The following is a 52,509-nucleotide window of genomic DNA, read 5'->3' as shown; positions in this document are numbered from 1 at the left end:
GTGCGCCGGACGCACGGCCGGCCCGGGGGCGCGTCGCGCCTGAGGTGAGGGGTTGGACCGCGGGCCGCGTATGTAGGCGTGCAGAGTCAGGGGATCGACGATGAGCGACCAGCTCGACGAACTTTTCGAGGCGTTGCGGGGCCAGCCGCACGCCCAGCTGCCCGGCCTGGAAGGCCAGGTGTGGGCCAGGATCGACAGCTGGCGCGACGGCCGGCGCGCGGCGAACGCGCTCGTGCCGCTGCGCGCGGCCTCGGTGGTGGCGGCCCTGGGCCTGGGCATGGTCGGCGGCAGTCTCGCGGCCAACGCCGCCGCGCGCGCCCCCTCCGAGATCTCGGCGTTTTCGGTCGACGCGCACCTGGCGCCGTCGACCCTGCTCGGCGGGCGCTGACATGCGCCGGATCTCGCGCGGGGCGGCCCTGACCGTCGTCCTGGCGCTGCTGGCCGGGATCGCCGGCGGCTGGCTCGGCTCGGGCCGGTTCTTGCCGATGCATCACGCCCAGTCGCTGCACGAGATGGTTCACCACGAGCTGAAGCTCAGCCCGGATCAGGATCGCCGGCTCGAGGCGCTCGAACAGGATTTCGCCGTGCGTCGCCGCGCCCGGGAGGCCGAGCTGCGCGCGGCCAACGCCCAACTGGCCGCCGCCATCCAGGCGCGCCACGAATACGGGCCCGAGGTCGAGGCCGCGGTCGAGCGTTTCCATGTCGCCATGGGGGCGCTGCAGCTGGAGACGGTCCAGCACGTCCTGGCGATGCGTAAGGTGCTGACCCCCGAGCAGGCGGCCAAATTCGACCGCCGCGTCAGCGAGGCGCTCACGAACGAGACGCCGTGACCGCCGGCCTTGGCGAGGACGAGGACGGCGCGCTGGCCAGGCGCGCGGCGCGCGGCGACGAGCGCGCCTTCAGCACGCTGATGCGGCGTCACAAGGGCGCCTTGCACGCCTTCGCCCGGCGCCATGTCGGCGACTCCGAAGCCGCCCACGAGGTGGTGCAGGAAAGCTTCGTGGCCGCCTGGAAGGCGCTGGATCGCTATGATCCGACCCGGCCGTTCGGCGCCTGGATGCGGGCCATCGTCCTGAACAAGTGCCGCGACCGGGGGCGTCGCCTGCTGGTTCGGCGGCTGATCCTGGGCGAGCGGTCGATCGACGCGCCAGGCGCGCCCGATCCCGCCGACCCCGCGCCGGGCCCCGAGGCGGCGAGTCTGCGCGCCGAACAACTGTCGCGCCTGGAGGCGGCGATCGCGCGCCTGCCCGACCAGCTCAAGGAGCCGCTGATCCTCACCTATCTGGAAGGCTATTCACAACAGGACGCCGCGGCGGTCCTGGGCGTCAGCGTCAAGACCATCGAGATGCGCGCCTATCGCGCCCGCAAGCGGCTGGCCGACTGGCTGGTCGATCCCTGACTTTTTTCGCCCGCCGGCGAGGGGGGCGACGGTTTGGCGCGTAGCCACCTATAGATCGCGTCGCGGCCGTCCCTCACGGCCTGCCGCCGGCGCGTCATCGTCAAAGGGCTGTCATGCTTCGATCCAGCGCGGCTTTCGATCGCCGTCGTTTTCTCCAATCGCTCGCCGTCCTCGGCGGCGGCGCCACCCTGGCGAGCCTGCTGCCGTCCTGGGCGCGCGCGGCGGGCGATCCCGGCCGCGCGCCGGCCGCCCTTTCGGGCGAGGACATCAAGCTGACCATCGGCCACACGCCGATCACGGTCGACGGCAAGGCCGGCCACGCCGTGACGATCAACGGCACGGTTCCTGGCCCGCTGATCCGGCTGAAGGAAGGCCAGCATGTCCGCCTGTCGGTGACCAACACGCTCGACGAGGACACCTCGATCCACTGGCACGGCCTGCTCGTGCCCTTCCAGATGGACGGCGTGCCCGGCGTCAGCTTCCCGGGCGTCAAGCCCGGCGAGACCTTCACCTACGAATTCCAGGTCCGCCAGGCGGGCACCTATTGGTACCACAGCCATTCGGGCCTGCAGGAGCAGATGGGCCACTATGGGCCCATTATCATCGATCCGGTCGGTCCTGATCCGGTGGCCTTCGACCGCGAGCACGTCGTGGTGCTGTCGGACTTCAGCCGCCTGCACCCGCACCAGATCTTCAAGAAGCTCAAGCAGCAGAGCGGCGCATTCAACTACCAGCGCCAGACCCTCGCTGGGCTTCTGGCCGGCAAGGACCAGACCCTGGCCGAGCGCCTGGACTGGGCCAAGATGCTGATGGACCCGACCGACATCTCCGACGTCACCGGCGCGGCCTACACCTTCCTGGTCAATGGCCATGGCCCCGCGGACAACTGGACGGCGCTGTTCGCGCCCGGCGAGCGCGTGCGCCTGCGGTTCATCAACGCCGCGGCCCAGTCGGTCTTCAACGTCCGCATCCCGGGGCTGCGCATGACCGTGGTCGCCGCCGACGGCCAGCACGTGCGGCCCGTCGAGGTCGACGAGTTCCAGATCGGCAACGCCGAGACCTATGACGTGATCGTCCAGCCCGCCGAAGACAAGGCCTTCACGATCGTGTCGGAGTCGGTCGACCGCTCTGGGTTGGGCCGCGCCACCCTGGCGCCGCGGCTGGGCATGAGCGCCGAGGTCCCGCCGCCGCGCGAGCGGCCGCTGACCACCATGCGCGACATGGGCATGGATATGGAGGGAATGGACATGGGGGGCATGGACCATGGCTCCACGGACATGTCCGGCATGGATCACGCGGCCATGGGCGCCAAGGCCGCGACCCCCGCGCCCGGCATGGCGCCGCCGCGCCAGCGCGGAAGCGACGTTATGGGCAAGATGGACAAGGGCGGCATGGACATGTCCATGCGCAATCCGGACAACGCGCCTCAGGTCAGGCTCGGTCCGGGCGTGCAGTCGATCGCGCCGATGCCGATGGATCGCACCGGCGAGCCTGGCCAGGGCCTCGAAAGCGTCGGCCACCGGGTCTTGGTCTATCGCGACCTGGTGGCCCTCGAGCCGAATCCCGACCCGCGCGCCCCGGAGCGATCCCTCGAGATTCACCTGACCGGCAACATGGAGCGGTTCATGTGGGGGTTTGACGGGCGCAAGTTCAGCGATAGGCCGCCGCCCTACGCCTTCCGCCACGGCGAGCGGGTCCGGGTCACCCTGGTCAACGACACCATGATGGCCCACCCCATCCACCTGCACGGCCACTTCTTCGAACTGGCCTTCGGACCGGCGGGCCACATGCCGCGCAAGCACACCGTCATCGTCCTGCCCGGCGGCCGCGTCAGCTTCGACTTCACCGCCGAGACCGGCGACTGGGCCTTCCACTGCCACATGCTCTATCACATGCACGCGGGGATGTTTCAGGTCTTCAGCGTGCGCGACACCCCCGCGGAGGGCGCGCGATGAAGGCCTCGCTGATCGCCCTCTTGCCGGTCCTGTGGGCCGCGCCGGCCCTGGCCCAGCACGCCGGCCACGCCGGCGCGCCAGCCGCGCCCAGTTCCAAGCCTGCGCCGGCGGCCCCGCCTCCAGCCGCCGACCCCCATGCCGGACACGACATGGGCGCCATGCCGGCCATGGCCATGCCTCAGACGCAGGTCGCGCCGGCGACCGACCCCCACGCCGGCCACGACATGGGCGCCATGCCCGGCCTGGCTGTCTCCGGTCAATCGGAACGCCCGGCCGAAGCGATGGGACCGCCGCCCTTGCCCGATCACGAAACAGCTCCGCCGGCGCCGCCCACCGACCATCTGGCCGACAGGGTCTTCGATCCGGCCGCCATGGACCGGGCTCGCGCCGTGCTCCGGCAGGAGCATGGCGGCGCCCAGGTCTCGCAGGTGATGGCCAACCTCCTGGAATACCGCGCCCAGGCCGGGGGCAACGGCTATCACTGGGACGGCGAGGCTTGGTTCGGCGGCGACCTCAATCGCCTGGTGATCAAATCCGAGGGCGAGGGCGGCCGTCACGGCGTTCAGGCCAGCGAGGTGCAGGCGCTCTATTCCAGGCCCGTGGCGCTCTATACCGACTTGCAGGTGGGCTTGCGCCAGGATGTCGAGCCCAAGTCGCGCACCTATGCCGCCGTCGGGTTCGAAACCCTGTTGCCCTACTGGATCGAGGCGGGCGGAGCGGTGTTCGTTTCCAGCAAGGGCGATGTCCTCGCGCGCGCCGAAGGGGCGATCGACTGGCGCCTCACCCAGCGCCTGATCCTGCAGCCGCGCACCGAACTCAACTTCGCCGCCCAAGACATCCCCGAAGCGGCGATCGGTTCGGGGCTCTCGAGCGGCGAGCTCGGATTGCGCCTTCGCTATGAGGTTCGGCGCCAATTCGCGCCATATGTCGGCGTCGCCCTATCCAAGCGGTTCGGGCGCGCCGCGGACTTCGCCCGGCTGCGCGGCGACGAGGTCACCGAGACCAGTTTCGTGCTCGGCCTGAGGGCCTGGTTTTGACCATCGATCCTAGCGAGGCTTCCATGAAGATGCTGTCCATCGCTCTTGCGAACGCCCTGACCCTGCTGGCCCAGCCGGCGGCCGCCCAGATGAGCGCTATGGACCCTGCGGCGCATGCGGTTGAGGCGAGCGCGCCGGTCGAGGCGGTCGGCGTCGTGCGCGCCATCGACGCCAAGGCCGCCAAGATCACTCTGGCCCATGAAGCGATCCCGGCGCTGAAGTGGCCGCCGATGACCATGGCCTTCAAGGTCGCTGATCCGACCCTCCTGAAGGGCCTGAGCGTCGGGACCAAGGTGCGCTTCAAGCTGCGGGGCCAGACCATCGTCGGCCTGACCGCGCTCTAGCGCCCATCGGGCCGGCGCTCGCCGGCTCCAACCATTGCCTCGGGGGAGGGGCCATGTATCCGTCGGACATCCGTCCGCTCACGTCGTTGCGCATCTGCGCGGCGCTGTGGGTGCTCGTCTATCATTTCCGCAACCACCTGGACCTTGGTCTCGAGCGCTTTGGCCTGGCCGCCAAGGGCTACCTCGGCGTCGACCTCTTCTTCATCCTGTCGGGTTTCATCCTCAGCCACGTCTATACGCGGGCCTGGGCCGAGCGACGGTTCAACTACGGCTCCTTCCTTTGGGCGCGCCTGGCGCGTCTATCCCGTCCATCTGGTCACCCTGGCCGCGACGATCGCCATCTGGCTCGCGGCCTTGAAGCTGGGCGTCCGCTTCGATCCCCAGGCGTTCGACCCGCGCATGCTCCCCCAGCACCTGTTGCTAGTGCATGCCTGGGGCACGACGCCCACCGTGCAATGGAACTTCCCCTCCTGGTCGATCTCGGCTGAGTGGTTCGCCTACCTCGGCTTTCCGGTCGCGGCCATCGCCTCGGTGTCGCTGAGGCGTTGGCCACGCCTCTTCGTCCTCGCCGTGCTCGCCCTGTTCGTCGCCATGTTCCTGACGGCCCAGGGGCGCGGGGTGCTGTTCACCGACATGAGCGCCCAGATCGGCGCCTTGCGGATCATCCCGGCCTTCCTGATGGGCGCGGCCCTGCATCGCTTGGGATCGAGCCTGAGCCTGCCGGCCGGCATGGCCGGATTCGGCGCGCTCGCCGCGACGGTCTGGGTGGCGATCGCCGCCAACCTGCGACTGAGCGATCTCTATATCTGGCCGGGTCTGGCTATGCTGATCTTCTGCCTGGCCGAGACGTCCAAGGCCGCGAAGCCAGGCGCGATGTCGGCGCCGGCGCTCGTCTATCTCGGCGAGGTCTCCTACAGCCTCTACATGGTCCACCTTCCGGCCGACATCGTCTATTTCCACGCTCTGGAAAGGCTGGCGCCAGACCTGTCCGGCGCCGGGATCGCCTTGGCCTGGGCAGGAGCGTTCGTGGCCTGTCAGCTGGCCGCGATGGTCGCCTACCATCTTGTCGAACGGCCTGCGCGTAACTGGTTGCGGGCGCGCGATCCCTTCGCGCGGCGCCCCACGCCCGAGCCGGCGCACGAACCGGTGCTCTGAACGTTGCGGCTATTGCGCGCTGATCGGCGCGAGACGCCCTAGCCAGGCGACCACGGCGACGAGCGCCATCGCCGCGCTCAGTTCCAGCACGAGACTGCGGCGCAGCGCCTTGACCGCCGTGCTGGGCGGCGCCGGCTCGACCAGGGCTTCGCGCAGGGCCGGGGTCAGGCGAAACCGGTTGGCGGCGGCCAGCACGACCATGGCGCCGAAGAGAACGAGCTTGAGAAGCAGAAGAAGCCCGTAGGGCGTGCGGACCAGGGCCGCAACGCCCATGGGCCCGACGAGGAACCAGCTGTTGATCAGGCCGCTGGCGACCAGCACGGCGACGACGCCCGAGCCGATGCCCGAGAAACCCGCCAGGGCGGCATGGAAGGTCGGCGCCTGTCGCGCGTCACGCCGACTGACCCCGGCCAGCCCCAGAAAGAACACCAGGGCGCCGACCCACACGGCGGCCGCCGCCAGGTGGGCGATGTCGGCCGCCAGGTGCAGGCCCCCGCCCGGACCCTCGGTGGCCGCGCCATGGCCCATCCAGGCCATGCTCGCCGCTGCGACGGCGCCGAGCGCTGACGCGGCGATCCAGGCGGCCCGGCCGGGCCGCGCGAGCATAAGCACAGCCAGCGCCACGACCGCGGCCATGGCCCGCGCGAGCGAGGCCGCGCCCATCGCCATCTCGCTGACCACCGAGGCCAAGGTCGAGGGATCCAGCGCCGCGGTAAGCGACCCGGCGACCACGGCGGTTTGCAGCACGAGACCCAGAAGGCTGGCCAGGACCAGCAGGGCGGCGCAGCCCGCCAGGAGCCGGCGCGGCCAACCTAGCGCCGCGGCGCTGGACGGGCCGGCGGCCGGCAGAGCGTAGAGCGCGAAGAGCGCGCCGCCCGCCAGGACGAAGCACGTCACATATTGCGCCCAGCGAACGAGGACTACCGCGGTCTCCATCGGCTACTTCACCGTGAAGGCCAGGGTCCCATCCATGCGGTGACCGTCATCGGCGGCGGCCGCGTGCCAGGTGAGCTTGTAGGCGCCCGCCATCAGCCGGCCCTTGGGCGCGCCGGTGATGGTCTTGCGATCGGCCGAGACGCTGGTCTTGACCGGCGCCTTCATGCCGTCGGCCATGGCCAGCTCGAAGCTCGAGAAGGCCGGGGCGAGCTTTTCATTGAAGGTCAGGCGGATGGTCTTGGGCGCGGCGACCGTGGCGTTTGCCGCCGGATCGGAGGCCACCAGCTTGGCGTGGGCGCTGGCCTGGCCGCCGGCCAGGATCGAGGCCGACAGAACGGCGGTGGCGAGGAAAGCGCGATAGGTCATGGGGCGGGTCCTGTTGAAGGGCGACTTTGTCCTACGTGTCTACGCGGGACGCGGCCCGATCCCTCAAAACGCCTCAAGCCGTTCATCGCCCAATGCCACGCGGCCCTCAGGCGTCGGCTTTGGGGGCGGCGCCTGGGCAGGTCCGTCGCGGCCGTGGCGATGACCGCCATGACCGTGATGGAACAGGTGCATCAGGGGACAGGCCAGCAGGAGCAGATAGGGCGCCAGGCCCAGGGCGTGAGCCCAGTGTTCGCGCAGGACGAAGAAGGACAGAACAAGGCCGGACGACAGCGCGGCCAAGGCGAGGGCGCGGTTTGTAAGGTTCAACGGCATCGGCCGTGCTCCACCGATTTTCCGTCCAGACTAGGCAAGGCGGGGATTTGGGCATTGATCCGGATCAAGGCGATGGTCGGGGCGGCGCGCATCATGGAACACACTTGCAACGGAGGAACGCCATGCGCGCGCTCGCTATCGCCTCGATACTCGTCCTGACCGTCTCGGGAACGGCTTTTGCCCAGCAGCAACAGACCGCGACCCGTCCAGCTGCCGCCGACGCGCCGACGCACGAAATGTGCAAGTCGGTCATGGGCAAGGCCATGGACCGCACGGCGCCGCATGATCATGGGCGCGACAAGACCGGCGCTCCGACCTGGCCAAACGGCAAGGCCCTGACCAAGGCCGAAATGGAGCAGATGCATAAGACCTGCGCCGCGAAGATGGCGGGCGAGAAGAAGTAGGACGCAGAAGGCTTGGGTCGTATGGGCAGCCAATTAAGCCAGACGGTGGACCTGACCGCCACGCCCGACGAGGTGTTTGACCACCTCGACGATCAGACCCGTCTGGCCGCCCATATGACCAAGTCGTCCATGATGATGGCCGGCGGCCGGATGTCGTACGACTTCGACGAAGGGCGCGGCCAGGTCGTGGGCTCCCATATTCGAATGGACGGCTCGGCTTTGGGATTGCGCTTGTTTGTCGACGAGGTGGTCACGGCCCGGGACCGACCCCATTCAAAACAGTGGGAAACGGCGGGCGCTTCACAGCTCGTCATTCTATCGGGCTATCGCATGGGGTTCGACATAACGCCCACAGCCTTGGGCTCTCGCCTCACGGTTTGGATCGACTACGATCTTCCAACCGGGCCGCGCCGATGGCTCGGCTTGCTATTGGGGAGGTTCTACGGGCGTTGGTGCCTTGGCGGCACGACGGCTGACGCTGTGAAATACTTTAAAGGCAAGCGTGGCGGAAAGTGATTGCGCTAGCCAGGTTCGTATTTTGCATGAAAGCCAACAAATATCTTATAAAGTCCGTCAGATTGTTATTCAATACTGAGCATTATTGATGTTGCGATATTTTTCTGAGAATTAGCTATTGGTATCCCGTATAGAGAATAATAGTTGGATTTTGCGATTTCATGAATTGCTAAGATCGGCCTTTCTCTGGCGGTCGACGAGGTCGTGACCAAACGCGATCCGCACCGTCCCAAGGCCTGGCGAACCACCGGCGCCACCCGCCTGCTCATCCTTTAAGCCGACAAGATGGGCCTTGATCGCTCGCCCACGCCCAACGGTTCGAAGCTGCGAGTCTGGATCCGCTACGCGCTTCCCAAGGGCCAAGCCGGCCGCCTGCTTGGGCTCCTGACGGCCCCCGCCTATGCGCGCTGGTGCGTGGGCCGGATGGCGCGCGACGCCGCCGAGCACTTTTCGGCGCCAGCCGACCGCCCGGCGAGTGTCGCGGCGGCGCGTCCCAAGATGCGCTAGTCCAAGGCATCGAGGACGAAGACCGGCGCGAAGCCCCCGCCGGGGGTCCGAAAATTGGTCGTCTGGCCCTGATAGACGCGGGCGGCGAGCAGCAGCGGCGCGCCGCGATAGGTGTAGAGGCGCACGTCGAGCTTCAGGCTCTGAATCTCGCCGTCGATCCGGATCCGGCGCTCGCTGGGCGGGGCCAGCCCCTGGGCGATGTAGCCGCCCTGCTGGATCTGCGACCAGACGCGCTGGGTCAGCTTGTCGCCGCGATAGACCGCCTTGCCGCCATGACCGCCGGCGGGCTTGAAGAACAGCCCCTTGCGCCTGGTCCACAGCCCTTCGGCGTTCTGGGCGGTGACCAGGGTGGTCGGCGGAACGGCCGTAAGGCTGTTCTGTTGATCCGGCGATAGTCCCCAACGCGCGGCGGCTGACGGATCGGACAACAGGGCCAGGTTGCGCTTGTCGGCGAACAGGGCGTGGTTGCGCGGATTGGGCGTGACCACGACCGCCCCGGCCAGATAAGCCTCCCGCAGGGCCCTATGCTCGGCGGCCTCGAGCGAGAAATCGACCAGGCGATTATAAACGATGTCGATCGTCTCCCCTTCGTGCCGCAACCCGCCCTCGGCGAAGCGCAGTTGGGCCGGGTCGAGGATCCAGGCCTTCAAGCCTTGCCGTTCAAAGAAACGCTGGGCGATGAGAAACTCGGGGTAGAGGTACTGGTCCTGGGGGCCATCATCGACCAGGGCGATGGTCCGCGGCGGGCTTAGCCGCCCTTGCAGGCGCCATTCGGTGAGGAACATGCGCCAGACCGCGGGCTCGAATTGGGCGAGCAGGGGCGCGCCCAACGCCGCCTCGGCTTCACGGCAGCAGGCGGTCTGCGCCCGCGCGAGGAAGGCGTTGAGGAAGGCGCCGCCGGCGTTGGTGTTGACCTCGATGAGCCTGGGGCCATCTGGGCCCAGGTGAAAGTCGTAGCCCATGAAGACGCCGCGCGGACCCAAATCCGCACGGGCGATGTCGGGAGCCCACTCCAGAACCGTCGCCTGATAGGCCGGGCTCTGCGCGGCCGCCTCGATGGCGGCGACAACATCGGCCATGGCCGACAGGTCGCGGCTGGAGAGGAACACCGGGCCTTGGGAGAAAAGGTGGGGCCTGGCCGACAGCAGCGCGGCGAGAAGGTCCGCGTCGCGCGTTTGCGCCTCGATCGCCGCCCGCAGGCCGGCGCCATCCAATGTGATGCAAAAGCAATCCCTGTTCAGCACCGCGTCAAGATCGCCTCTGGCGCCGCTGTCATCGGGCATGACGGTCCTCCGCCCATGCAGGCCCTGGCGGGCCGCCCAGCGCCAGCACAAGACTAAGAAGCCACAGTCCGGCCGGCAAGATCAGCAGCCAGCGAAAGTCCGATCCCAAGGCGAAATTCACCGCGGCCATCGTTCCGACCGACAGGGTGCCGGCCACGGCCAACAGGGCAAGCTCGCTGCGGCTGGCTTTCCGGTGGCCGAGCCGAACGCTCGCGCCGATCACGAGCACGCCGACGGCCGCCATCTGTCCGCCGAGCACCGTGAACACCAGGTGCAACCATGGTTCGAGGCGGGGCTGGGCGGCCCTGAGCGCGTCGTGTCCGACGCCGAAGAAGCGCAGGTCCTCCGCAAGGACCGGCGGCCTTTGAAATAGGTCCCGAGCCAGACCTGATAGGCCCCACACAGGCCGATCAAGGCGACCGCGCAGCCTCGCAGACCGCGGCGCGAAGTCGGATGATCAAGTGACGTCCCGCGGTTCTGCATCTCTGGACCGATCGGTGTCAGCTCCAGGAAGCCCAGAGCGCTGCATCTGAAACACCATCTTCAGCGCCGTCCGCCGCAAAGACAATGATCCACATCAACCCGCGCGCGCGGACGCGCCGTCGTTGACCACGTCCGCCGCCGCCCGTCAGCCTCGTCGAACGGCCCGCCTCAAGGCCGGTGGTCCCGATGCTAGCGAAATGGGAGGGGTTCGCCATCGGATCGCAGGCGGCGGCGTCCCACGACCTTGGCGTCGTCGCAGCTGACGAGATTCCGCCGGTCCCAGGCGTCCAATTCCTCGATCGGATAGAGCACGGCCTTGCCGATTTTGACAAAGGGAGGGCCGATGCGTTGGGCGCGCCAATTTTCGAGGGTGCCGATCGAGACCTCGCCGCGATAGCGCTCGGCGACCTCCTCGGTGGTCAGGAACTTCTCGTCGGCCATGAGGTCGGCTCCCGGCGCCCGCGCCGGCGCCCACCGGATCGGGGCCGTCCATTCACGTGGGCTCATGGGCCTTCACCTTGGCGCGGCGGGGCGTTCAAGCAACCCGGCCCGGGGCAAGACCGGGACCAGGCGATGTCGATAGCGCCCAGCGCGTACGAAAAGCGGAGTTGGCGATACGAGGGCGGGCGGAGTCAGATCGTGGCGGGCGGCCGGTAGGGTAACGGCCGTCGCCAGATGTCTTGCAAGACGAGCCGCTTCCGGTTCGCCAGTCACGAGTCCCACACGCACTATGAACTGCTCCCGCCACCCCGGCTGCTCTACACGAAGGAGGCGGCGCGCTTCGTCAGCCTCTCGCCAAGGACCATGGAAAAGCATCGCTCCTACCGAACGGGGCCAGCCTATTCGAAGCTCGGCGGCAGGGTCGTTTACCGCATCGCGGATCTGCAGACATGGGTCGCGCTCGGCGCCCGGACCTCAACCAGCGACGTCGGCGTGGGGGTCGTTTATCCGGCCAAGGCGCGCTTCCGAACAGAGGGCGGCGCCTAGCGCCTCCACTAGGCTTGGCCCGTCTTGGCCGTGAGGAGGTCCTTGTAGCCGGTCGTCGTCATCCACTCGGCCCGCTTCAAGTGCGTCTCCCAGCAGGCGCGGGCCGAGGCCTCATCCTGGGCGGCGTCGCGGTGCAGCACCAAGAGCGCGACTTCGCGCCAGTCAGCCTCGTCCCGGCGGGCGTCGAGCAGGCGCAGGTAGACGACCAGATGCTGTAGGTCGTAGTCCGTCAGGCTCTCGGACCAGGGCGCCAGGTCGGCGATCTCAGGATCGAGCACGGGCGCCATGCGCGTCCTCCGTCTGGTCTTCGTCTTCGTCTGGACGGTCCCGCCACAGCGTGTCGGGGCCGTCCAACCCGGCGATGAATGACCCGGCTTCCGCCCAGGCGCAACCGGCGCCGACGCCGGCCGCCCCTCGACAGCCCTTGGACCTTTGGCCAGACTTTTAGTCCTGCGCCATGATGAGCGGGTCGCCATGTCGGCGGATCGGACGCCATTGCCGCCCTGGAGGTCCCAAGAGGCCTATCGCCCCCTGCTCGCGGCCGACCCGTCGGTGTGGGCCTGGGAATTTGGGCGACGACAGGCCGTGGCCGAGGCGCAGGATCTGGCCGGCGTCGTCCCGGGTCTCTGTTTCGTGGGCGAAGGCCCAGGCGCCGACCCGGTTCCTACGGTGCTTTGGCGCTGGCAAGCCGACAGTTCGGTGCCGGTGCTGAGCCTGACACCGGCGATGGTCGAGGATCCAGACGCCCTCGATCTGCGCGGGCTCGACTTGGCCGTCATCGTGGTGCGCACGCAGGATGGCCATCAACACGTGATGGTCAGCGACGGCGCGCGGCGTCTTCGCTTCGCCGTGGCCGACGGCGACGTCCTGGCCGGACCCGTGCGTTGCCGGTTCCATCTGCCCGCCTATAGCGTCGGCGTGGCGTCGATGGACGGCCTGCGTTCGCTGATCGCGTTGCGCGACACCGGACGACTGTCATCGGTTGGACGAGGTTCGCGCTCGAAGGCCACGCGCTGGGTTCAAATGCTTCGGGCGCACGACGCCCGGCGCGCGGGGGCCAGCCAGCGCGACATCGCCATGCTGCTGTTCGGGGAGGCCCGGGTTCACGAGGATTGGGGCGGCCGATCCGACTATATGCGCATGCGCGTCCAGCGCTTGCTGCGCGCCGCCGAGGATCTCGTCGCGGGCGGCTACCGCGCGCTCTGCGGCCTGCGGCCGGCCCGCACCGATCCGCCCAAGACCGTCGAGGTCTGGCGCTCCGCCGGCTGGAGAGGCGGGAGCGCGGTCATGCTGCTGCTGTCCGGATCTTTCCTGGGGACATCGTGTGCGCTGACGGGAGATCTGCACGGCCTGTGCCGGCTTTGGTAGACGTCGTGCAGGAAACCGGTAGGCGTGGACGGGAATTCGGCGCGGACCGCACGACGGCGCCAATTTTCCGGCGCGACCGCCGAGCCTCGCGGCGCCGGTGATTCCGGGGCGAGCGGATCAGGCGCTTCAATAAAGCCATGGCCAAGCCCCTCGTCGCCGCCGTCCCGCCCCCGCTCGTCCCGGAATCCGTGGAACCAGCCGGCGTCGCCCTGTGCCTGGCGCGTCTGGCCTGGGAGTTCCTGCGACGAAATCCTCGCTACCGCGCGGACTATGCGCGCCTGCGAGCTGGCGCGATGGAGACCCTGCCCGGGCACTGGGGCTTGCGGGCGCCGGTCGATCCGGACGCGGTCGACATCGCCGTCGATGCGATCTGGCGCGGCCCACCAATCCTCGACGTTCCCCGCCAGCGGCGGGCCAGGACTATTCGTCCGGTGGCAGCATCCTTGGCAGATTCTCCGCCAACCAGCGCTCGGTGTTCTCGTCCCGCTTGTCCAGATGATCCTCGAGACTGTCGAACGGGCGCTTGAACGCCTCGATCAGGATGGCCGGGCCGATGTGGGTCATCCGGTCTCCGACCTTGTCGCTGAACCGACGGAACGAGGCCAATTGAATGGAGACGATCTTATTGTCCATGCTGCGCAGGGCGTGGTCAGGCGAGCCGAGCATCAGCGTGTCCATGATGCCGGCCGGATCGCTGTCGGTGGCCTCGCCGAACCGCCAGATCTTGGCGATGTCCAGCGGACCCTGGCCAGCTTCGAAGCTGTAATAGCTGCGCAGCGGCATGCCCATGGCGTCGGCGACCGCGCGGGCGCTCATGTGGCGCAAGCCGCGGATCAGTTTCAGGGTCTTTGACAGGAGCTGGCGCTGACGCTCCAGGTCCTCGGATGCGCGTTTGACCAAAGCTGTACTCGACACTGGCTACAGACATGAGTCCTCACGCGAACCCATGGTCAAAGCACAACCCTACGTATTCCGGGCTGTTGGGCCACATTTAATGTCGCCTGGCCGACCACCAAGCGTGTTCATCCGTGTCCGTGCGAATTTTCCGGAAGGCCGTACCGGATTCCTGCACGGTTCATGCAGACTGGCGGTTCGGCGGCGAACCAGAGGGCGGCCCGACGTCGAAAAACGGCGTCAAACGCTGGAAGTCGCCGAGAAATGCGCTCGCCGACGTGTTCGCCCGCGTCGAAGGGTCGACCCGTCGCCGTCAGAGTTGAAACTGGCGAGGCGGCATCGCGGACCAAGACCTTGCCTCCATCGCGCGACTCCTTCGGCCTGGCGCTGGGCGCTTTGCGACGTCGTCTTCGCCTGGGCGTGGACGCGCCCGGCGCGGCCCTGCCCATCAACCTGATCGCGGCGGAGCTGCGCCTGTCCTCGACACCGGTGCGCGAGGCGCTATCGCGATTGGCGGGCGAAGATCTCGTCGAGAAACGGGGACCGGCCTACACCCGGCCCCACCTCGACGGCCCGGCCTTGGCCGAACTCTACCACCTGCGCCTGCTCTATCTGGCCGCGGCCCTGGCGCCGGACGCCGAGCGGCGCGCCAAGCATCGTCAATGGCCGCCCCGCGCGCCCTTTCGCTTCGCCGCCGATCTCGCCGAGCCCGCCCATGACCCCGCCGCGATCCTCGAGGCGCTGTTCCTCGAAATTGTGCTGGGGGCAGACGACCTGATGCTCGCCCAGGCCTATCAGCGCACCGCCGAACGGCTGGCGCCATTCCAGCCGATCGAGGCCCAACTGTTCGCCGATCTGTCGGCCGAGGCCCTGGGCGTCGTGTCGGCTTTCGAGACCGGTAACGGGGCGGCGCTGAGGAGTGCGGTGCGCTCACACCACCGTCGGCGGATGGGCGCCGCCCACGCCATCGCCCGCCTGGCTGGGGGCGGAAAATATCGACCGGATATCGTTTGAATATCAAACAGGCGGGGCGCTGGCTTGAGAGGCCGCGATCGGCGGCGTTTCGAAAAAGGAGCCTGCCATGACCTCCATTACCCCCCGTCTCATCCTGCTGCGCCTGGGCGCCGCCAAGGCCCTGACCCTGTCCATCGAGGAGGGCACGATCAAGGAAGCCGGCAGCAGCCAGTACTACTTCGTCTGACCCGGCCGCGGCGACGCGCCCGGTCGCGCCGCCCATCGCCTCGTCGGCGTTCCTGCCGGCGAGATCCGTAACGCCGCCGCGTCTTTGATGCGGCCCCACAGCGAAAGTCAAAACCATGTCCAACTCCACCACGACCCTTCGGGTGATCCGCCTCGGCGGCGCGCTCGATCTGACCCGCTCGGTCGACGACGAGGGCCTGCGCGAGCCGATGCAACCCCAGCTCGCTTGGTTCTGAGCGATCGGTCCTGCCGCGCGGCCGCCGCGCCGCGCGACAGGGCAATCGGCTGGGAGGCCGCGATGGCGCTGTGGTTGGCCCGCGATGTTCATGCTGCGGCGATCGACGAGGACATCGTCTTTCTCGATGTCGCCGCCGACGCCTACCTCTGCCTCGTCCAGGCCAGCTTGCTGGTGGCGTTGGACGACGGCGGCGCGGTGAGCCCGCGCGACGAGACGTCCGCCCAGACCTTGATCGAGGCGGGCCTGGTGACGCACACGCCCAGGCTGGCGGTCCGGGCGATCCCGCCCAAACCCACCCTCGATCTGCGCGGCGCCGCCCGCCGTCCACGCCCGCGCGAAATCGCCGCCGGCCTGCTCGCCAGCGGCGCGGCGGCGCGCGATTTCCGTCGCCTCGACTTCGCGCGGATCCTGGAGCGCGCGCGGCGCGGCCGCCAGCCCGGCGCGACGTCGCACGACGCCGCCCACCATGAAGCCGTGCTGGACGCCGCCGCCGTCTTCGCGGTCCTGCGGCCCTGGTCGCCGGTCGGCGGCGCCTGCCTCAAGCGCAGTTATCAGCTCCTGGGCTATCTGCGGCGCCTCGGGCTCGACGCCGACTGGGTGATTGGCGTGCGGACCTGGCCGTTCATGGCTCACTGCTGGCTGCAGTCCGGGCCGGTGGCGCTGGACGACGATGTCGAACGCCTCATCGCCTACACCCCGATCCTGGCGGTCTGATGGGCGAGTATCTCGCCATGGTCTGGCCCCGAGGCGTGCCGAGCCAGGCGGCCGAGGCCAAGCGCGCCGCGATCGAGGCCGAGGGGGACTGGACCCTGGCCCATCGCGCCCACGAGATCGCCGTCTACGTCCGCGGCGCCCGCCCGCCGGTCGTCCGGGCCGTGCCAAACCAGGGCGGGGCCGTGATCGGCGACCTCTTCGACACCGCCGCGACCCGCGAGGGCCGCGCGCAGGATTTCCCGCTTCACCTGATGGTCGGCGTGGCGCCTGCCGACGCCGCGCGGCTCCTGATCCGCCATGCCTGGGGGCGCTACGTGGCGATCCTCAAGGCGGGCGATGCGCCGCCCACGCTGTTGCGCGATCCGACCGGGGCGCTGGACTGCCTGACCTGGGTTCGCGACGAGGTGACGTTCATCGCCTCGATCCCGCCCGCTCAGGGCCCGTGCGCGCCCGAGGGGCTGGCGGTCGACTGGACCAAGGTCGGCGACCTCCTGGCCCGCGGCAATCTCTGGAGCGAGATCTGCCCCTTGGCGGGCGTGGTCGCCATCGGCCCCGGCACGATGCGGGCGGGCTGGGACGCGAGCCAGGCGACCCGGCTGTGGCGACCGGCCGATCACGCGCGGCCATCTCGAACCTGGCTCGATCCCAAGGGCCTGGCCGATCTGGTCGACGCCTGCGTGGCGGCCCTGGCCAAGGATCGTTCCTCCATCCTGCTGGAAATCTCCGGCGGCCTGGATTCGGCGATCGTCGCCGCCAGCCTCACCCGCTGCGGCGCGCCGGTGGTCGCGGCGATCAACGCCTACTGGCCGCAGCGCGAAGGCGACGAGCGGGCCTGGGCCCAGCGCATCGCCGATCGCTTCGGCTTTCCGTTGGTGACCAGTTTGCGGGGCCTGATGGCGGTGGACGGGGCCGTGCTGGATCAGACCGCCGGCGCCGGTCGGCCGGGCCTCAACGCCCAGGACCCCGACCTCGATCGTGACCTGGCCGAGCAGTTGCGCAAGGTCGGGGCGCAGGCGTTGTTCACGGGACAGGGCGGGGACGGCGTCTTCTACCAGATGGGACATCCGGCCCTGGCGGCCGACATCCTCCAGGGACGCCCCACGCCGGCTGGTCGCGCGGCGTCCCTGGCCATGCTGGCCCGGCGCACCCGCACCACGGTGTGGTCATTGATGGCGCGCGCGATGCAGCCCTTGGCGCGCTTGTCCCCGGGGATCCCGCCGCCGAGCTTCCTGGCCGACGGCGTGGCCTTGCCGCCGCCGCATCCCTGGGTGGCTGACCATCGCGGCGTCAGTCCGGCCAAGCGCATCCAGATCCGCGGCCTGACCAACATCCAAACCGCCTACGGCGACAGTCTGCGAGGCCGGGCCGCCGACCTGATCCATCCCCTGATGGCCCAGCCGATCATCGAGGCGTGCCTTTCCATCCCCGCGCCGATCCTGGCGCTCGGCGCGGTCGACCGGCCGTTCGCCCGAGCGGCCTTCGCCGATCGCCTGCCGCCCGAGAGCCTGAAGCGCCGCTCCAAGGGCGACGTCACGGTGTTCTTCTCCAAGAGCCTGGCCGCCAGCCTGCCTGCCCTGCGGCCGTTCCTGCTCGACGGGCGGCTGGCGGCCAAGGGCCTGATCGACAGCGACCGGCTCGAACCCCTGCTGCATCGCGAGCCGATGATCTGGCGCGATTGCGTGGGCGAGGTGATGCTGGCCGCGACGGTCGAAGCCTGGGTCCGGGCGTGGGAACGGAAGATCACGACGGTCTAGCCGGTGCGCCGCCGGCGTTCGGACTGGTCGCGCCGTCGCCGATCCGTTCGTTCAGGAAGTCGAGCACGCGGCGATACTCGTCGGCGATGTTGCCGGGCGTCAGCACGACGTGGCCTTCGCCATGATAGGTCAGCAGCATCGCATCCTTGTCCTGCCGGAAGAGCGCCCCGAACATGGTCAGGGCCTGGGCCGGATCGCCGTCGAGGTCGCCCATGATCAACATGACCGGCGCGGTGATCTTGTCGGCGAAGAGGACGGGGCTATTGCGCAGGTAGCGTTGCGGATCGCGCCAGGGCGGCGCGCCCATCCGTCCCTGGCCCAGCTCGGCCCAGCCGGCGTCGCCCATCAGGCTCACCCCGGCCTCGGGCAGCACCGTCGCCGACAAGCTCTTGCGGGTGTAGTGGCCGATCAGGTCGGCGGAGAAGGCGCTGGCGACCACGGCCTTGAAGCGCGGGCTCTGGGTCGCGGCGGTCAGCACGGTGTAGCCCCCGTAGCTGTGGCCCATCAGGGCCAGGCGGCCGGCGTCGATCGCCGGTTCCTGGGCCGCCGCCGCATCGACGACGTTCAGGATTTGGTCGGCCAGGCCCTGGGCCGGCTCACGATCCGGATCGATCGGCAGGCTGGGCAGCAGAACCGCGTAACCGGCGCCCGCCAGGATCTGGGCGTTGAGGAACACCTGCCGGGCCGGGGCGCTCTGGCTGGCCGGCGGGCCGGGATAGTCGCGGCCCAGATACGGGATCGTCACCAGCGGCGCCTTGCGGCCGGTCGGCAGATCGGGCGGCAGATAGAGCCAGCTGGTCAGGGCCTGGCCGCGCGGACCCTGGTGCCTGATCGCCAGCGGCCGCGCGAAATCCACCTGCGCCAACTGGACGTTCAAGGTGGCCACGGTCTGGGGCGAACGATCGCGGCGGCGCAGGACCACGCGTTCGACGCCATGCGCGTCACGGCCGAGGCTCGCCACCGCGCCGGCCTGTCCGGCCGCGGCCAGCACGCTCTCGCCTGGCGCGGTGGTCAGACCCAGGCGCCGCAGGCGATGGTCGCGCACTTGGCCGAGGTCCTGGCCGTCCGGGGCCGGCAAAGCCAAGGCCAGGGCCTCGACGGCGGGGCGGTTGTTGAACGCCAGGCGCTCGCCCCCCGTCGCGCCGGGACCAGGAATGCTGGCGCCGCTTCCCAGCAGCTTGGCCCGGCCCTGACCGTCGATCCGCCAGAGCTTGCCGGCCTGGGAGACGATGATGGCGTTCGAGGACGTCGCTTCCAGCGTGCGCGGACCCGGCGGCAGGCCCAGGGTCAGGGGACGGGGGCCCTCCGCCGTCCAGCGCAGCCAGTCGGTCTGTCCCGCCGACGCGCCCGGCGCCCGCGCCAGGATCAGCGGATCCTCGCCCATCCAGTCGGCGCGCGGCACGCGAGAGCCGTAGCGCGTGGTCGCGGCGCTGGTCTGGGCGGCCGGATTCTCCAGGGGCTGCGCGCGCTGGGCCGCGGCGTTCAGGCGCCAGTAGCGCGCCGCCGTCCAGTCGCTCGCGTCGGGCTTGGCGAAGACGAGCAGTTGCAGGCCGCTCGGCGACCAGGCCAGGAGATCGGTGGCGACCTCGCAGGTCGGGCACGGCGACCAGGTCGCGCCGCTGGTCAGATCGACCACCACGACCCGCCGGCGCCGGTAAGGATCGGTGGTGTAGGCCGGGCGCGAGGGATCCGGATGCAGGGTCTCGGCCTCGACGAGCATGGCCGCCCGTCGCCCGCCCGGCGCTACCTCCAGGTCGATGAACGCCCCTTGCGCCAGAACGCGGCCCTGGCCGGTGGTCGCGTCGACCGCCACCAACCGTCCCGGCGCGGCCGAGGGCGTGCGCTCAAGATAGCGGCCGGCCCCGAGCAGGGTCACGCCGGGGCGGCCGTTTTGCGTTTCCCGCCATTTGTCGATCAGGCGGTCTTGCGTCTGGGCGCCGGTGAGCGCGCCCATCGCCGGGGCGTCCGGGTCCTTGGCCAGGACGACGAGCCGGTCCTCGCCCGCCCACTGCATGGAGCGACCCCAGACGTCGGAAGTCGGGAAAAGCCCCGTCCACATGACCGCCCCCGTCGCCAGGGTGACGATCCCGACTTCGAGGCTGGCGCCGCGCGCCCGGATCACCGCCATCCGCGCCCCCGACGGCGCGAAGGGCCCCGGCGTATAACCATAGGCGCCGAGGCGATCGCCCGCGCCTCCGTCGGCCTCGCCCAGCAACGGGCGGGGCGGACCATCGGTCCGCAGGTCGACCACCGACAACCGCGTGATGGTCATCGGCGTGTCGAACTCCAGCGCCCACGAGGTCGCCGACCGGTACGGGGCGGTGGTCGGGACGACCAGCCAGCGCTGGGAGGGGTCGATGCTCACCGTTCCCAGCCGCTGCTGGTTCAGCAACTGGTCGACGGTGAACGGCGTGGCCTGCGCCGCGCCGGTCCCGAAAAGGGCGCAGGCGAGCAGGCGCGGCGCGAGGCGGCGCATGGGAAAACTCCGGATGACGGGGTTGGGATCAGGGGCGCGGGCGCGCCGCTACCAGGTCTTGGTCAGCTGCAGGGTCACCGTGCGGCCGAGGGGATCGGCGTTGGCCGGGTCGTAGCCGACGCCAAGGTTGGAGTCGTAGAACGGCGGATCGTCGTCCAGCAGGTTCTGGACGTTCAAGGCCAGCGAGAGGCCTCGCATCGGCCCGGTCTTGAAGCCGTAGGTCAGGTTGAGATCGGCGGTGGTCCACGGCTTGATCCGGCCGCCGGTCTCGGTGCGCAGATCACCGACATGGCTGAGCGCCGCCGTGGTGGTCAGGGCGCCGTGGGTCCAGCTGGCGGCGGCCCGCAGGCGCAGGTCCGCGGGCTGGCCGGCGACCCCCGCTTGCTGCACGGCGCGGGCCTGCGGCGTGATCTTGCGCTGGTAGTCGACGAGCCAGGTGACGTCGGCGGTGAGCGCCAGCGGATCCTTGCCGAGCTGGGCGGCGTAGCGCGCCGAGATGTCGAAGCCGCGCACCCGCAGCTGGCCGGTGTTGACCCAGCGCCCATCGATGATCGCCGCGTAGGACTGGGCCGGGAAGATGCCTTGCGCCAGGGAGCGCGGATCGTCGATCAGGGCCTGGATGCGGGCGAGATCGGCGGGGTTGCTGCCCGGCGAGACCAGGCTGACGAACGGGGCGAATTCCGGCGCGGTCAGCACCGTGGAGAGATTGTCCAAGCCGGGCTGGCCGATGCGGTCGGTGAAGCGGGTGTCGAAGCCCGTGACCGACGCCTTGAACCGGGGCCAGCGCGCCGGCGCCAGTTCAAGGGTCAGGGTCTTGGACGTCGCGGTCTCGGGGCGCAGGTCCAGATTGCCGCCGTAGAGGATCATCACGATGGTGTCCTGGCCGTTCCGGGTCAGGGTGGTCGGCGCATAGATCTGCGGCTCGTTCAGCTCGATCAGGGCCGGGGCCCGGAAGGAGGTTCCGTAGCTGGCCTTGACCGTCAGGCCCGCGGCCGGCGACCAGATCACCCCGACCTTCGGGTCGGTGCTGGCGATCTCGCCATAGTCCTCGCGCCGCACGGCCGCCGACAGCTCCAGCCGTTGCAGCCCGGGCCGCACGAAGCCGCCGCCGAAGATCGGCACACGCACTTCGGCGAACGCAGCATCGATCGTGCGGTGGACGTCGCGCCGCGCCACCTCGGTCGGGACAAAGCCCGAGGTCAGGCTGACGCCGCCGGTCTTCAGGGCCTCGCGACGGATCTGGCCGCCGACCGCCAGGCCGACCGCCCCGGCCGGCAGGGTGAAGAGTTCGCCGTCGAGCTTGAGATTGACTGACGCCGTCTCGCCGCGCGTCTTGCGCGTCAGATAGCCGCCGCTGATGAAGTCGAGGACCGTCCTGGGGTTGGAGCCCTGGCCGATGAACGGGTTGAAGAAGCCGTTGGCCGCCGTGCTGAACGGGGTGGCGGCGTTGTTGGCGGTGGTCCCCAGGGCCTCGGACAGGTAGCTGGTGTTGACGAGATTGTCGGTGCGCGAGCGGCCCTGCTCCAGGCCATAGGCGCCGTAGGCGTCCAGCCGCCAGGTCCCCGGCAGACGGGCCTGGCCGCCGAAGCTGAGGCCCAGGGTGTCGGCCACGCCGTTGACCCGCTGGCCGCCCAGTTCATTGAGGAACGAATAGGCGATGCGCTCGGAGGTCTGGCCGGTCGGCGACACGAAATAGGGGTTGTTGCGGTTGACCGTCAGGGTGGGGCTGGAGGCGACGCTGCGGTTGGTGAACCGGCGGCGCGTGGCCCGCGCGTCGGCCGACAGCGACACGCCGGCCGTCAAATCCTGAGCCAAGGCGACATAGAGGCTGTCGAGGCGTTGGCGCGGCAGCACGTCATAGGCGCCCAGCTGGTTTTCCAGATTGACCGTGCCGGCCTGGAAGCTGGCCGGCGTCAGCCCCGTGCCGTTCTGACCGGCGGGGATCGCATAGGCCGGGACCAGCACCCCGGCGGCGTTGGCGCGCAGGATGGTGCCCGGCATGCCGTAATAGCGGCGATGGTCCGTGCCGCCGAGGGCGCGCAGGTCGGCCTGGCCGGTATAGTCCCGGTCGCGCCCCTTGAGCCGGTCACGGGCGCTGTGCTCGTAGCTGACCACCAGATTGCCGCTGTCCCAGTCGTGGCCGACCGTCTGGCCAAACGACCACTGGCTGGCTCCGCCCTGGGTCGTTCCGCCGACCAGGGCCCGGGTCTCGGCGCCTTCGAAGCGCTTGCGCAGCACGATGTTGACGACGCCGCCGACCGCGTCCGAGCCGTAGAGAGCCGAGGCCCCGTCGAGCAGCACTTCGATGCGCTCGACCGCCGCCATCGGGATCGACGAGACGTCGGCGAAGTCGCCGCGCAGGCCTGTTCCGGCCAGGCGGCGGCCATTGACCAGCACCAGGGTGGCGTCGGTGCCCAGGCCCCGCAGGTTCACCCCGGTGGCCTTGTTGGAATTGGTCCCGGTCGGGTCGGCGCCGGTCGAGCTGGCGTCCTCGTTGCCCAGGCCCCCGAACGCCTGGGGCAAGGCCGAAAGCGCGTCGGCCACGCTGGTGCGGCCGGCCCGGTCCAGGCTCTCGCGATCCAGGATGATCACCGGCGAGGCGCTGTCCTTGGCGCCCCGGATATGGCTCCCGACCACGATCTCCGACAGCAGGGTCGGGTCCTCCGGCGCGGCCTGGACCAGCGGCGGGACGGGCGGCGCGTCGGCGTCGGTGTCCTGCGCGCGCGCCGGTCCGGCCGTCGAGATCAGCTGGGCGCGGGCCCGCAACACGAACACCTTGCCGGTCATCCGCTGGACCTCGAGATCGACCCCGACCAGCAGCCGGTCCAGGGCCTGCGCGGCCGTCATCCGTCCGCTGACCGCCGGCCCGCTGCGGCCGGCCACCATCTCGCTGGTGAACAGGATCTGGGTTCCCGTCTGGCGGCCCAGCGCGAACAGCGCCGCGCCCAGCGGTCCCTTGGCCAGGCGCACCTCGACCACGGGATCGGCGGCCTGACTGGCCTTGCTCGACCGGGCGGGCGCGTTGGCCTGGACATCCTCCATTCCCGAGGCGTTTGGGGCCGCCAGGGCTTGTCCGACCCACCCGGTGGCCAGCGTCAGGCAACTGAGCCCCAACAGGCTTTGACGATAAGCGCGCATCGTTCACATCCCCCCGCCGCGCGCACGGGGCCGCCACGATGGCGGTCTCTCGCCGGGGCGCGGCGGGGGTAAGACTCCTGGGAGGGCGTCACACCCTACCGGGATGCGAAAGATTTATGACGTCAAGCGGGGCCGGAGCGTTCGGCGGTCAGTTCGACGCCGCCGTCCGGGCGCGGGACGCTCTTGAGGTCCAGCAAGGCGGCCATCCCCCGGGCGAAGGTCTCGGTGTCGCCGGCGTCGAACTCGCCATTGACCCGCTGGTCCGCCGGCGCCCCGGGACCCAGCACCACCTGGCGACGGCTGTAGCGATTGACCTCCGCCACCGCCTCGGCCAGGGGCACGTCCTTGAAGGTCAGGCGGCCGCTGGTCCAGCCGGTGGCCGCCGCCACGTCGACGGCGACCGGTTTGACCGGCGCGGCGCGGACGACATCGACCCGCTGTCCCGCCGACAGGATCACCGGCGCGGGCCGCGCCGTGTTTTGCGCGCCGGCCTGGCTGACCTGGACGCGGCCCTCGGCCAGGGTCACCCGCACCGCACCGTCGGCCCGATAGACCTCGAACCGCGTGCCGATGGCCCGCACCGCCGTGTCGCCGGCCGTGACGACGAAGGGACGCCCCGCGTCATGGGCGACGACGAACATCGCCTGGCCCTTGTCGAGGATCAGGCTGCGCTGGGCCTTGGACAGCCGCACGCGCACCTGGCTGTTGGTGTTGAGTTCGACCGTCGAGCCATCGGCCAGGCTGATGGCCCGCCGCTCGCCGATCTCGGTCCGATAGGTCTGCTGGCCGGCCTGGCCAAGCAGCACCGCTCCGATCACCGCGGCCGCGGCCAGGGCCGCGCCGACGCCGAGGGTCCGGACGCCGCGGCCTTGGCCGAGGCCTCGCAGCCGCGCGCCGATCCCGCGCGGCCGGCGCGCGGCCGTCTCGGCGATGGCCTGGAGTCTCGGATCGTCGGCCAGGGCCCGCACGCCCGTCGTCAGGGCTTCGATGCGGGTGTAGGCGGCGTCATTGAGGCTGTCTTCGCGCCAGGCGAAGAAGGTCGTCAGGTCGGCGTTGCTGACCCGTTGGGCGCTGAGCTTGGCGTACCAGGCGGCCGCCTCGTCGCGCGCGCGCTTGTCGTCGGCGCTGCGGGGCTCCCCGCCGCCCGGCTGGGCGCTTCTGGCCTGGGTCTTGTCATCGATCATGACGTGATCCGCCTAGCTCCGGATCATGTCGGCGCATCGGGCGATAGCCTGGGTCATTCGCTTTTCCACCGCCTTGACCGAGATGCCGCGCAGCTGCGCGATTTCCCGATAGGTGAGGCCCCTGACATGGTTCAGGGCGAAAACATCGCGCAACTTGGGCGGTAAGGCGAGCAACATCTGTTCGAAAAGGATCGCCTGCTCCTGGCTGGCGTCGATCGTCTGGTCGGCCAGGGTCTTGTGGTCGGGATCGGTGGGGACCTCGCGCGCGCTCCGGCGGAAGCGGCTGGCCGCCAGGTTCAGGGCGATGCGGGCCAGCAGCGACTTGGGACTGCGGACGGGCCGGGGCGGCCGGTAGTCGTGGACCCGCAGCCAGGTGTCCTGGGCGATGTCGTCGGCGTCTTGCGGATAGCGGCGCGCCAGGAGCGCCGTCAGCCAGTCGCGATGGCGCAGATAGGCGTCGGCGAGCGGCGGCGTCCCGCCTTCCGAGGGCTGGGTGTCAGGGGCGGTGATTTGACCATCGAGCGGAGACATAAACCGCATTCCAAGCCGAATGATGCGGGCGGAATCCGGATCGAGCCGTGCCCGCGTGAGCGTCGCGAACGCACGACGATATTCCTCCACTTTACTCATAGTCTATTCACAGTCCAGCGCCGAGCGTGCGCCTTCCGACCATGGATTTTCTGGCCGTGGTGGGAGCGAACGTTCGCACCCTGCGGGAGGCGAGAGGCCTTCCGCAGGACGAACTCGCACACTTGGCCGGTATCCACCCCACCTATCTCTCAGGCGTCGAGACGGGAAAAAGAAATCTTAGCATGAAGGTGCTTGAGCGCTTGGCGTCAGCCCTTCGGGTTCCTGAAACCGATCTTGTAATTCGGCGCTGACGGACGCCCGGTCGCGAAGGGCCGAGACGCTTTTGTGGTCACTTTACTTATAGTCTATTCCGCATCGCGGCGGGATGATGCGCCGTCGGAGCATGGATCTCCGAGTGGTCGTAGGGGCGAATATTCGCGCCTTGCGGGAGGCGCGTGGCGTCCCGCAGGACGAACTCGCCCATGTCGCCGAGATCCATCAGACCTATTTGTCCGGCATAGAGAACGGGAAGCGCAACATCAGCCTGCGTGTCCTTGAGCGGTTGGCGGCCGCCTTGGCTGTGACCGAAGCAGAGCTTGTTCGCCGGAAGGACCGGTAGCGAGAAGTAGGGCGTCTCGCGCGCAATGCGCGCGATCGCGCTCTACGGCACCAGACGCGGCATGCCGCGCTGGCCGCCGCCGAGCCCGCTTCGCGGTCTCGGCCCGTTCGGGTGACGATCGCTGACGCGGAGGTCCGAGCTGTTGGAGGTAATTACAGCCGGTCTGGCTCGTCTTCGATCGTTAGGCGCAGCAGGCCATCAGCCGGTTGATGGGTCTGACAATGTCAGGCGTCGAACGCGGTTCATTTGACATTGTCGGAAGAATCGAGCATTCATCCTGACATTGGAGGATGCCTGCATGAGCGACGGCCCTTACAAGACTTTGAAAATGAGCGCGAAATGGCGAGCGCTAGCGAAGGTTGCCGGCAACGCCGCACATAGTGCAGCAGAGGTGGCTGAGGCCATGCCGGCCGCGTTGGCGGCCGATTGGCGGGAGATCGGGCAACCATTCCTACGTCAAATGCGCGCCGCTCTCGGGGACGACGATCGCGGCGTACTTATTTCCGAGATCGCAAAGCACGAGGTGGCCCGCTTGCGGGTCCAGGCGACAAATCCGATGGAAGCCCTACTCGCGGACAATGCGATGGACGTCTTGCGCGACGGCTACCGGGGTGCAGCTGCGTTCGAGGAGGCGGCTGCCGCGACTATCGCGGAGCGCGCTGATCGCGGCTTGCGGCAAGTCGAGGAACACTACCGTCGCGAAGCCTCCCAGGGTAAGGCGGCGGACATCCGCGGGCGCCTAACCGAGTCGGTTCAGGCGACGGACCTGAAGGGCCTCGCGACTGCCCTGGCCGCGGGAGTTTCCGCCCGTGACTTGACCGTCCCAACTGACAGGTCCGGTCTTGATGAAGGAGTAAGCTTTTGACCGCCCTCGCCATCCGCCTGGTCGACGAGACCATGTTCGTCGACGTCGTCGACGAGGGAGTCCGGGTGCGTGACGAGGCCGAACTCGCCGCGCTAGGCGACGCTATCCGCCTGTCGACTGAGGGGCTGGAAACCTACTTTTTTTCCAAGTGGCGTCCCGAGCTCTTTGATCTTCTCGTCGTCGCAGCGGCGGCGGAATACTGTGACGCCGCCAAGGCGCGCTCGACTGTATCATGGTCCCGGACCTTCGATGTCCGCGTTGCTGTGCACGATGTACAGCTGTGGTCGTCAACAGCAGTCAAATCGGCATTGGAAGGCGCGCTGACCTTCCTCACTGGCGATACCTGGACCTTTAGTTTCGTGGCGCGCCGGCAGAGCGCTCAGGGCATCCGCCAGGCGAGCCTCGAACTGCCGGCTGAGGCTAAGGCCATCATGCCATACAGCGACGGTCTAGATTCTCGGGCTGTCCACGCGATCACCGCTCAGGCTGTCGGCCGCGCCGATCTGGTTCGTGTACGTCTGGGCTCGGTGGGGGTCGACGACCCCCAGCGTGAGCGCCGCCGTGCGGCGTTTACCCTCGTGCCCTACAAGGTCCAGGTTCCGCAGCGTAAGGAATCGTCAGCTCGGTCTCGTGGCTTCAAGTTCGCCGTGGTGACCGGTGTGGCGGCGCAGATCGCCGGTGTGGACCGGATCATCGTTACCGAGAGTGGGCAGGGCTCCTTCGGTCCGATGATGGCCGTTAGCGGCCAGATCTATCCCGACTACCGTGTCCACCCGCTATTCACCACCAGGGTCGAGCGCCTGTTCGAAGCACTGGTTGGCTCGACCGCCCACTATGAATATCCGCGGCTATGGTCCACTAAGGGCGAGACCCTGGCGGAAGCGGCGGCGCTGCCCCACCCACCGTCCTGGTCAGATACTCGCTCCTGCTGGCAACAGTCGCGCCACGCGTCCATCGATGGACGTCGTCGTCAGTGCGGCATCTGCGCGGCGTGTATGCTTCGGCGCATGAGCATGTTCGCCGCCGGATTGGCAGAGCCGGCCGGTGCCTACATCTGGGAAAACCTGTCGGCCTCGACCTTTGAGGCGGGTGCTGTGGAGGGCTTCATCGGGATCACCGACTCCATGCGGGAGCACGCTATTGCAGGCATCCTACACATGGATCACATGGCGGACCTCGCTATCGCGCCGAGCGCGGTGCGCGCCGTACGTCGCGTTGCTCGCGAGACAGCCGAGGTCCTGAACCAGGATCCAGTCGAGATCGAAGGGCGCTTGCGCTCACTCCTTACCCGTCACGCCGCCGAATGGCGCCGGTTCTTGGACTCTCTGGCGCCGGAGTCCTTCGTGCGGGACCTGTCGGTCGTCCCGGCATGACCGAAGCACTTTCCCCAATAGAGGTCGGCGAACGCTTACGGATCGCTCGGGAGGCGGCGAAGGTCACCCAGGCTGCCGCTGCGGCCGCGCTGGAAGTGGCGCGCACCACCGTGGTCGCGATCGAGCAGGGCCAACGTCGCGCCAAGCTGGATGAGCTACAACGCCTGGCCTCGCTCTATGGGATTTCAGTGAACGCCCTGCTGAGGCGGGAGGCTGTCCAAGTCGACCTCAAACCGCGCTTTCGCCGAATGGGGGAGCAGGATGACGGCGTAGAGGGTGCGGTCGCACTCCTAACCACCTTGGTGCAGGCTGAACTGGAACTTGAAGATCTTTTGGGCGTGCGCCGGCCGCGAAACGATCCGCCGGAGCGACCGTTGATGCCGGGTGATGTGGTCCTGCAAGCCGAGCATGACGCAGCAGAGCTGCGTCAGTGGCTGGGGATCGGCCAAGCGCCGGTCTACGACATCGTCTCCTTGCTGGAACTTCAGCTTGGCGTCAGGGTTTTCGTCCGACGCCTTCCCGCCAAAGTGTCGGGCCTCTATGCCTATGACGAGGCGGCCGGGCCTTGCGTTCTCCTAAACGGGGCCCATCCACGCGAACGCCGAGCGCAGACCGGGGCTCACGAACTGGGTCACCTCGTCTCTACTCGACGAGCACCCGATGCTCTCTATGACGGATCGCCCGAAACGAGTCGCGAGGAGCGATACGCGAACGCATTCGCCCGAGCCTTCCTGACTCCCGCCCGCGCAGTCATGGCGATGTTCCGGGACGTTACCGCCGGAAGTTCTCAGTTGACCCGACGCCACGTGATTGTCTTGGCCCACGCGTTCGGCGTAGCTCGCGAAGCCATGGTCCGTCGCTTGGAAGAACTAAGCTTAACCAAAGTCGGGACTTGGGACTGGTTCGAGCACAACGGCGGGATCACCAACGATCAGGCGCGCCAGGTTCTCGGCGAAGCCTGGGGTGCCGACGCGCGCCAGGCCGATGCTGCCCGGCCGGTGTCGTTGCGTCTGGGCATGTTGGCGCGTGAGGCCTGGAGACAGAACCTCCTCAGCGAAGGTCAGCTAGCCGGTTTGCTGCAGCTCGATCGCGTCGAGATCCGCGAGCTGATCGACGCCTTCGAGGACGAGGAGGTCGATGACGCGCCCTCTCGTCCGCTGATCTGAGGCCCGCATGGCCGTCGCGGATGCAAGCGTGTGGATCAATCTCGCTGCCACCGGCTGCGCGGACAAGATTCTTAAACTCTATGGCGGGCCCCTGGAGATCACCCAAACAGCGCTTGCTGAGTTGGAGCGGGGGCGGGCCAAGGGGAGGCAAGCCGCAGACGAAGTTGCGACCCTTCTGCACCTTGGACTGATGCATGTCGTCGACCTCGATCCTCAGGATGCAGATCTGTTCCTGAGCCTGGTGGCCGGCGATGCTGCCCAAACCCTCGACGACGGCGAGGCGGCGACACTCGTCCATGCCCACCGGGTTAGCACCACAGCCTTCATCGATGAGCGCAAAGCGACCTCGCTAGCGGCTGTTCGCTTTCCGGGTCTTTTAGTCGCTTCGACGGTAGATCTCCTTTTTGAGCCCGCCGTGCGCGGCGGGCTCGGCGAAGCGGTTCTTGGCGATGCCCTGTATGGCGCTTTGATAGACGCTAAGATGCGGGTCGCGGCGCATCATGCGCCGGAAGTGGTTGCATGTGTGGGTCGTGAGCGCGCGGAATCCTGCTCTAGCCTCCCGGCAAGTGTGAGGCGGGCGCTCAAAGCGGCTGCCACCTGATGTAGCTGACCTACGAGCATGCGGTCGGTGGGTGGCGGATGGCGTTCTAAGTTCGAACTGTGCGGAAGGTCACCGAGTAGCGCAGGACGTCGACCTCCGGGATGCTGTGCTGCCAGTCGCTGCGCGCCGGGCCGCTCATCAGGTAGGCCGAGCGCGGCGCGGCGATGATCGAGGCGCGGTCCCATATGTCGGCGACCTTGCGGCGCAGGCGGAACGTGCAGGGCGACAGTAGCGAGACCCCGGCGATGGCCACGGCCGGCGGCCGGTCGCGATGCCAGCCGATGCCGGCTCCGGGCGCGTATTCGGTGACCAGGGCGTGGCGGAAGCTTTCGACGGACAGGCCGGTGAACGCCGCGACCTTGGTGAGCAGCGGCGTGAGGAAATCCGGAACGCCTTCGCCGGTCTCGACCATGGCGCCGTCGTCGCCGCGTCGCCAACCGAACGCGGCGATGCGCCGGTTGCCCAGGTAGCCCAGATGCTCATAGGGCTTGAAGTCGAGGCCCGCGAACTGGCGGACCAGGGCGCGCTCCTCCTCGGGAGTGATCAGGTCTGGCTGGTAGCGGAAGCCGTCGGGCATCGGTCGGCGCGGGGCCAGCGGCAGGTCGAAGAGACTGGGTTGCAGGTCCATGGCGTTCATCCACCAGCTTGCCGGCCAGGCGGAGCCCAGCCGTAACCGTAGTCGGTGGGGTTCAGGCCGACGTCGAGCAGGAGGGACACGGTCGCCCACCGGCGAGCCTCCGCGTCGCCCGGATCGATCACCCCGGACATCGTCATGATCGGCATGCGGCCGGGGCATCGCGGACAGGGCAGACGGGCCTGGATCTCGGCCATGGTGCAGTTGAGATAACGCCGCGCCCGACCCAGCATCGTGTCCCGGCGCCAGGTCTTGCCCGCGCCACAGTACTGACAGCGAAAGCCGATCTCCCAGCCACGCTCCAGCGCGTCGATCAACCGCGCGCCGGCGAAGGCCGGATCGAGCCGCGCGGCCTTGCGGCGATCGGCATCGCTCGGCTCAGGCATGGGGCGGCGGGTCAAGACGCCGGATGGCGCGCCAGTACGACCAGGGCTTGGCCCTGACGCGCTCCATCTCGAACCAGCCTTCCTCGCCTTCGAATTCCGGCACGTGCTCAGGCGAGACGAAGCCGACCCGCGAATTGCCGCGGCCCGTACCGTCGGGATGCAGGAAGTGCAGGGTCCTGGAGGTCTTGTCCGTGGTGTCGACCCGCACGCGGGTCAGCTTCATCACGCGGCGGTCGCTGCGCGACACCGCCGGCGCGACGTACTGAGAAGGGGGCCGGATCGACATGGCTCAGTCGTAGAGCGAGGCGGCGAAACGGGTCTTCAGGCCCGAGCAGCCGGCCGGTCCAGGCCAGACCTCGAAGCGGCCCTGGCGTCGACCGCAGGGACAGCGCAGCCGATCGGTGAAATTGACGATTGAGAAGTCGCCCAGCCGGCGCTCGAGCCAGGCTGTCGCGTCAAACTCGGCCATCTCGCCGCAGCCGCAGATCGTCCGCAGATGACGGTCGGGCGCGACGCACTCGGCCAGGGTCTCGATGTCGGCCTCGAAGGGAACGTGAACTGAGGCGCAGGCGTGCGGCGTCGCACGCGAAATCGCGGGTTGGGATGGCATAGGGAGCTCCGATGTTCCTTATATGTTCCCCTTGAGGCCGAGAGAGTCAATCGGACTCATCGCGCGCTGGCGTCGCACCTGTGGGTCGCGTGTGGATGACTACGGGCGGTGCCAGGCGCCGCGGTTGGCGCGCCGCGCCTCATCTTCCGCCGCCGCATAGGCGCCCTTGCTGTAGCGCCGGTATTCGGTCGCCAGTCCCGACCGGATCAGGGCCGCGTTAATGTCAGGGGTGGCGTCCGACCAACACCGGCCGACGAACCGGCCATAGCGATCGCGCTCGACAAAGCGACAGCCGACGCGACCGCGCGTCAGGCGGATCAGCTCATCCCGCGCTTCATAGGCCAGCGGCTCGGCCGGAGTTTTGCCGCGCCTAACTTCCGGCGCGTCGACGCCGAACAGGCGCACGCGCTCGGAACCACAGCGCAGGGTGTCGCCGTCGTGAACGTCGGGGGCGTTGCAGGCGATGATGGCGGTGAGCGCGGCGGCGATGATCATGCCCGCTTCTAGTCGCGTTCGGCGCCGTCACGGAAGTCGGCCTCGTCGTCGTTCGTCCATCCCCGCCGCTGGGGGTATTTCCCGTCGGGATAGAGCGGGCTGCGTCCGGCGTTGTCCTTCATCCAGGTCCGGTAACCCTCGACCGAGGGCGTCACCAGATTGATCGTGTGTTCGACGCCGAACAGGCAGATCACCGCGTAGCCCTCGCCGCTGGGCGTCAGCAAGAAGTCGGTCTCGTAGATCGTCTGCTGCGGGTCGCCCGAGGCTGGCAGGGTCGTGGCCTCCTCGTCATAGATGCGTCGACTCAGGACGGGCCAGGTCGGGCCCTGGCCGAAACGCGCATAGGCGCGGATCGGGTCGAACTGCGGGTGGTCGATGCCGAATTCCTCCCAGCCTGGAACATGGCAGACCCGCAGGGCGATCAGCTCCAGGGCGATCTTGGCGATCAACCTGGAAAACAACCGCTGATCCAGGCGTGGGGGCTCTTCATGGATAAAGAGCCCACCGAGGCCATTGCTCAGGGCGGCCGAGACCATGGGCGCAGCGCTCATCTCGGTGACGGCCAGCACCACCTCGCCGGCGTTGATGCGAAAGGCGGCCAGGTCCGCGTCGATGTCCTCGAAGCGGCCAAGCACCGGCATGAGGCGCCCCCGCTTGGTGGGCACGCCCTGCCTGGCGCGCAGCTGCCGCAGCGAGCCGGTCTTGAGCAAGGGGCCTTCGACCTTCACGGCGAAGTAGTTGTTGCAGCCGTCGCAGACGACGCCGGCCGGCAGCACGAAGCTGCGATTGCCCAAGGCCTCGGGAATGGCGTGCTCGACGCTGCGCGATCGCGAGGAGTCGGCCTTGCAGAACAGGCAGCGCATGGACACTTGATCTCCGATCCCATCTTAGCGGCGGGTGTCCCACCGAGGCGGCGGCTCAGCCGCTCCGGCGGATCTTGTTCAGGACGAAGGTGGCTAGGATCACGACGCCGAACCAGACCCATACGGCGTCGGGCGGGAATTTCATCGCCATCAGCACGAAGGCGCCGCCGAACATCAGCACGATGGCCAGGAGGCCAAAGCCCAGGCCGAACGCTAAGTCGCCCACGACCGAGCGGCCGACCGGTTCGATCGAGTCAGGACCTGCGCCGCGCGGACGGACCTCGACGTCGGCGGGGTCCAGTCCCAGCTTGGCGGCCTTGCGACGCTGGTAGCGCAGGGAGCCGCGCGAACGTGGGCCCTGGCCGGCGTCGGCCAGCGCAGCCTGCACGAAGAGCCAGGCTATGACGGCCAGGATCATCACCACGATGGCCATCGTCCAGGACTCCTATCGCGTCGTCACGATCATCAACGCCACGCGGGGCAGCCGGCCGGAGCCATCTCGCCGACGAAACCCTGACGCCCGGGTGATGGCTTTCATGGCCAAGGCCGGACGCCTGCTTATTTGCGTTTCGGCGCGCTCGGCTTGGCTGCTGGCGGTTTCGGCGCCGGCTTGGCCGCGGCCGGCTTTGCCGCCGGCTTCGGCGCGGGCTTGGCCGGGGCCGGCGGTTTGGCGGGCTTGGCTTTTGGGGCGGCCTGGGCCAGCGCCGAGGCCGCCGCCGTCTTCTCGGCGGCCGTCGACTTCGGATTCGACAGGACCTTGCTGGCCTTCTTGGCGGCGGCGGGGCTCGTGGTTTCGTTGGCGGCCGACGATTTGGGGCCGGCGCGCTGGGTCAGGGCCGCGCCGGCCGCGCTTTTTTCCGCGGACGTCGACTTCGGATCCGAAAGCACCTTGGCCGCGTCGCTGGCGGCTTTCTTGCCGGTCTTCTTAGTCATGGAGCGCCCTTTTCCGGGAGGTTAACCACGACTAGCGCGCAAGTCGAGATGCGCGGCCGTGGGGCGCCTTCAGGCTATCGTGGCGGTTGGCGCTCGGCTTTGTAATCGAAGTGGCTGGAGATGCTGCGCACCAGCGGGGTCTTGTGGAACGCCCATTTGGGATGATCGTCGAGCACCTGGACGAAGATGTCGCCCAGCAGGCCGCCGTCGAACGCCTCGAACGCGCAGGCCAGGCTGATGTCGAGCACCTCGGCGAACTGCGCGTTGGCCTTGTTGAGATCGCCCACGCCCTCGAAGCCGACATACTGGCCGCGCTCGAACCGTCGAAGGTCGACCCCGACGCCGCCGGTCGAGGCGTGGACCCGCGTCGACAGTTTCTTGTAGAGATTGGTGACCTTGTGGACCAGGCCGGCCGCCTCTTCGGCGGCGATCAGCCGAGGCCGCAGGCCGTCCACGATGTCACGGAAGCGCGCGGCGCCGAGGTCGTCGAGGAAGTCGAGCTTTCGTTCGACCTCGCCTTCGGGCTCGACGCTGTCGCACCACCAGGCCTTGATGCTGGCTTCCAGCAGGAAGCGCATTTCGCGGTGGGCCGGGTTCAGCAGGCCTTCGCGAATGTGGGCCATGGTGGCCACGGCCGATTCAATCAGCAGATCGGCGATTCGGATGCTGAGCCTGGCCGCTTCGAAGGTCGGTGATCGGGTCGACATCAGGCTGATGGCGTTGAGCGCCAGCCCATAGTCGCCGACCAGGGTTTCGGTCCTGCGGCAGGCGTTCAGGAACGGCTGCGACTGGCGCAGCGCCGCGTGGGCGTCCATCGCGGCCTGCCGCGTTTGCACGATCTCGGCCAGATGTTGGGCGAGCGGATCGTCGGAGGGCTCAGTCATGAGGGCTTCTTCTCCTCGGCGGCAGGTGATCAAGAGGGCGAGGGCCTATTGTTCGGCAGTTGATGACCATACAGGCAGCGAATATTCTGGGTCATGCGATGGACACCTACACCTTCGTTTGCTTGGCCGATAACCAGGTCGCCACGGCGGTCGACGTTCAGGCGCTCTCACCCGATGCCTATGTCGCTCACGCGTGGGGTTTGCTTCGCGAGCATGCCAGCGCCGTATCGGTGGAAGTCTGGCGGGACGACGCGGTGCTGGCGGTGATCGAACGCGACGGGGCTCGCATGCTCTCGAGCACGATCTCGTCGGACGAGCACGCGCCAGAAGCCTGAACAGTGTCCGATACGGCCATCGCGCTGCGCGCGATGACTTTCCTGGTTTTCCTTTCCCCTGAAACGGGGGTGGGCGGCGCGCCCTTCTAGGCCCGCCTTGGTCGGCGGCAAGCCGGCCAGGGCCGGCTCCTCCACTGCGTTTCGGCCCTTCGGGTGCCGCCGTCCGGCGACGGGCCTCTTCGGCCGCTCTTCGCCGCCCACCCCCCTTTCCGGCGAAAGGATGCGGGGTTTTGGGCGGGGAAGGAGCCCGCTCATGCGCCCGACCGGTCAAGGCCGCAAGTCCGCCGCCAAGGCCTCGCCCTCCCGGCGGGAGCCGTCCCGACAAGCTGAAGCCAGCCTCTATGACGAGGTCACCCACCGGATCATCGACCAGCTGGAGGCCGGGCGCCTGCCCTGGGTCCAGCCGTGGGGAACGGCCGGGCGCGCGGCCCTGTCCCTGCCGCGCAACGGGATCACCGGGCGGCGCTATTCGGGCGTCAACATCCTCCTGCTGTGGGGCGCGGTCATCGAGCACGGCTATCCGTCCCAGGGCTGGCTGACCTTCAAGCAGGCCCTGGCCGCCGGGGGCTGTGTGCGGCGCGGTGAACGCGGCACGAGCGTGGTCTATGCCGACCGCTTCACGCCCAAGGCCGAGCAGGAACGCGCCGCGCGTGACGGCGACGAGCCCGGCAAGGTCGCTTTCCTCAAGCGGTTCACCGTCTTCAATCTCGCCCAATGCGAAGGCTTGTCGGGCGTCGATCCCGAACCCGCGCCGCTGCCCGAGCGCCAAGCCGTCCCCCACGCCGAGGCGCTGATCGCCGCCACCGGCGCGGACTTCCGCGTCGGCGGGCCGCGCGCCTTCTATGATCCTCTGTTCGACTACGTGCAGGTCCCGCCGCAACCGGCCTTCACCGACCAGATCAACTACTACCGCACCGCCTTCCACGAGCTGTCGCACTGGACCGGCCACGGCTCGCGGCTGGACCGCGACCAGTCGGGACACCGGGGCGGCAAGGCCTATGCGCGCGAGGAGCTGGTCGCCGAAATGGGCGCGGCCTTCGTCTGCGCCACCCTCGGCATCGTCCCCACCGTCCGCCATGCCGACTACATCGGCGCGTGGCTTGAAGTCCTGCGCGAGGACAACCGCGCCATCTTCCGCGCCGCCTCCCAGGCCTCCAAGGCCGCCGACTTCCTGCTGGCCTTCCAGACCGCGCCGTCGCCCGAGCCTAGCGCGGCGGCGCAATGCGCCATGGCCGCCTGATCCCGCCTTCCGCGCGCCGGGATCAAGCCCGGCGCCGGTCGACCGCGCCAATCCCGGCGCATCCCCGGCCCCGCCCGCAGCCTGGACAGCAACACGGACGGGGCCGGTTCCACCCCTGAGAAACAGGAGCAACCGTCATGAAACTCGCTTTCGCCGACCCCCGCAACATGACCGTCTCGCCGCTCAACATGAACTACGGGCGGCCTGATCCGGACATCGCCGACATCGCCCCGTCGATCCGTCAGCGCGGGGTTCTCCTGACCATGCTGGTGCAGGAAAAGACCCAGGACGGGGCCGTCGTCCCCGGTCACTTCGAGATCGTCGCCGGGCGGCGGCGGTGGTTCGCGGCCATGGCCGCCATCGCCCAGGGCGTCGAGATCGATCCGGTGCCCATCGGCATCCTGGCGCCCGGCGACGACGCCGCCGCCATCGAGGCCTCGCTGATCGAAAACCTCGCGCGCCTCCCGGCCGACGAGGTCACCTGCTGGGAGACCTTCGCCAAGCTGATCCGCAAGGGCCGCGCGCCCGAACAGATCGCCGCCACCTTCCACATGACCGACGCGGTGGTCCGGCGCACCCTGGCGCTGGGCAACCTCTTGCCGCGCATCCGGGGCCTCTATCGCCGCGAGGCCATCGACGTGGCCACCGTCCGCTCCCTGACCCTGGCCACCAAGAGCCAGCAGAAGGAGTGGCTGGCCATGCTGGACGATCCCGAGCGCCGCGCCCCGACCGGCGCCCAGCTCAAGACCTGGCTGTTCGGCGGCGCCTCGATCCCGGCCAAGAACGCCCTGTTCCGCCTCGACGACTACCCCGGCCAGATCATCGCCGACCTGTTCGGCGACGACAGCTATTTCACCGATCCCAACCTCTTCTGGACCTGCCAGAACCAGGCCCTGGCGGCCAAGCGCGAGGCCCTGTTGGCCGACGGCTGGAACGCGGTGGAGGTGCTGGAGACCGGTCGTTCGTTCGAGTCCTGGAAGCACGAACGGGTCTCCAAGGCCAAGGGCGGCAAGGTCTTCCTGGCCATCAGTTCGCGCGGCGAGGTGACGACGCATGAAGGCTGGCTGAGCGCCAAGGAGGCCCGGCGCGCCGAAGCCGCCGCCGCGAAGGCCGCGCGCGGCGAGGGCGATGGCGACGGTCCGAAGACCGACCGCGCCGAAGTCACCAGCGCCCAGCAGACCTATATCGACCTGCACCGCCATGCCGCCGTGCGCGCGGTCCTGGCCGACCATGCGGGCGTGGCCTTGCGGCTGCTGGTGGCCCACGCCGTGGCCGGGTCGGCGCTGTGGCGCGTCGAGGCCGATCCTCGGCGGGCGGGCCATGAGGCGGTGTCGGCCAGCGTTGAGGCCAGCCCGGCCGAGGCGCGGTTTCGAGCCAAGCAGGCGGGCGCCGCCGCCCTACTCGGCGTCGAAGCCGATGGCGATCTGGTCGGACGGAAAGGCGACGGCGGCGCGGCGGGCGTCTTCGCCAAGCTCCTGTCCTTGCCCGACGCCGACGTCCTGGCGGTCGCCGCCGTGGTCATGGGCGAAGCGCTGGCCGCCGGGAGCGCCGAGGTCGAGGCGGCGGGCCTGCACATGAAGGTCGACATGGCCGCGTTCTGGAGCCCGGACGCGGCCTTCTTCGAGCTGATCCGCGACCGCGAGGCGGTCAACGCCATGCTCAAGGAGGTCGGCGGCAAGAAGGTCGCCGACGGCAATCTGGCCGAGAAGGTCAAGACCCAGAAGGCCATCCTGCGCGACTTCCTCGACGGGACGAACGACCGTCCCAAGGTCGCGCGCTGGACGCCGCGCTGGCTGACCTTCCCGGCTGGCGCCTACACCAAGCGGCGCTTCGCCACCGCCGAGCGGAGCAAGGCGGTCGCGCCCCTGCTGCGTCGGGTCAAGGTCCCCGGCGCGGGCGAGGTCCCGGCCCCGGCCGTGGTCCTGGTCAGCGATCCCAACCCGGCCATCCTCGCGGCCGAATGAGCCGGCGGGGCGGGCGGCGGCTCGCCCCGATCCCTCCAGACCTTGAGCCCCGCGTCCGGCGACGCGGGGTTTTTCCTATGACGTTGGGCGGGCGATGGCCCCCGCGCTTGGCGGCGCGAAGGCGGGGCCGGTCAGGCCTCGAAGGTTCCAGATCAGGGCGAAGACGTCGTCGCCGTCCTGGCCGGCGGCGTGGCCGAAGCCCGACCTTGGAGGCGGGCTAGCCGATGTCGGGATGGGCCAGGGTCAGACCGACATAACCCTGGCCCTTGACCCGGCCGCCGCCGCGCCAGCCGGCGCCGATCTCGATCCCGCAAGCCCGTCCCGTGCGCGGCGATAGACGGGCGAGGACTTGTCGCGGCCGGGCGATCTCGATGGCGGCCAGGCCGTGAGGGTGACAGCGCCGGCCCTTGAAGGCGCCGGCTTCCCGCGCGGGCGGCGTGGCCGAGCGGGCGATCATGGCGGGGGGCCTTGCAGCAAACCGCCGGACACGAACCCACGACGATGGCTTGGACCCTATGGGCGTCCCGTCCCGCCTCGAACCGTCGCGCCGAACTTTTTTCCCCGCCGCGCCCAAGACAAGAGGGCGCGGCTCCTCGCGCCCGCTTCGCTGCAAAAAAGCCCGTCGCTCGGGTCCTGCGCTGCGCTGCGGCCCTCCGGACCTCAAGGGTCCTGCGGGTCAAGGCGGGCCGGGCCGCCCATGACGGGCGCCTGTCGCCGGGGATCGGCCCCGGCGGATCGCTGAAAGGACCCCCGCCATGACCGCCACCCTCGGCCACGTCACCCGCTCGGAAACCGGCGCTTTCAAGGGCCAGCTCCGCACGCTCAACATCCGCGCCGACATCGAGATCGTGCCCGTCCGCGACAAGCCCTCGCCCGCCTATCCCGACTACCGGGTCGTGGCGTCCGGGATCGAGATCGGCGCCGGCTGGAACAACGTCGGTCAGGTCAAGGGCCAGGAATATGTCGGCCTGACCCTGGCCCATCCCGACATCGGCCCGCGCACCTACAAGGTCAAACTCGGTCGCGCGGCCGGCCAGGACGACGACGACGTCTTCGCCCTGATCTGGAACCCCGAGGACTGACCGGCCCCGCCCTCGCGCCGCCAGGCGCGGGGGCCACCGCCCGCCCCAGGAGAGGGGGAACGAATTTCAAAGGCGCGTTTGCGTACGTCCCGCCCGCGCGCTGGGCGCGGTCTGCTCGCCCCAGCGCGGCCCAACCCCATCCCGCCACCGCCGCGCCCCAACAGGAAAAGGGAGCGCGGCGATGATGGACGAAGACGACGCGATCAACCGGGCCGCCCGCGCGCGCAAGGGCAGCCCGTTCCTCAACACCGCCCAGGCCGCGCACTATATCGGGCTGGCCGAACGCACGCTGGAGACCATGCGCGGCCAGGGCCAAGGCCCGGCCTTCCGGCGCCACGGGCGGTTCATCCGCTACCACATCGACGACCTGGACGCCTGGTCGCGGCGCAACGGTTCGCGCCGCGACGCCGAGCGCGAGGACCGCCATGTTTAGCCGCTGGCTCACCCCGCGCGGCCAGGTCCTGGCCGGTCTTTCCGCCGGCGCGCTGGTCGCCCTGGCCGCGCCGCTGGTCTTCGATCCCGCCCCGCGCCTGGTCTGGAACGCCAGCGCCAGCGCGCCCGTCGGTCTCTGGCGGATCAGGCCGGGCGCGCCGGTCCGCGTCGGCGATCACGTGCTGGCCGAGCCGCCGCCCGCCGCGCGGCGCCTGGCCGCCCAGCGCCGCTATCTCCCCGCCAATGTGCCGATGATCAAGGCCGTGGCCGCCGTCTCGGGCGACGAGGTCTGCGCGGTCGGGACCTCGATCACGGTCAACGGCCGGCCCTTCGCCATGCGCCGCGCGGCCGACCGCCGGGGGCGTAAGCTGCCGTGGTGGTCGGGGTGCCAGCGGCTGTCGGGCGGTGCGGTCTTGCTGCTCAATCCCGCGCCGGACTCGTTCGACGGGCGCTATTTCGGGCCGGTGGGCAAGGGCGCGGTCATCGGCCGGGCGACCCCGCTATGGCTGCCCTGATCGTCCTGGCGGCGGTCGTCGCGGCAAGCCCGGCGACGCCCGAACGTATCGAACAATGGCGTCCCTGGATCGCCGAAGCGGCCCAGCGTTTCGACATTCCACAGGCCTGGATCGTGGCGGTGATACGCGCCGAAAGCGGCGGGCGAACCCACCTCGACGGCGTGCCGATCACCTCGCGGGCCGGGGCGATGGGGCTCATGCAGCTGATGCCCGGGACCTATCGGGAGCTGGCCAGGGTCCACGGTCTGGGGCCTGATCCTTACGATCCGCGCGACAACATCCTGGCGGGCGCGGCCTATCTTTCGGCCATGCGCGCGCGGTTCGGCTACCCCGGTCTGCTGGCCGCCTACAACGCCGGACCGGCCCGCTACGCCGCCCACCTGGAGACCGGCGCGCCGCTTCCGGCCGAGACCCGCCGCTACATCGAAACCCTCGCCCAGATCCCCGGCGAGACGGCCTTGCCGCCCGCCGTGCTGTCGGGGACGCGATTGTTCTTCCTGCTGCAAGCGGCTGGACCGGACGCCACGCCCGCGCCGTCGGCCGGGCTGTTTGTCCCCCGGTCGGCGCGGGGCCGGGAGACGCCGTGATGGCGGTCGGGTTGCAGGGACGGGAGGGGGAAGGAAGCGCGGGTAAGGCAAGATAAAGCACCGGTGCCATCCCTGCGGTCCTGTCGCCTCAAGGCCTTGTCTGCACATCGTTTTCTTAGATTGCGGCATGGCGCCATGCAGACGGAGTTGGCGCCATGCAAGACCTAAGCGCCTGACGTGAAACGACAATTCATAGCGCCAATTTCGGTGATCGGCGCGATCGGTCATAGGACTGGCGGGAGAGTTGCCATGGTCCAGAACGACGATTTCGAGCCACGCCTGGGCAAGCCTCGGGCGCTGGGCTCCAGGCAGGGCAAGAGCTACCTGTCGCGGGTGCTGCGCTCGGCCATGCTGGCCAGCGGCGGGGTCTTCGGCAAGGCGCCGCGCAAGCTCAAGTTCACCGGCGCGCGGATCGGCAAGGGCGCGGGCGTCGCCCGGGTGCTGTCCTCACGCGACCGGTTCGCCGCCTACCGCGCCCGCCGGGTGATCGTGAAGTTCTCGATTCCGAAGCTTGCCGGCAAGGGCCTGGACGCGGCCCGCGCCCACATGCGCTATGTCCAGCGCGACGGCGTCACCCGCGAGGGCGCGCCCGGCCAGCTCTATGACGCCGCCTCCGACAAGGCCGACGGCCGCGCCTTCATCGACCGGGCCGAGGCCGGCGGCGACGCCCGGCAATTTCGGTTCATCGTCTCGCCCGAGGACGGTGCCGAGTACGAGGACCTCAAGCCCCTGACCCGCCGCCTGATGGCGCGGATGGAAGCCGACCTCGACACCAAGCTCGATTGGGTGGCCGTCGATCACCACAACACCGGCCACCCCCACACCCACATCATCGTGCGCGGTCGCGATGACCAGGGCCGCGAGCTGGTCATCGCCAAGGACTACCTGACCCAGGGCTTGCGCGAGCGCGCCGCCGAGCTGGTGTCGCTGGACCTGGGACCGCGCGCCGACCACGAGATCGAAGGGCGGTTGCGGCGCGAGGTCGATCAGGAGCGACTGACGAGCCTGGACCGCGGCCTGCTGCGCGACGTCGACGAAGCGGGCCTGTTCTCGCCGCGCCATGTCGATCCGCTGCTCTATTCCGTCCGGGCCGGGCGGCTGCAGACCCTCGCGCGCCTGGGCTTGGCGCAGGAGCGCGCGCCGACCCGCTGGCGCCTGGCCGACGGTCTGGAAGACACCCTGCGCCGCATGGGTGAGCGCGGCGACATCCAGAAGACGCTGTACCGTTCGCTGGAGGCGGGCGGCGTCGCGCGCGCCCCGGCCGATCAGGTCATCTACCAGCCAGGGGGGCCGGGTGCCCGACCATTGGTCGGCCGCCTGGTCGCGCGCGGCCTGTCGGACGAGTTGAAGGATCGCCATTATCTGGTCGTCGACGGCGTCGATGGTCGCGCCCACTATGTCGAGATCGGCCGGGGCCTGGCGGTCGAGCCGATCCCGGAGGGCGCGGTGGTGGCGATCGCGCCGCGTCCGGTCGAGCCCCGGGCCGTCGATCATACCGTGGCCAGGATCGCCGCCGTCAACGACGGGCGCTACAGCCTCGACCTGCACCTGGCCACCGATCCGACCGCCTCGGCCGCCTTCGCGCAGACCCATGTCCGAAGGCTCGAGGCCCTACGTCGGGGACGCGCCGGGGTCGAGCGCCAGGACGACGGGACCTGGATCATCGCCGCCGACCACGTCGAGCGGGCCGGCGCCTACGAGAAGAAGCAGGCCCAGGACGCGCCCGTCGTGGTCCGCACCCTGTCGGCCCAGCGGCTCGACCAGCAGGTCGGCGCGGTCGGCGCCACCTGGCTTGATCGCGAACTGATCGCCGAGGCGCCCGAACCGCTGCGCGACGCCGGGTTCGGGCGCGACGTGCGCCAGGCGTTGGCCCAGCGTCGCCAATGGTTGATCGAGCAGGGCCTGGCCCAGCAGGAGCAGGACCGGGTGATCTATCGCGCCGGCCTCCTGACGCGTCTGCAACGGCGCGACCTGATCGCGGCGGCCGAAGGCCTGGCCCGCGAGACCGGGCTGGCCTTCTCCGAGGCGCGGCCGGGGCAGCGGGTCGAGGGCGTCTATCGGCGCGCGGTCGACCTGGCCAGCGGACGCTTTGCGATGATCGAGCGCAGCCGCGACTTCACGCTCGTGCCGTGGCGTCCAGCGCTGGACGGCCAGGAGGGCCGCGCCGTGTCCGGCGTGCTGCGCGAGGCCGGCGTCAGCTGGACCATTGGACGCGGGCGGGGCGGCCCCGCAATCGACTAGGCGGTGGGTTGCGTCCCGCAACTCAACCGGGCACTTTCAGCAAAGCTCGATCTCGCGCGTCGAGGCGATGCGTGTGCTCCATCCAAAGTTTAGCGCCATGACCTTCCTGTCAGGCATATCCCGATCGGCCGAATGGCTCCTGCAATTCGACGAGTCCGACCGGGAAGCCGCAGCCTCTCTCATCGACGAGATCCTGCTGGTCAGTGGAGAGGCGTTTCAGCGCGGAATGCGGCGGCTGCTGGACGAGGTCGTCGCGTCTAGGCCATCGGCGGATGGAAAGATCGCCCTCTATGCCGAGCGACCGGTCAAAAAGGTGTTCGGCAAGATTCCCGCGTTCTTTCCTGACTCGCGTCACGGCAAGGCGACGGGCCCCGGCGTGCAGCCCGTTCGAGCCGATCCTCGCGATCAGGAGATCGGCAGCGAGGGCGTGGTCGCCCAGCTGATTACCGACTACTGCCGACAGAACCCCGAGGTGGCGCTGTCCCATCCCGGCCCGGATAAACTGAGGGCCGATCGCGTCGGCCATATCGTGATTGTCACCGACTTCATCGGATCGGGCAAACGCGTCCACGACATGTTGGAGGCGTTCCGGTACGTGGCGACCTTGCGCAGCTGGCGGTCGGGCGGGCGCCTGAAGTTCACGGTCGTGGCCTATTCGGCTTTGACCGAAGGCCTCTACATCCTCGAGAACCAGAAGTTGAAGCCTCAGGTCCGCCTGGCCGTCGGATGTCCGACCTTGTTTGGCGGGTTCGGCCGATCGGCTTCGGTCAAGATGGTCGATCTGTGCCGCCGCTATCCGCCCAGGCGAAACAACCCGTTCGGCTTCCGAGGCGGCGGGGCCCTGATCGCCTTCGCCCACGGCTGTCCGAACAACGCGCCCGCCATGCTCTGGAGCCGGGCCGACGGCTGGAGACCACTGTTTCATGGCCGCAGCACGGCCGCGACGGTGGAAGCCTTTCCTGTTAGCGAGACCCAGGCGTTGGACGAGCGGGCCCAACGTCTGCTCGGGGTGCGCAGCGCCCAGGAAGCCCTCTCGGCGCCGACCACGAAATTGTGGGTCTCGACGATGATGGTGCTAGCCGCCTGCGAGGACGGCGCCAGAGATGCCAAGGCGGTTTCGGGGCGCTCGAGTCTGGGCGTTGCCGAGACGGAGTCGATACTGCGCTTCGCGCAGGTCGCGCGATGGCTGACCGACAAGCTCACCATGACGCCGCTGGGGCGAAAGGAGCTTGCGCGCCTGCGTCGGCGAGGTCGGCGGCGACCGGTGCTTCCCAGCAAGGACAGTCCCTTCTACTATCCCAGTCAGCTGAGGGTTCCTTGAGGGCAATTAGGAATGCGCCGCGAAAGCGGCGATGGGCTTCTTCGCGGAAGCCTAGGGCGTCGGATTCTCGGCGCTCGTCTCGCGTAGCTCTCTTTTCATGCTGCGCAATACTGCAAGCCTTTCCTGGCGGTGTCTTGGGTGCGCCTTGCAGTATTACCCACCGGAGTGGGTCGAAGTAAGTGTCGTCCTGGAACCCTCAGCACTATCGTTTCGATGGCGAGCGCCAGGGCGTGCCCGGCGCGGTGATCGACTCCGCGCTCGCGATCATGGAGCGGATCCGGCGCGTCGATCCGCGGATGACGCCCGTCTTCACCCTGCGCCACCTCAGCGAAATGACGGGCACGCGCTACGGCCTGTTGCGCAGCGTCGTCGCGCGTCGGACGCACCCCTACAAGGTCTTCACCTTGAAGAAGGCGATCCCCGGACGCACACGCGTTCGCCTGATCTGCACGCCCAATCGGGAGCTTAAGACGACGCAGGACTGGATCGTCCGCAACATCCTCCAACACACCCGCGCCCATCCTGCGAGCTACGCCTACCACCCCGGTTCGCGACCTGAGTTCGCCGCGAGGATGCATTGCGGCTGTGATTTCCTCCTTAAGGTCGATATCGAAGACTTCTTCACCCGGGTGACAGAAGGTAAGATCTGCGAGGTCTTTGAAGGTCTTGGCTATCCGGACCTGATCGCCTTCGAGTTGGCCAGACTGACAACTGTCGTGGCGTCCGGCGGCAAGAGCCCCAGCGTTGACCCGGCCGTGCGCTGGCCAACTATCAAGGCCTATCAGCACGCTGCGGAAGGTTTCCTACCTCAAGGCGCACCGACCAGTCCGATGCTCTCCAATCTGGTCATGCGCCATCTGGACGATCGGTTCGCGGCGATGGCCGCTGCGGCGAACATGAAATACACGCGCTATGCCGACGACCTGGCGTTCTCGGCCCGAAAGCCGCACACGCGCGCCACGGTGGCGGCCTTCAAGCGCAAGGTTCTGCGCGAACTGTCGGAGGCCGGCTATAGGCCGAACCTGCGCAAGACGGCCATCCGCGGACCAGGCGCGCGCCGGATCGTCCTTGGCATGCTGGTCGACGGACCCGAGCCCCGGCTGTCGCGCGAATTCAAGGATGATCTGCGCCAGCATCTGCACTACCTGGCCAGCGAGGATTTTGGTCCATCGCGACATGCGGAACGGCAAAAGCTCTCCGTGTCGACCCTCTATCATAGGGTCCGCGGCCTGATCGGCTGGGCGATGCGGGTGGAGCCGAAGTTTGGGGCCAAGTGTCTGGCGCAGTTCGAGGCCGTGGCTTGGCCGCCGATCGACATTCGATCGCCGATCAACGCCATCGACTGGGACGAGTTGGCTTAGGCCAGGCGGTCGTGATCCACGAGAGCTTTCTGTCGATTGGCAGCCTACGGCGTGGCGCTGGATCTGGCCGCGTTGGCCTTGTCCTGCAGGCTCTGGCATCGCGCCATCAGCGCGTCGAAGGGCTCGGCGACGCCGTCCAGATAGCCGGCCTCGATCATGGCTTGGTAGTCGGCTTCGAGCACGGCGCGAGCCTCGCCCTCCGGGACCAACCGCAGGCCGCCTGCAACGGCCGCCCCGTAGTCGATGACTTCCCCGGCAGGATCGGCTTCGATGAAGAACTTGGACTTGTGGTCAGCCACGGCCTTGGCCAACTCCGGATCCGCGATGGCGACATCGGCGACGCCGGCCAGATCCAGCCGCGCTAGGTCGTAGCAGTGTCGGGCAAAGCCCGCCCCGCCCTTGAAGCGGCCTTGAACGCAGAAGACGTGAACCGCCGTGGCCTTCTCCCAGAAGGTTCGTTCGGCGGTCATCACGCAGGGCGTGGCCGCAGGAAACTCCAGCTCTTCGAAGGCCTTAGCCAGATAGCAGTCGACCGGACGCGGTGAGGCGGGCTGCCCGGTGGCGCGGGCGCCAAATTCCAGCTTCACTCGGGGGCGCACATAGCCGGGGTAGTCGGCCGCGGTCTCGTAAACCACGAGCAGGTCCTGACCGTCCTGTTCGACGTGAGCGGGAAGGCCGTCAGCCGCCAGGCGTTCGGCAAGGTATGGTGCGACCGTATCGCGGATGAAGCGTGGCAAGAGACGTTCGCGCACGCGTCGCGAAACGCTCTTGGCCTCTTCAGGCGTCAATTGGGCCGGGTCGCCAAAGCGTGGGTCGCCCGTCAGCTTGCCGATGTCGTAGGTCAGGTCGACGTCTTCGGAAAACCGGTCGATGATATCGTAGGCCTTGGATAGCGACGTGCCGCCCTTGAACACCAGGCCGTCGGCGAACGGCGCGGCGAAGAGCGCCTCGAGTGTCCAGACGACCCAGACATCCTTTTCGAGCAGATAGGACGCACGTTCGAGGCCACGCCCGGGCGCGGCCTCGAGCACCTCGCGACGATCATCCCGGGAGAGGTTCAGGAACCGGTCAGCCACGCGCCAGGCTCGAAACTTCCTGAGCCAGCCATGTGGGCAGACGACCTCGCAGGTTCAGGAGGGTCTGCACGGTCTCGGCCGGTAGTCGGCGCTTGAGAGCCTTGAGCGTTTCGGCGGCGCGTTCAGGGCCAGCCCAGGCGAGTGCACGGACGGCGTCGCCGGCCGGCTGGCCGGGCAACAGCAACTCCCAGTCCCGGGCGTGGCGAAGTTCGAGCTGTTGGCCCCCGATCTTCAGTCCCCGGCTTTTGCCCGAAGTGAGATAGATCGCCTTCATCGGTGTCTGGGTGGTCAGGCCCAGGGCGTTGGCGGCCGCCGCGCCATGGCTTGCGATGACCTCGCCGGTGGTGCTGGAAATCGCCTGCACCACCGTGGCGGCGGAGGGCGTGCGGGGGCCGTATTTACCCTGCCGAGGACGAAGGTAGAGGCCCCGACCGATGCGGCTCAGCGCGCCCGAACGCGACAGACGCACGAGCGCCTGATCGACGGCGGCGCGCGATCCCAGATGCAGCAACTCCTTGGCGCGAAGCGTCGTCCCTTCGGGCGCGGCTTCGGCGTGGGCGAGGATATGATCTGCGAGCGCGGACATGACAGTCTCCTTGTCAGAAAGTATCACATATTTTCTGACAAGCGCAAGACTGGCGCGCCCCGCGAAGATCCGCCCAGACTGAACCCGCCGGACAAGACGGCGCCTAGCGCGTCCTAGCGCGGGCCTAACCGCCATAAGCGATTCCGGGGCGCCGCCTGAGCCTCTCCTGGCCCTGATCCGCATGCCGCGGCGCAGGGCTCGGGACCCGGCGCATGACGCCCACCAAGCTCCTCATCGGCCAGATTCTCGCGGTCTTCGCGATCATGATGCTGGGCGTCTGGACCGCGACCCAGTGGGCAGCGGCGATGCTCGACTACCAGGTCCAATTGGGCGCGCCCTGGGCGACGCCGTTCGGCCAGCCGCTCTATCGCCCCTGGCAGCTCTTCGACTGGTGGTTCCACTACGAGGCCTATGCGCCGTCGGTCTTCAACAAGGCCGGCCTGCTGGCCGGCGCCAGCGGATTTCTCGGCTGCGCCTGCGCGATCGCCGGCTCGCTGTGGCGGGCGCGTCAGACCGGCCAGGTCACCACCTACGGATCTTCGCGCTGGGCCAGCCGCCGTGAAGTGACGGCCGCCGGATTGTTCCGGTCGAAAGGTGTGTTCCTCGGCCAGTTGGCTGGCCGCTACCTGCGCCATGCCGGCCCCGAGCATGTGATGGCCTTCGCCCCGACCCGATCGGGCAAGGGCGTGGGCCTGGTCGTCCCGACCCTGCTGTCGTGGACCGGCAGCGCCGTCGTCCACGACATCAAGGGTGAGAACTGGACCCTGACCGCCGGCTGGCGCTCGACGTTCTCGCACTGCCTGCTGTTCAACCCGACCGACGCGCGGTCGGCTCGCTACAATCCGCTGCTGGAGGTCCGCAAAGGACCCGACGAAGTCCGCGACGTTCAGAATATCGCCGACGTGCTCGTCGACCCGGAAGGCGCTTTGGAGCGCCGGTCGCATTGGGAAAAAACCAGCCACAGCCTGCTGGTCGGGGCCATCCTTCACGTCCTCTACGCCGAAGAGGAAAAGACCCTCGCTCGGGTCGCCACCTTCCTCTCCGATCCTCAGCGCTCGTTCGCCCACACCCTGCGGCGGATGATGGCCACCAACCATCTGGGCACGCCGGACGCGCCCAAGGTTCACCCCGTCGTCGCCAGCGCGGCGCGCGAGGTCCTCAATAAGTCCGAGAACGAGCGCAGCGGGGTCCTCTCCACGGCGATGTCGTTCCTGGGCCTCTATCGCGATCCGACCGTCGCCCTGACCACCAGCGCCTGCGACTGGCGGATCGCCGACCTCGTCGACGCCCCAGTCCCGGTGACCCTCTACCTGGTCATCCCGCCATCTGACATCTCCCGGACCAAACCGCTGGTGCGGCTGGTGCTCAACCAGATCGGCCGTCGCCTGACCGAGCGCCTCGAAGGCGACCCGGCCAAGAGCCGCAAGCACCAGCTCCTGATGATGCTCGACGAGTTCCCCGCTCTGGGGCGCCTGGACTTCTTCGAGACCGCCTTGGCGTTCATGGCCGGCTACGGCATCCGCGCCTACCTGATCGCCCAGAGCCTGAACCAGATCTCCAAGGCCTATGGCGAGAACAACGCCATTCTGGACAACTGCCACGTCCGGATTGCGTTCTCCTCGAACGACGAGCGCACCGCCAAGCGCATCTCGGACGCTCTGGGTACGGCGACAGAGCTGCGCGCCCAGCGCAACTATGCCGGCCACCGGCTCTCGCCCTGGCTCAGCCATGTCATGGTCAGCCGTCAGGAGACCGCTCGGCCGTTGCTGACGCCCGGCGAGGTCATGCAGCTGCCGCCGGACGACGCGCTGGTCCTGGTCTCGGGTCTGGCGCCGATCCGCGCCAAGAAGCTCCGCTACTACGAGGACGACAATTTCGCGCGCCGTGTCGCCGGGCCTCCGACGCTGGGTGATGGCGGCTATGTCGATCGTCCGCCGCCGCGTGGCGACGATTGGGGCGGACAGGTGCGTGGCCCTCACGCCGAACTGGCCGGCGTGGTCGACGCCGAGGCCCTGCTGGATGAGGAGGGCGGTCTCCAGCAGCAACGCCATCCTGGCCTCTCAGAGGACGCCACGGTCCGGCCGAGCGGCGAGGATGTCGAGCTTGGTCTGGGTTTGGGCGAGGACGACGGCGACGTCGCCGCCGACCGCGCGGCCATGGCCCGCGCCCAAGCCACCGCGCCGCTCGCCCGCGCCCACGCCATGAACGAAGGGGCCGGTCGTGGCGACGACGACCTGCTCCCGTCTTTCTGAGGGGGCGATCGTGAAGCCCCGCCATCACCTCTATCTCGACGACGCGCTGACCGCCGAACTCGATCGGCTGGGAAACAAGCCGGGGACCTCCAAGTCGGCCATCGTCGCCGACGCCCTGCGGGCTTATCTGGGCCGCCGTGCGGCCGGCGAGATCGACGACCTCTTCAAGGTCCGGCTCGACCGGATGAGCCGCCAGCTCGGCCGGATCGAGCGCGACCAGAAGATCCTGCTCGAAAGCCTGGCGCTGTTTGTCCGCTACCAGCTGACCGTCACCGCACCGCTGCCGGAATCCGACAAGGCCGCCCAGGCCGTCGGCCGCGAGCGTTTCGCCCGCTTCGTCGACCAGGTTGGCCGTCAGGTCGCCAGTGGCCGCGCGACCCTGGATCAGACCGGGGAAGCGGCGTCATGAGCGTGGCTGGCATGGAAACCTTGGACCGGCGCGCGGCGATGTTGCGCACGGCGATGGGACCCGACATCGCCGTCGCACTTGCCGATCCGGCGGTGGTCGAGGTGATGGTCAATCCCGACGGGGTTCTGCGCCTCGACCGCCTCGGCGAAGGGCGTGTCGATACGGGCGTCAGCCTGGCGGCGGCCGAAGTCGAGCGGATCATCAGGCTGGTTGCCAGCCATGTCCGCACCGAGGTCCACGCCGGCGCGCCGATCGTCAGCGCCGACCTGCCGCCACGCGGCGAGGCGCTGTCGGGCGAGCGGTTCGAAGGCGTGCTGCCGCCGATCTCGGCGAGCCCCTGCTTTTCGATCCGCAAGCCGGCCAGCCGCATCCACACACTGGACGACTACGTCGAGGCCGGCGTCATGGCGCCGGTGCAAGCAGAGATCCTGCGCCAGGCGATCGACGAGCATCTCAACATCCTGATCGCCGGCGCGACGTCGGCGGGCAAGACCACCCTGGCTAACGCGCTCCTGGCCGAGGTGGCCAGGTCAGACGAGCGGGTCATCCTGCTGCAGGACACCCCGGAGCTGCAATGCGCCGCGCCCGATTGCGTGGCCCTGCGCACCCGACCCGGCGTCGTCAGTCTAACCGACCTGGTGCGCTCGACGCTGCGCTTGCGGCCCGACCGCATCGTCGTTGGTGAGGTGCGCGGCGGCGAGGCCCTGGACCTGCTGAAGGCCTGGAACACCGGCCATCCCGGCGGCCTTTCCACCGTCCACGCCAACTCCGCCCGTTCGGCCCTCTACCGGCTCGAGCAGCTGGTCCAGGAGAGCGTGGTCACCGTGCCGCGACGACTGATCGCCGAGGCGGTCGATCTGGTCGTCTTCATCCGGGGCCGGGGAACCGGCCGCCGCGTCGAAACCCTCGCCCGGGTCACCGGTCTCGATTCTTCCGGCGACTACGTCGTCGTCGATCTCGACCCTCCACAGCTGAAAGCCCTCAGACAGGGAGAACCCTGATGTCGTACGTCGCCAAGGCGCGCGCGGTCGCCGACCCGCGCCCGCTCCACCTCACAGCCCTGACTTCGATCCTGATCCTGCTCTGGTCCGCCCAGGCCCAGGCCGCCGGTTCGGGCATGCCCTGGGAAGAGCCGCTGCAGCAGGTGCTGGAGTCGGTCGAAGGGCCCGTCGCCAAGATCGTCGCGGTCCTTGTGATCATCACCACCGGCCTGGCCTTGGCCTTCGGCGAGACCAGCGGTGGCTTTCGCAAGCTGATCCAGATCGTCTTCGGCCTGTCGATCGCCTTCGCCGCCTCCAGCTTCTTCCTGACCTTCTTTTCGTTCGGCGGAGGCGCGTTGATCGCATGAGCGGGCCAGCCATCCCTTCCAGCGGTGATGTCGAGGGTTTCGAAGTCCCGCTCCACCGCTCGCTGACCGCGCCGATCCTCCTGGGCGGCGCGCCCCGGTCCATCGCCATCCTCAACGGCACGCTCGCCGCGGCGCTGGGCTTGGGCTTGCAGCAGTGGATCGCGGGTCTGGTGATCTGGCTCGTCGGCCACAGCCTTGCGGTGTTCGCCGCCAAGCGCGACCCCGCCTTCGCCGCCGTCGTCACACGCCATCTGCGTCAGAAGGGGTGGCTGGCATGCTGAACCTGCGCGAGTACAGGAGCCGCGCCGACCGGCTGGCCGACCATCTGCCCTGGGCGGCTTTGGTCGCGCCGGGCGTGGTCCTGAACAAGGACGGCGGCTTCCAGCGGACTTTGAGCTTCCGCGGTCCGGATCTGGAAAGCACCACGGACGCGGGCCTGGTCTCGGTCTGCGCCCGCGCCAACAACGTCCTGCGCCGGCTCGGATCGGGCTGGGCGCTGTTCTTCGACGCCGAGCGCGTCCCGGCCCTGGGCTATCCGGACGGGGCCTTCCCCGACGCGGCCTCCTGGCTGGTCGACGAAGAACGGAGGGCCGACTTCGATGGTCAGAAGGGCGAGCACTTCGAGAGCCTCTGCCACCTGACGCTCTACTTCCTGCCGCCGGTCGATCAAGTGAGCCGCGCCGAGCGGGCCTTGATCGCTCGTGATGGGCCCGCCCACGGCCGCGACTGGCGCCAGGAACTGGCGGCCTTCGTCGCCACCACAGACCGCATCCTCGACCTGCTGGCCGGCTTCATGCCGCAGGTCCGCGCGCTCGATGACGGCCAGACCCTGACCTACCTGCACGCGACGATCTCGGCGCGCCGCCACCCCGTCGCCGTCCCCGAGATCCCGATGTATCTCGATGGCCTGCTGGTCGACACGCCGCTCACCGGCGGCATCGAGCCGCGCCTGGGCGACCAGCATCTGCGCACCCTCACTGTGCTGGGTTTTCCCAATGCGACGCGCCCTGGGATCCTCGACGCCCTCAATCACCAGGCGTTCAGCTATCGCTGGACGACCCGGTTCATCTGCCTGGACAAGGCCGACGCC

Annotated in this window: 62 protein-coding genes and 2 pseudogenes; 40 read left to right on the top strand and 24 right to left on the bottom strand. The window is 68.9% G+C overall.

Going from position 1 to position 52,509, the window contains the following annotated elements:
• Positions 1–100 precede the first annotated feature (100 nt).
• From Q0379_RS12480 to Q0379_RS12450, 7 genes are all read left to right on the top strand, one after another.
• A complete protein-coding gene (locus Q0379_RS12480) occupies positions 101–388 on the top strand; it encodes a hypothetical protein (protein ID WP_062098116.1) in 288 nt (95 codons plus the stop codon).
• Position 389: 1 nt separating this feature from the next.
• Entirely contained in the window at positions 390–830 is a 441-nt protein-coding gene (locus Q0379_RS12475; protein ID WP_062098114.1) for a periplasmic heavy metal sensor, read from the top strand.
• Positions 827–1,399, top strand: a complete 573-nt coding sequence (locus Q0379_RS12470) for an RNA polymerase sigma factor (RefSeq protein ID WP_066685867.1) — start codon at positions 827–829, stop codon at positions 1,397–1,399. Before Q0379_RS12475 ends, Q0379_RS12470 begins: the two co-directional genes overlap by 4 nt.
• A 113-nt stretch (positions 1,400–1,512) precedes the next feature.
• Entirely contained in the window at positions 1,513–3,354 is a 1,842-nt protein-coding gene (locus Q0379_RS12465; protein ID WP_062098112.1) for a copper resistance system multicopper oxidase, read from the top strand.
• A complete protein-coding gene (locus Q0379_RS12460; RefSeq protein WP_062098110.1) occupies positions 3,351–4,391 on the top strand; it encodes a copper resistance protein B in 1,041 nt (346 codons plus the stop codon). Before Q0379_RS12465 ends, Q0379_RS12460 begins: the two co-directional genes overlap by 4 nt.
• 23 nt (positions 4,392–4,414) lie before the next feature.
• Positions 4,415–4,735 (top strand): copper-binding protein, encoded by a 321-nt coding sequence (locus tag Q0379_RS12455; protein WP_099538410.1) that lies wholly within the window; start codon positions 4,415–4,417, stop codon positions 4,733–4,735.
• 144 nt (positions 4,736–4,879) lie between these two features.
• On the top strand, positions 4,880–5,890 hold the full coding sequence (locus tag Q0379_RS12450; protein WP_197425290.1) for an acyltransferase: 1,011 nt from the start codon (positions 4,880–4,882) through the stop codon (positions 5,888–5,890).
• A gap of 9 nt (positions 5,891–5,899) precedes the next feature.
• On the opposite strand, the gene copD is transcribed toward Q0379_RS12450, so the two are convergent.
• The 3 genes from copD to Q0379_RS12435 all read right to left on the bottom strand — a co-directional run bounded on the left by copD (position 5,900) and on the right by Q0379_RS12435 (position 7,525).
• The gene (gene copD, locus Q0379_RS12445; RefSeq protein WP_299009031.1) at positions 5,900–6,826 is read right to left on the bottom strand and encodes a copper homeostasis membrane protein CopD; all 927 of its coding nucleotides are present in this window, start codon (positions 6,824–6,826) and stop codon (positions 5,900–5,902) included.
• Positions 6,827–6,829: 3 nt separating this feature from the next.
• Positions 6,830–7,192 carry a copper homeostasis periplasmic binding protein CopC gene (gene copC, locus Q0379_RS12440; RefSeq protein WP_299009028.1) on the bottom strand — a complete coding sequence of 121 codons (363 nt, stop codon included), beginning with the start codon at positions 7,190–7,192 and terminating at the stop codon, positions 6,830–6,832.
• A gap of 63 nt (positions 7,193–7,255) precedes the next feature.
• On the bottom strand, positions 7,256–7,525 hold the full coding sequence (locus Q0379_RS12435; RefSeq protein WP_062098096.1) for a DUF2933 domain-containing protein: 270 nt from the start codon (positions 7,523–7,525) through the stop codon (positions 7,256–7,258).
• A gap of 122 nt (positions 7,526–7,647) precedes the next feature.
• Here Q0379_RS12435 and Q0379_RS12430 point away from each other — a divergent pair, with 122 nt between their 5' ends.
• From Q0379_RS12430 to Q0379_RS12420, 3 genes are all read left to right on the top strand, one after another.
• Complete coding sequence (locus Q0379_RS12430; RefSeq protein WP_062098094.1) at positions 7,648–7,929, top strand: hypothetical protein; 282 nt, start codon at positions 7,648–7,650, stop codon at positions 7,927–7,929.
• 45 nt (positions 7,930–7,974) lie between these two features.
• A complete protein-coding gene (locus Q0379_RS12425) occupies positions 7,975–8,445 on the top strand; it encodes an SRPBCC family protein (RefSeq protein WP_231732076.1) in 471 nt (156 codons plus the stop codon).
• 285 nt (positions 8,446–8,730) lie between these two features.
• Positions 8,731–8,952 (top strand): hypothetical protein, encoded by a 222-nt coding sequence (locus Q0379_RS12420; RefSeq protein ID WP_062098090.1) that lies wholly within the window; start codon positions 8,731–8,733, stop codon positions 8,950–8,952.
• Here Q0379_RS12420 and Q0379_RS12415 read toward each other — a convergent pair.
• From Q0379_RS12415 to Q0379_RS12405, 3 genes are all read right to left on the bottom strand, one after another.
• A complete protein-coding gene (locus Q0379_RS12415; protein WP_066685881.1) occupies positions 8,949–10,235 on the bottom strand; it encodes a hypothetical protein in 1,287 nt (428 codons plus the stop codon). The genes Q0379_RS12420 and Q0379_RS12415 overlap by 4 nt on opposite strands.
• The gene (locus Q0379_RS12410) at positions 10,225–10,512 is read right to left on the bottom strand and encodes a hypothetical protein (RefSeq protein WP_156449519.1); all 288 of its coding nucleotides are present in this window, start codon (positions 10,510–10,512) and stop codon (positions 10,225–10,227) included. The genes Q0379_RS12415 and Q0379_RS12410 overlap by 11 nt, the downstream gene beginning before the upstream one ends.
• 395 nt (positions 10,513–10,907) lie before the next feature.
• Complete coding sequence (locus tag Q0379_RS12405) at positions 10,908–11,159, bottom strand: helix-turn-helix domain-containing protein (RefSeq protein WP_066685884.1); 252 nt, start codon at positions 11,157–11,159, stop codon at positions 10,908–10,910.
• Between the two features lie 234 nt (positions 11,160–11,393).
• Here Q0379_RS12405 and Q0379_RS12400 point away from each other — a divergent pair, with 234 nt between their 5' ends.
• The gene (locus Q0379_RS12400; protein ID WP_231732078.1) at positions 11,394–11,705 is read left to right on the top strand and encodes a helix-turn-helix domain-containing protein; all 312 of its coding nucleotides are present in this window, start codon (positions 11,394–11,396) and stop codon (positions 11,703–11,705) included.
• A gap of 8 nt (positions 11,706–11,713) precedes the next feature.
• Here the strand turns inward: Q0379_RS12400 and Q0379_RS12395 are convergent, their stop codons facing one another.
• The gene (locus tag Q0379_RS12395; RefSeq protein ID WP_066685885.1) at positions 11,714–11,992 is read right to left on the bottom strand and encodes a DUF2285 domain-containing protein; all 279 of its coding nucleotides are present in this window, start codon (positions 11,990–11,992) and stop codon (positions 11,714–11,716) included.
• Between the two features lie 74 nt (positions 11,993–12,066).
• Here Q0379_RS12395 and Q0379_RS12390 point away from each other — a divergent pair.
• Both Q0379_RS12390 and Q0379_RS24215 read left to right on the top strand, forming a co-directional pair.
• A pseudogene (locus tag Q0379_RS12390) lies at positions 12,067–13,073 on the top strand (DUF2285 domain-containing protein).
• 137 nt (positions 13,074–13,210) lie between these two features.
• Complete coding sequence (locus tag Q0379_RS24215) at positions 13,211–13,600, top strand: DUF6499 domain-containing protein (RefSeq protein ID WP_365874468.1); 390 nt, start codon at positions 13,211–13,213, stop codon at positions 13,598–13,600.
• Here the strand turns inward: Q0379_RS24215 and Q0379_RS12385 are convergent.
• Positions 13,494–13,973: a helix-turn-helix transcriptional regulator gene (locus Q0379_RS12385; RefSeq protein WP_066685886.1), complete on the bottom strand. Its 480-nt coding sequence runs from the start codon at positions 13,971–13,973 to the stop codon at positions 13,494–13,496. The genes Q0379_RS24215 and Q0379_RS12385 overlap by 107 nt on opposite strands.
• A 348-nt stretch (positions 13,974–14,321) precedes the next feature.
• On the opposite strand from Q0379_RS12385, the gene Q0379_RS12380 reads away from it, so the two are divergent.
• The 5 genes from Q0379_RS12380 (at position 14,322) to Q0379_RS12360 (ending at position 17,873) form a co-directional block, all read left to right on the top strand.
• Positions 14,322–14,981 (top strand): GntR family transcriptional regulator, encoded by a 660-nt coding sequence (locus Q0379_RS12380; protein WP_249357744.1) that lies wholly within the window; start codon positions 14,322–14,324, stop codon positions 14,979–14,981.
• Between the two features lie 67 nt (positions 14,982–15,048).
• On the top strand, positions 15,049–15,168 hold the full coding sequence (locus tag Q0379_RS12375) for a hypothetical protein (RefSeq protein WP_082769428.1): 120 nt from the start codon (positions 15,049–15,051) through the stop codon (positions 15,166–15,168).
• Between the two features lie 115 nt (positions 15,169–15,283).
• Entirely contained in the window at positions 15,284–15,403 is a 120-nt protein-coding gene (locus tag Q0379_RS12370; RefSeq protein ID WP_137803582.1) for a hypothetical protein, read from the top strand.
• 62 nt (positions 15,404–15,465) lie between these two features.
• Positions 15,466–16,119, top strand: coding sequence for a lasso peptide biosynthesis B2 protein (locus Q0379_RS12365; RefSeq protein ID WP_171012842.1), 654 nt, complete (start codon positions 15,466–15,468; stop codon positions 16,117–16,119).
• A complete protein-coding gene (locus Q0379_RS12360; RefSeq protein ID WP_066685995.1) occupies positions 16,116–17,873 on the top strand; it encodes a lasso peptide isopeptide bond-forming cyclase in 1,758 nt (585 codons plus the stop codon). The genes Q0379_RS12365 and Q0379_RS12360 overlap by 4 nt, the downstream gene beginning before the upstream one ends.
• Here Q0379_RS12360 and Q0379_RS12355 read toward each other — a convergent pair.
• The 4 genes from Q0379_RS12355 to Q0379_RS12340 all read right to left on the bottom strand — a co-directional run bounded on the left by Q0379_RS12355 (position 17,860) and on the right by Q0379_RS12340 (position 25,211).
• Entirely contained in the window at positions 17,860–20,349 is a 2,490-nt protein-coding gene (locus tag Q0379_RS12355; protein ID WP_099538413.1) for a prolyl oligopeptidase family serine peptidase, read from the bottom strand. The genes Q0379_RS12360 and Q0379_RS12355 overlap by 14 nt on opposite strands.
• Positions 20,350–20,397: 48 nt before the next feature.
• The gene (locus Q0379_RS12350) at positions 20,398–23,487 is read right to left on the bottom strand and encodes a TonB-dependent receptor (RefSeq protein ID WP_299009002.1); all 3,090 of its coding nucleotides are present in this window, start codon (positions 23,485–23,487) and stop codon (positions 20,398–20,400) included.
• Positions 23,488–23,609: 122 nt separating this feature from the next.
• Positions 23,610–24,671, bottom strand: coding sequence for a FecR family protein (locus Q0379_RS12345; protein ID WP_066686001.1), 1,062 nt, complete (start codon positions 24,669–24,671; stop codon positions 23,610–23,612).
• 12 nt (positions 24,672–24,683) lie between these two features.
• The gene (locus tag Q0379_RS12340; RefSeq protein ID WP_082769633.1) at positions 24,684–25,211 is read right to left on the bottom strand and encodes an RNA polymerase sigma factor; all 528 of its coding nucleotides are present in this window, start codon (positions 25,209–25,211) and stop codon (positions 24,684–24,686) included.
• Between the two features lie 131 nt (positions 25,212–25,342).
• On the opposite strand from Q0379_RS12340, the gene Q0379_RS12335 reads away from it, so the two are divergent.
• The 6 genes from Q0379_RS12335 (at position 25,343) to Q0379_RS12310 (ending at position 29,865) form a co-directional block, all read left to right on the top strand.
• Complete coding sequence (locus Q0379_RS12335) at positions 25,343–25,552, top strand: helix-turn-helix transcriptional regulator (RefSeq protein WP_082769634.1); 210 nt, start codon at positions 25,343–25,345, stop codon at positions 25,550–25,552.
• A 77-nt stretch (positions 25,553–25,629) separates the two neighbouring features.
• Entirely contained in the window at positions 25,630–25,860 is a 231-nt protein-coding gene (locus Q0379_RS12330) for a helix-turn-helix transcriptional regulator (RefSeq protein WP_066686015.1), read from the top strand.
• 298 nt (positions 25,861–26,158) lie between these two features.
• Positions 26,159–26,725: a hypothetical protein gene (locus Q0379_RS12325; protein WP_066686005.1), complete on the top strand. Its 567-nt coding sequence runs from the start codon at positions 26,159–26,161 to the stop codon at positions 26,723–26,725.
• Entirely contained in the window at positions 26,722–28,098 is a 1,377-nt protein-coding gene (locus Q0379_RS12320) for a 7-cyano-7-deazaguanine synthase (protein ID WP_066686007.1), read from the top strand. Before Q0379_RS12325 ends, Q0379_RS12320 begins: the two co-directional genes overlap by 4 nt.
• Complete coding sequence (locus Q0379_RS12315) at positions 28,095–29,264, top strand: ImmA/IrrE family metallo-endopeptidase (RefSeq protein ID WP_066686011.1); 1,170 nt, start codon at positions 28,095–28,097, stop codon at positions 29,262–29,264. Before Q0379_RS12320 ends, Q0379_RS12315 begins: the two co-directional genes overlap by 4 nt.
• Positions 29,265–29,271: 7 nt before the next feature.
• On the top strand, positions 29,272–29,865 hold the full coding sequence (locus tag Q0379_RS12310) for a hypothetical protein (RefSeq protein WP_099538415.1): 594 nt from the start codon (positions 29,272–29,274) through the stop codon (positions 29,863–29,865).
• Positions 29,866–29,911: 46 nt separating this feature from the next.
• Here the strand turns inward: Q0379_RS12310 and Q0379_RS12305 are convergent, their stop codons facing one another.
• The 9 genes from Q0379_RS12305 to Q0379_RS12265 form a co-directional block, all read right to left on the bottom strand.
• Positions 29,912–30,493 carry an alpha-ketoglutarate-dependent dioxygenase AlkB gene (locus Q0379_RS12305; RefSeq protein ID WP_171012841.1) on the bottom strand — a complete coding sequence of 194 codons (582 nt, stop codon included), beginning with the start codon at positions 30,491–30,493 and terminating at the stop codon, positions 29,912–29,914.
• A 5-nt stretch (positions 30,494–30,498) separates the two neighbouring features.
• A complete protein-coding gene (locus Q0379_RS12300; RefSeq protein ID WP_099538416.1) occupies positions 30,499–30,885 on the bottom strand; it encodes a hypothetical protein in 387 nt (128 codons plus the stop codon).
• Positions 30,878–31,171, bottom strand: coding sequence for a hypothetical protein (locus Q0379_RS12295; RefSeq protein WP_099538417.1), 294 nt, complete (start codon positions 31,169–31,171; stop codon positions 30,878–30,880). Before Q0379_RS12295 ends, Q0379_RS12300 begins: the two co-directional genes overlap by 8 nt.
• 3 nt (positions 31,172–31,174) lie before the next feature.
• The gene (locus tag Q0379_RS12290) at positions 31,175–31,495 is read right to left on the bottom strand and encodes a hypothetical protein (protein WP_099538418.1); all 321 of its coding nucleotides are present in this window, start codon (positions 31,493–31,495) and stop codon (positions 31,175–31,177) included.
• A gap of 99 nt (positions 31,496–31,594) precedes the next feature.
• Positions 31,595–31,990, bottom strand: a complete 396-nt coding sequence (locus Q0379_RS12285) for a thermonuclease family protein (RefSeq protein WP_099538419.1) — start codon at positions 31,988–31,990, stop codon at positions 31,595–31,597.
• Positions 31,991–31,998: 8 nt separating this feature from the next.
• Positions 31,999–32,853 (bottom strand): HNH endonuclease, encoded by an 855-nt coding sequence (locus Q0379_RS12280; protein ID WP_099538420.1) that lies wholly within the window; start codon positions 32,851–32,853, stop codon positions 31,999–32,001.
• A 55-nt stretch (positions 32,854–32,908) separates the two neighbouring features.
• Positions 32,909–33,286, bottom strand: coding sequence for a hypothetical protein (locus Q0379_RS12275; RefSeq protein WP_099538421.1), 378 nt, complete (start codon positions 33,284–33,286; stop codon positions 32,909–32,911).
• 125 nt (positions 33,287–33,411) lie between these two features.
• A complete protein-coding gene (locus Q0379_RS12270; RefSeq protein ID WP_201723079.1) occupies positions 33,412–33,786 on the bottom strand; it encodes a hypothetical protein in 375 nt (124 codons plus the stop codon).
• 74 nt (positions 33,787–33,860) lie between these two features.
• Complete coding sequence (locus tag Q0379_RS12265) at positions 33,861–34,670, bottom strand: hypothetical protein (RefSeq protein ID WP_099538422.1); 810 nt, start codon at positions 34,668–34,670, stop codon at positions 33,861–33,863.
• A gap of 98 nt (positions 34,671–34,768) precedes the next feature.
• Here Q0379_RS12265 and Q0379_RS12260 point away from each other — a divergent pair, with 98 nt between their 5' ends.
• The 3 genes from Q0379_RS12260 (at position 34,769) to Q0379_RS12250 (ending at position 38,209) form a co-directional block, all read left to right on the top strand.
• Positions 34,769–35,005: a hypothetical protein gene (locus Q0379_RS12260; protein WP_137803669.1), complete on the top strand. Its 237-nt coding sequence runs from the start codon at positions 34,769–34,771 to the stop codon at positions 35,003–35,005.
• A gap of 253 nt (positions 35,006–35,258) precedes the next feature.
• Positions 35,259–36,245 (top strand): zincin-like metallopeptidase domain-containing protein, encoded by a 987-nt coding sequence (locus tag Q0379_RS12255; protein WP_099538424.1) that lies wholly within the window; start codon positions 35,259–35,261, stop codon positions 36,243–36,245.
• 137 nt (positions 36,246–36,382) lie between these two features.
• Positions 36,383–38,209 (top strand): ParB N-terminal domain-containing protein, encoded by a 1,827-nt coding sequence (locus tag Q0379_RS12250; protein ID WP_099538425.1) that lies wholly within the window; start codon positions 36,383–36,385, stop codon positions 38,207–38,209.
• 217 nt (positions 38,210–38,426) lie between these two features.
• On the opposite strand, the gene Q0379_RS12245 is transcribed toward Q0379_RS12250, so the two are convergent.
• Positions 38,427–38,666: a hypothetical protein gene (locus Q0379_RS12245; RefSeq protein WP_099538426.1), complete on the bottom strand. Its 240-nt coding sequence runs from the start codon at positions 38,664–38,666 to the stop codon at positions 38,427–38,429.
• Positions 38,667–38,964: 298 nt separating this feature from the next.
• On the opposite strand from Q0379_RS12245, the gene Q0379_RS12240 reads away from it, so the two are divergent.
• From Q0379_RS12240 to Q0379_RS12210, 7 genes are all read left to right on the top strand, one after another.
• Positions 38,965–39,291 (top strand): DUF736 family protein, encoded by a 327-nt coding sequence (locus Q0379_RS12240; protein ID WP_099538427.1) that lies wholly within the window; start codon positions 38,965–38,967, stop codon positions 39,289–39,291.
• 181 nt (positions 39,292–39,472) lie between these two features.
• On the top strand, positions 39,473–39,724 hold the full coding sequence (locus Q0379_RS12235) for a helix-turn-helix domain-containing protein (protein WP_201723080.1): 252 nt from the start codon (positions 39,473–39,475) through the stop codon (positions 39,722–39,724).
• Positions 39,717–40,238: a S26 family signal peptidase gene (locus Q0379_RS12230; RefSeq protein ID WP_099538428.1), complete on the top strand. Its 522-nt coding sequence runs from the start codon at positions 39,717–39,719 to the stop codon at positions 40,236–40,238. Before Q0379_RS12235 ends, Q0379_RS12230 begins: the two co-directional genes overlap by 8 nt.
• Complete coding sequence (locus Q0379_RS12225) at positions 40,226–40,825, top strand: lytic transglycosylase domain-containing protein (protein WP_099538429.1); 600 nt, start codon at positions 40,226–40,228, stop codon at positions 40,823–40,825. Before Q0379_RS12230 ends, Q0379_RS12225 begins: the two co-directional genes overlap by 13 nt.
• A gap of 249 nt (positions 40,826–41,074) precedes the next feature.
• Entirely contained in the window at positions 41,075–43,066 is a 1,992-nt protein-coding gene (gene rlxS / locus Q0379_RS12220; protein WP_062093397.1) for a relaxase/mobilization nuclease RlxS, read from the top strand.
• Between the two features lie 97 nt (positions 43,067–43,163).
• Entirely contained in the window at positions 43,164–44,387 is a 1,224-nt protein-coding gene (locus Q0379_RS12215) for a hypothetical protein (protein WP_062093396.1), read from the top strand.
• 230 nt (positions 44,388–44,617) lie between these two features.
• The gene (locus Q0379_RS12210; protein WP_291843199.1) at positions 44,618–45,748 is read left to right on the top strand and encodes a reverse transcriptase family protein; all 1,131 of its coding nucleotides are present in this window, start codon (positions 44,618–44,620) and stop codon (positions 45,746–45,748) included.
• Positions 45,749–45,792: 44 nt separating this feature from the next.
• Here the strand turns inward: Q0379_RS12210 and Q0379_RS12205 are convergent, their stop codons facing one another.
• Positions 45,793–46,824: a nucleotidyl transferase AbiEii/AbiGii toxin family protein gene (locus Q0379_RS12205; protein ID WP_062093394.1), complete on the bottom strand. Its 1,032-nt coding sequence runs from the start codon at positions 46,822–46,824 to the stop codon at positions 45,793–45,795.
• Positions 46,817–47,410: a DUF6088 family protein gene (locus Q0379_RS12200; RefSeq protein ID WP_062093393.1), complete on the bottom strand. Its 594-nt coding sequence runs from the start codon at positions 47,408–47,410 to the stop codon at positions 46,817–46,819. Before Q0379_RS12200 ends, Q0379_RS12205 begins: the two co-directional genes overlap by 8 nt.
• Before the next feature lie 212 nt (positions 47,411–47,622).
• On the opposite strand from Q0379_RS12200, the gene Q0379_RS12195 reads away from it, so the two are divergent.
• The 6 genes and pseudogenes from Q0379_RS12195 to Q0379_RS12170 form a co-directional block, all read left to right on the top strand.
• On the top strand, positions 47,623–49,662 hold the full coding sequence (locus Q0379_RS12195; protein WP_062093392.1) for a conjugal transfer protein TraG: 2,040 nt from the start codon (positions 47,623–47,625) through the stop codon (positions 49,660–49,662).
• A 10-nt stretch (positions 49,663–49,672) separates the two neighbouring features.
• Positions 49,673–50,071 (top strand): CopG family transcriptional regulator, encoded by a 399-nt coding sequence (locus Q0379_RS12190; RefSeq protein WP_082749283.1) that lies wholly within the window; start codon positions 49,673–49,675, stop codon positions 50,069–50,071.
• A complete protein-coding gene (gene trbB, locus Q0379_RS12185; protein WP_171012843.1) occupies positions 50,068–51,072 on the top strand; it encodes a P-type conjugative transfer ATPase TrbB in 1,005 nt (334 codons plus the stop codon). The genes Q0379_RS12190 and trbB overlap by 4 nt, the downstream gene beginning before the upstream one ends.
• Positions 51,072–51,419 carry a TrbC/VirB2 family protein gene (locus tag Q0379_RS12180; protein ID WP_062093391.1) on the top strand — a complete coding sequence of 116 codons (348 nt, stop codon included), beginning with the start codon at positions 51,072–51,074 and terminating at the stop codon, positions 51,417–51,419. The genes trbB and Q0379_RS12180 overlap by 1 nt, the downstream gene beginning before the upstream one ends.
• Positions 51,416–51,700, top strand: coding sequence for a VirB3 family type IV secretion system protein (locus Q0379_RS12175; RefSeq protein ID WP_062093390.1), 285 nt, complete (start codon positions 51,416–51,418; stop codon positions 51,698–51,700). Before Q0379_RS12180 ends, Q0379_RS12175 begins: the two co-directional genes overlap by 4 nt.
• Positions 51,694–52,509, top strand: a pseudogene (locus Q0379_RS12170) (conjugal transfer protein TrbE); the annotation flags it as partial. The gene Q0379_RS12175 and the pseudogene Q0379_RS12170, both read left to right, overlap by 7 nt.

The organism is uncultured Caulobacter sp., from assembly GCF_937900395.1.
Lineage (GTDB): Bacteria > Pseudomonadota > Alphaproteobacteria > Caulobacterales > Caulobacteraceae > Caulobacter.
Note: the sequence above shows the minus strand (reverse complement) of the source record. Positions and strands in the feature narration are given on the sequence as shown.

Excerpts from the sequence above, each read along its gene's own strand:
- Q0379_RS12420 (WP_062098090.1), top strand. The coding sequence starts at position 8,731 with ATGGGCCTTGATCGCTCGCCCACGCCCAACGGTTCGAAGCTGCGAGTC.
- Q0379_RS12315 (WP_066686011.1), top strand. The coding sequence starts at position 28,095 with ATGACCGAAGCACTTTCCCCAATAGAGGTCGGCGAACGCTTACGGATC.
- Q0379_RS12415 (WP_066685881.1), bottom strand. The coding sequence starts at position 10,235 with ATGCCCGATGACAGCGGCGCCAGAGGCGATCTTGACGCGGTGCTGAAC.
- Q0379_RS12200 (WP_062093393.1), bottom strand. The coding sequence starts at position 47,410 with ATGTCCGCGCTCGCAGATCATATCCTCGCCCACGCCGAAGCCGCGCCC.
- trbB (WP_171012843.1), top strand. The coding sequence starts at position 50,068 with ATGAGCGTGGCTGGCATGGAAACCTTGGACCGGCGCGCGGCGATGTTG.
- Q0379_RS12295 (WP_099538417.1), bottom strand. The coding sequence starts at position 31,171 with ATGTCGATCCGGCCCCCTTCTCAGTACGTCGCGCCGGCGGTGTCGCGC.
- Q0379_RS12460 (WP_062098110.1), top strand. The coding sequence starts at position 3,351 with ATGAAGGCCTCGCTGATCGCCCTCTTGCCGGTCCTGTGGGCCGCGCCG.
- Q0379_RS12215 (WP_062093396.1), top strand. The coding sequence starts at position 43,164 with ATGACCTTCCTGTCAGGCATATCCCGATCGGCCGAATGGCTCCTGCAA.
- Q0379_RS12325 (WP_066686005.1), top strand. The coding sequence starts at position 26,159 with ATGAGCGACGGCCCTTACAAGACTTTGAAAATGAGCGCGAAATGGCGA.
- Q0379_RS12180 (WP_062093391.1), top strand. The coding sequence starts at position 51,072 with ATGTCGTACGTCGCCAAGGCGCGCGCGGTCGCCGACCCGCGCCCGCTC.
- Q0379_RS12270 (WP_201723079.1), bottom strand. The coding sequence starts at position 33,786 with ATGACTAAGAAGACCGGCAAGAAAGCCGCCAGCGACGCGGCCAAGGTG.
- Q0379_RS12355 (WP_099538413.1), bottom strand. The coding sequence starts at position 20,349 with ATGCGCCGCCTCGCGCCGCGCCTGCTCGCCTGCGCCCTTTTCGGGACC.
- Q0379_RS12345 (WP_066686001.1), bottom strand. The coding sequence starts at position 24,671 with ATGATCGATGACAAGACCCAGGCCAGAAGCGCCCAGCCGGGCGGCGGG.
- Q0379_RS12400 (WP_231732078.1), top strand. The coding sequence starts at position 11,394 with ATGTCTTGCAAGACGAGCCGCTTCCGGTTCGCCAGTCACGAGTCCCAC.
- Q0379_RS12280 (WP_099538420.1), bottom strand. The coding sequence starts at position 32,853 with ATGCGCTGCCTGTTCTGCAAGGCCGACTCCTCGCGATCGCGCAGCGTC.
- copD (WP_299009031.1), bottom strand. The coding sequence starts at position 6,826 with ATGGAGACCGCGGTAGTCCTCGTTCGCTGGGCGCAATATGTGACGTGC.
- Q0379_RS12235 (WP_201723080.1), top strand. The coding sequence starts at position 39,473 with ATGATGGACGAAGACGACGCGATCAACCGGGCCGCCCGCGCGCGCAAG.
- Q0379_RS12225 (WP_099538429.1), top strand. The coding sequence starts at position 40,226 with ATGGCTGCCCTGATCGTCCTGGCGGCGGTCGTCGCGGCAAGCCCGGCG.
- Q0379_RS12370 (WP_137803582.1), top strand. The coding sequence starts at position 15,284 with ATGTCCAACTCCACCACGACCCTTCGGGTGATCCGCCTCGGCGGCGCG.
- Q0379_RS12350 (WP_299009002.1), bottom strand. The coding sequence starts at position 23,487 with ATGCGCGCTTATCGTCAAAGCCTGTTGGGGCTCAGTTGCCTGACGCTG.
- Q0379_RS12245 (WP_099538426.1), bottom strand. The coding sequence starts at position 38,666 with ATGATCGCCCGCTCGGCCACGCCGCCCGCGCGGGAAGCCGGCGCCTTC.
- Q0379_RS12335 (WP_082769634.1), top strand. The coding sequence starts at position 25,343 with ATGGATTTTCTGGCCGTGGTGGGAGCGAACGTTCGCACCCTGCGGGAG.
- Q0379_RS12275 (WP_099538421.1), bottom strand. The coding sequence starts at position 33,286 with ATGGCCATCGTGGTGATGATCCTGGCCGTCATAGCCTGGCTCTTCGTG.
- Q0379_RS12195 (WP_062093392.1), top strand. The coding sequence starts at position 47,623 with ATGACGCCCACCAAGCTCCTCATCGGCCAGATTCTCGCGGTCTTCGCG.
- Q0379_RS12240 (WP_099538427.1), top strand. The coding sequence starts at position 38,965 with ATGACCGCCACCCTCGGCCACGTCACCCGCTCGGAAACCGGCGCTTTC.
- Q0379_RS12300 (WP_099538416.1), bottom strand. The coding sequence starts at position 30,885 with ATGCCTGAGCCGAGCGATGCCGATCGCCGCAAGGCCGCGCGGCTCGAT.
- Q0379_RS12290 (WP_099538418.1), bottom strand. The coding sequence starts at position 31,495 with ATGCCATCCCAACCCGCGATTTCGCGTGCGACGCCGCACGCCTGCGCC.
- Q0379_RS12265 (WP_099538422.1), bottom strand. The coding sequence starts at position 34,670 with ATGACTGAGCCCTCCGACGATCCGCTCGCCCAACATCTGGCCGAGATC.
- Q0379_RS24215 (WP_365874468.1), top strand. The coding sequence starts at position 13,211 with ATGGCCAAGCCCCTCGTCGCCGCCGTCCCGCCCCCGCTCGTCCCGGAA.
- Q0379_RS12395 (WP_066685885.1), bottom strand. The coding sequence starts at position 11,992 with ATGGCGCCCGTGCTCGATCCTGAGATCGCCGACCTGGCGCCCTGGTCC.
- rlxS (WP_062093397.1), top strand. The coding sequence starts at position 41,075 with ATGGTCCAGAACGACGATTTCGAGCCACGCCTGGGCAAGCCTCGGGCG.
- Q0379_RS12430 (WP_062098094.1), top strand. The coding sequence starts at position 7,648 with ATGCGCGCGCTCGCTATCGCCTCGATACTCGTCCTGACCGTCTCGGGA.
- Q0379_RS12465 (WP_062098112.1), top strand. The coding sequence starts at position 1,513 with ATGCTTCGATCCAGCGCGGCTTTCGATCGCCGTCGTTTTCTCCAATCG.
- Q0379_RS12310 (WP_099538415.1), top strand. The coding sequence starts at position 29,272 with ATGGCCGTCGCGGATGCAAGCGTGTGGATCAATCTCGCTGCCACCGGC.
- Q0379_RS12305 (WP_171012841.1), bottom strand. The coding sequence starts at position 30,493 with ATGGACCTGCAACCCAGTCTCTTCGACCTGCCGCTGGCCCCGCGCCGA.
- Q0379_RS12340 (WP_082769633.1), bottom strand. The coding sequence starts at position 25,211 with ATGCGGTTTATGTCTCCGCTCGATGGTCAAATCACCGCCCCTGACACC.
- Q0379_RS12260 (WP_137803669.1), top strand. The coding sequence starts at position 34,769 with ATGGACACCTACACCTTCGTTTGCTTGGCCGATAACCAGGTCGCCACG.
- Q0379_RS12330 (WP_066686015.1), top strand. The coding sequence starts at position 25,630 with ATGCGCCGTCGGAGCATGGATCTCCGAGTGGTCGTAGGGGCGAATATT.
- copC (WP_299009028.1), bottom strand. The coding sequence starts at position 7,192 with ATGACCTATCGCGCTTTCCTCGCCACCGCCGTTCTGTCGGCCTCGATC.
- Q0379_RS12435 (WP_062098096.1), bottom strand. The coding sequence starts at position 7,525 with ATGCCGTTGAACCTTACAAACCGCGCCCTCGCCTTGGCCGCGCTGTCG.
- Q0379_RS12365 (WP_171012842.1), top strand. The coding sequence starts at position 15,466 with ATGGCGCTGTGGTTGGCCCGCGATGTTCATGCTGCGGCGATCGACGAG.
- Q0379_RS12285 (WP_099538419.1), bottom strand. The coding sequence starts at position 31,990 with ATGATCATCGCCGCCGCGCTCACCGCCATCATCGCCTGCAACGCCCCC.
- Q0379_RS12255 (WP_099538424.1), top strand. The coding sequence starts at position 35,259 with ATGCGCCCGACCGGTCAAGGCCGCAAGTCCGCCGCCAAGGCCTCGCCC.
- Q0379_RS12405 (WP_066685884.1), bottom strand. The coding sequence starts at position 11,159 with ATGGCCGACGAGAAGTTCCTGACCACCGAGGAGGTCGCCGAGCGCTAT.
- Q0379_RS12175 (WP_062093390.1), top strand. The coding sequence starts at position 51,416 with ATGAGCGGGCCAGCCATCCCTTCCAGCGGTGATGTCGAGGGTTTCGAA.
- Q0379_RS12455 (WP_099538410.1), top strand. The coding sequence starts at position 4,415 with ATGAAGATGCTGTCCATCGCTCTTGCGAACGCCCTGACCCTGCTGGCC.
- Q0379_RS12480 (WP_062098116.1), top strand. The coding sequence starts at position 101 with ATGAGCGACCAGCTCGACGAACTTTTCGAGGCGTTGCGGGGCCAGCCG.
- Q0379_RS12375 (WP_082769428.1), top strand. The coding sequence starts at position 15,049 with ATGACCTCCATTACCCCCCGTCTCATCCTGCTGCGCCTGGGCGCCGCC.
- Q0379_RS12475 (WP_062098114.1), top strand. The coding sequence starts at position 390 with ATGCGCCGGATCTCGCGCGGGGCGGCCCTGACCGTCGTCCTGGCGCTG.
- Q0379_RS12250 (WP_099538425.1), top strand. The coding sequence starts at position 36,383 with ATGAAACTCGCTTTCGCCGACCCCCGCAACATGACCGTCTCGCCGCTC.
- Q0379_RS12230 (WP_099538428.1), top strand. The coding sequence starts at position 39,717 with ATGTTTAGCCGCTGGCTCACCCCGCGCGGCCAGGTCCTGGCCGGTCTT.